Raw genomic sequence first — 55,184 nt, 5'->3', positions numbered from 1 at the left:
CGGTCAGGTGGCGGCTCGCGGGAACGAGGTAGAGCCCCGACTGCGTGGCGGCGAGCAGGACGGTGAGGAACTCGGGCCGGTTGCCGAGGACGGTCGCCAGCGCGTCGCCGGGCCGCAGGCCGAGGTCGACCAGCGCGTTGGAGAGGCGGTTCACCTCGGCGTGCAGCTCGCCGTAGGTCATCGGCACGCCCGCGGCCAGCACGGCGGGACGATCGGGGTGGTTGCGCGCGATCTCGTAGAAGCCGACGCCCTCAACGCCCATGAGGCTCTCCTTTGTCCGGTCCGGCGGCCCTCGCCCGTCCGTGGGGTGACCCGCGTCCATCTGACCTATGTTGCTGGCGCCCCGTCAAGAGGCCGGGGCCCCGGGTCCTCACGGCGGGCGGATCCCCCCGGCCGGTCGGGAAAGCCGCTGACCGCGACCGTGCGGCTACGTATCATGTGATCGCAGTGCCGGGGGGCCGAAGGAACGAGACCTACGCGGCGATGGGGCGTGATGACGGGACCGCACGGCGGCGACGGCGACCGGTCACGGCCCCCGGCACGCCGGGACGGATTACCGGGCTGGCTCCGCCGGCTGCTCCAGGTGCTGGTCCTCGACCTGGCGTCCACCGTGGTCATCAGCCTCGGGGTGACGCTCGTCCACGGTGCGTTCTGGCTCAACGCGGCGGTCTCCCTGCTGGTCATCGCGGCGGTGACGGCGGGCCTGTTCGCCTTCTACCCCGACCACGCGCACGCCGTCATGGAGCGGGTGTCGAGGGCGCTGAAGTGGGGCGGCGCGGCACTGGCGTGGTGGGTCGCCGGGGCCGCGGTGATGGCGCTGGTCCTGCTCGCCGGCGTCGGCGTCCACCGGCTGGGCGAGCGCACGGGGGCGTGCGGGCAACCGCTGGAGCTGCGGGTGCTGACCGCGCCGGAGACGCTCACGCCGCTGCGCGCCGCGGCGGCCGAGTTCGCCGGCGACGGCCGGGACGACCGCGGCTGCCGCAAGTACAGCGTCACCGTGGTCCCCGAGACGGGGCCGGTCCCGCTGTACGACGGGTTCCGGCTGCTGTGGCGGCGCAGCGAGCCCGCCGACGAGCGGCACAGCGACGCGCAGCAGCTCTTCGGCCCGCAGCCCGACATCTGGGTGCCGTCGTCGACGGCCGAGTACGACTTCGTCCCGAAGGGCGCGGGCCAAGCCGGGGCGGCGGAGGCGGGCGCGGCCGGCGCGGCGAAGGGTGATCCCCTCTTCCGCCCGCGCGGGACGCTCGGGACGTCGCCGCTCGTGCTGGCGCTGTTCACCAAGGCCCACGAGTCCGTCGCCGACCCGATCGCCGCACCCATCGCGACGGACACGGCGGCACTGCTGAAGCGCTTCGCCGACGCCGGGGTGAGGCTGCGCGCCATCGCCCGTCCCATCCCCGAGACGTCGACGGCCGCGCTGGCGGTCACTCCCGCGCTGTACGACGCGACGCCGGACGGCGACGACCGGGAGGACGAGCGGTTCGCCGAGCCCGCCGACCTCGTGGCGCCGGACGCGGTGTCGCTGCTGTGCCGGTTCCGCCAGCAGGCCGCCGCGCAGGCGTCCGAGCCGCCGGACGACATCGCCGTCGCCGTCCCCGAGCAGGTGCTGCACGACTACGACATGGGCCGCCCGCTCGGCGACGACCGCTGCGGCGCCGTCGACGCGGACGCGGCCCCCTACGCGGCGTGGCGGCTGCACCCGTACTACGCGACCGACCTGCCGACGCTCGACTACCCGTTCGTCCAGGTCCGGTGGCGCGGCCAGGACACGCGGGAGCGGGACGCCGCGGTCGCCGACCTCCGCCGCTGGCTCGAACGCAATCCCCTGACGGCGCAGGGCTTCCGGGACGAGCGCGGCGTGATCCCGCCCGCGAACGAGGGCGATGCCGCGCACCACTACCTGTCGCGGCTCCAGAGCGTGGTCGGCAACCGGGTGATGCCGCCCGTCGTGGGGCTCCAGCCGGCGGAGGGCGTCCAGCGGACGCTCGACCGCATCGGCGCCGCCCGTCCGAGGATCCCGGTGTCGCTGATGCTGGACGTGTCCGGGTCGATGGGCGGCGCGACCCCGGGGCGCGACGGCTCGCGCCTCGCCCGCGGCACCTCGTTCCTGCGCAGCCTGGTGACGCAGTTGCAGAGCAACGACCGCGTGAGCCTGCAGGTGTCGTCGTCGACGGCGCCGGCCGGCAGCCGGGAGACGTTCGGGAACGTTCCCCAGGACACCGCGTCGCCGGACCAGAAGAGCGCGGTGGCGAGCCGGCTGCAGGCGGTCGCGTCCGGCGGCGCCGACCAGCCGCTCAGCGACGCGATCGCGGCGGCCGACGTCGGGTCGGGCAGGCAGAACATCATCCTCGTCACCGACGGACAGTCACCCGCGACCAACCCCGGCATCGGCTCCCGCACGGAATGGCTGTCGGGCGAGTTCCGCGACCGGCACCCGGGCCTGCGGCTGACGGTCGTGCTGACCGGTCCGGCGGCGTGCGGCTCCGCGCCCGTGCGGCAGATCGTGGACGCGTTCGGCCCGGACGGCGGGCGGTGCGTGCGGCTGACCGACGCGCCCGAGGCCGAGCAGGCGGCCGAACTCCTGTCGGAGCTGCGATGAGGGGAGGACGGTTCCTGCCGAAGGGCCGGCGGGCGTGGGTCAGCGCCGCCGCCGGGGCCGCGCTCGTCCTGGTCGTCGGCATGGTGGTGCTGCTGAGGCCGGATTCGTCCTACCAGGGGATCGAGGGCGACTGCGACCGCTCGGAGCTGCTGGTCGCCGGCGGCACCGACGTCAGCCTGAAGAACCAGCGCCGGGCGCTGATCCGGCAGTGGAACGAGACCCGCTACCCCGGCGGCCGGCCGCACCCGCACGCGACGCTCGTGGAGGTGTCGGAGTCCACCGACCTCCAGCACAGCCAGCTCAAGGCGGTGCAGGAGTCGGGCGGCTGCGCCTACGACGTCCTGATCATGGACAACACGTGGACGGCGCAGTTCGCGGGCAGCGGCTACCTGCGGCCGCTCGACGACATCGAGGACCGGGAAGACTTCTTCCCCGCCGCGCTGCGGACGGGCGAGTACGACGGCGAGCAGTACGCCGTCCCGTTCAACGTGGACGTCGGCCTCCTCTACCACTGGGAGGGCGTGACGCCGCCGACCGCGTGGCCGGGGCTGCTGTCCGGCAACGTCGCGATGCAGCTCTCCGACTACGAGGGCCTCACCGTGAACGCGCTGGAGGCGGTGTGGAACGACGGCGCCGCCGGGCGCCTCACGGGCGCGGGCCGCCCGGAGGAGGACGACCTGCGCGACACGGTGTATCCGGCGCTCACCCGGCTCGCGCCGCTGGCGCACGGGCCGCTCGCGCCGTCCCGCCAGTACGACGAGCTGAAGAGCATCGAGGCGTTCGCGTCGGGGACGAAACTGATGCGCAACTGGCCGTACGCGTTCTCGGTGCTCGCGTCCGAGCCCCGCATGCGGGACGGCACCCGCCTGCGGTTCGGGGTGAGCGCGCTGCCGGGCCGCACCGTGCTCGGCGGGCAGAACCTCGCGGTGTCGAAGTTCTCCCCCAACCCCGATGACGCGGCCGATCTGGTGGCGTTCCTGAGCGGGACGGACAGCCAGCGCCTGCTGTTCTCGTGCGGCGGGTTCGCGCCCGGCCGCTCCTCGGCGCTCGGCCTGTCGCCGGGCCGCAGCTCGCCCGCCGACGTGAAGGTGCGGACGTGCTCGTCCCTGACCGGGGAGCCGCTCGGTCCCGGCGAGACCGACGTGCCCGACGCGGCGCAGCTCACCCGGCTCGGCCGGGCCGTGGTGACCGCGCTCGGGCGGGCCGAGCCGCGTCCGGTGACCCCGCACTACAGCACGTTCAGCGGCACGTTCCGCGGCTGCGTCCAGAAGATCTTCGACCGGGCGGGGACGGACGCCGCGACGTTCGCGCGGGCGATCGAGCGCTCCCTGGACGGGCGCGCGGCGTCCTGCTGACGGGCGCCGGGGTCCGCTAGCGGGCGCCTTCCAGCGCCGCGCGGGCCATGCCGTGCAGGAGGTCGCCCATCGCGTCGCGGTCGAGCCCGGCGGCGCTGCGCGGGGTGGAGTTGAGCAGGCCGAAGCACGCGTGGACGGCCGCGCGGGTCCGGTCGTCCGGCAGGCCGGGGCTGAGGCGGCGCAGGACCCCGACCCATTCCTCGACGTAGGCGCGCTGGAGCCGGCGGATCCGGTGCCGCTGCGGTTCGGGGACGTTGTCCAGCTCGCGCTCGTGCACGGTGATCAGCGCGGGGTTGTCGAGCGAGAAGGCGATGTGCCAGCGCAGCAGCGCGTCCAGGGCCCGCCGGGGATCGGGGTCGGCGGCGCGGCGGGCGCCCTCGGCGAGCAGCCGCTCGCTGATGTCGAGGAGCATCTCGGCGAGCACCGCCTCCTTCCCGCTGAAGTGCCGGTAGAGGGCGGGCCCGGTGAGCCCGACGGCGCGGCCGAGGTCGCCGATGGAGGCCCCGTGGTAGCCGCGGCGCGCGAACAACTCGGCGGCGGCGCCGAGGATCTCGGCGCGCCGCGGGTTCGGCGGGCCGGCGGGCTCCGCCGCCGCTGGGGACGTCATGCCGGCCAGTCTAGACTAGAGTTGTTAACGGGCGTTAACATCGGCATTGTTAATGAGCGTTAACCGGGAAGGGGGGTCATGAGCGGACCCGAGATCGGCACCCGCGCCGACGTCGCGGGCGAGGCGTTCAAGGCGAGCGCCGCCCACAACGAGGCCCTCGCCGCGGAGCTGCGCGACCGCATCGACCGGGCGGGGCGCGGCGGGCCGGAGCGGGCCCGCGAGCGGCACGTGGCGCGCGGGAAGCTGCTCCCCCGCGACCGGGTCGACACGCTCCTCGATCCCGGCTCGCCCTTCCTGGAGCTGTCGCCGCTGGCCGCGAACGGCATGTACGGGGACGAGGCGCCGGGCGCGGGCATCATCACCGGCGTCGGGCGGATCTCCGGCCGCGAGTGCGTCGTGGTCGCCAACGACGCGACGGTCAAGGGCGGCACGTACTACCCGATCACGGTGAAGAAGCATCTGCGCGCGCAGGAGGTGGCGCTGCACAACCGGCTCCCCTGCGTCTACCTGGTCGACTCCGGCGGCGCGTTCCTGCCCCGGCAGGACGAGGTGTTCCCCGACCGCGAGCACTTCGGCCGCATCTTCTACAACCAGGCCACGATGTCGGGGCGGGGCATCCCGCAGATCGCCGCGGTGATGGGGTCGTGCACGGCGGGCGGCGCCTACGTCCCGGCGATGAGCGACGAGGCGGTCATCGTCCGCGGCCAGGGGACGATCTTCCTCGGCGGCCCGCCGCTGGTGAAGGCCGCGACCGGCGAGGTCGTGACGGCCGAGGAGCTGGGCGGCGGCGAGCTGCACTCCCGCACGTCCGGGGTGACCGACCACCTCGCCGAGGACGACGCGCACGCGCTGCGGATCGTCCGCGACATCGTCGGTACGCTGGGGCTGCGCGAGCCCCGGCCCTGGGACGTCGCGCCGCCCGAGGAGCCGGCCGCCGACCCGGCCGAGCTGTACGGGATCGTCCCGCCCGACTCGCGCACCCCCTTCGACGTGCGCGAGGTCATCGCCCGGATCGTGGACGGCAGCCGCTTCCAGGAGTTCAAGAAGGAGTACGGCGCCACCCTCGTCACCGGCTTCGCGCGGATCCACGGGCACCCGGTGGGGATCGTCGCGAACAACGGGATCCTGTTCAGCGAGTCGGCGCAGAAGGGCGCGCACTTCATCGAGCTGTGCGACCGGCGCAGCGTCCCGCTGGTGTTCCTGCAGAACATCACCGGGTTCATGGTCGGGCGCGAGTACGAGGCCGGCGGCATCGCCAAGCACGGCGCCAAGATGGTCACCGCGGTCGCGTGCGCCCGCGTCCCGAAGTTCACCGTCGTGATCGGCGGCTCGTTCGGCGCCGGGAACTACGCGATGTGCGGGCGGGCGTACTCGCCGCGCTTCCTGTGGATGTGGCCGAACGCCCGCATCTCGGTCATGGGCGGCGAGCAGGCGGCGAGCGTCCTCGCGACCGTCCGGCGCGACCAGATGGAGGCGCGCGGCGAGGAATGGTCCGCGCAGGACGAGGAAGGGTTCAAGGCGCCGATCCGCGAGCAGTACGAGGCGCAGGGGAACCCGTACTACTCGACGGCGCGGCTCTGGGACGACGGAGTGATCGACCCGCTCGACACCCGGCGCGTGCTGGGGCTCGGGCTGTCGGTCGCGGCCAACGCACCGCTGGAGCCGGTCGGCTACGGCGTCTTCCGGATGTGAGGGTGTTGATGTTCGACAGCGTCCTGGTCGCCAACCGCGGGGAGATCGCCGTCCGCGTCTTCCGCACGCTGCGGCGGCTCGGCGTCCGGTCGGTGGCCGTTCACACCGACGCCGACGCCCGGTCGCGGCACGTGCGGGAGGCGGACGAGGCGTTCCGCATCCCGTCGTACCTGGACATCGAGGCGGTGGTCTCGGCCGCGCGGGCGGCCGGGGCGGCGGCCGTCCATCCCGGGTACGGGTTCCTGGCCGAGAACACGGCCTTCGCGCGGGCCTGCGGCGCGGCGGGGCTGGTGTTCATCGGCCCGCCGGCGGAGGCCATCGAGGCGATGGGCGACAAGATCCGGGCCAAGCGGACGGTCGCGGCGGCCGGCGTCCCGGTCGTCCCGGGCAGGGACGAACCCGGCCTGTCCGACGCCGAGTTGAAGGCCGCCGCGCTGGAGGTCGGGCTTCCGGTGCTGCTCAAGCCGTCGGCGGGCGGCGGCGGGAAGGGCATGCGGCTCGTCCGGGACGCGGCCGGCCTGCCGGAGGCCATCGCGTCCGCCCGCCGCGAGGCGCGGGGCTCGTTCGGCGACGACACGCTGCTCGCCGAGCGGTTCGTCGAGAACCCGCGGCACATCGAGATCCAGGTCTTCGCCGACGCGCACGGCGGCGCGGTCCATCTGGGCGAGCGCGAGTGCAGCCTGCAGCGCCGCCACCAGAAGATCATCGAGGAGGCGCCGTCGCCGCTGCTGGGGCCCGAGGCCCGGGAGCGCATGGGCGCCGCAGCCGTCGCCGCCGCGCGGGCCGTCGGGTACGTGGGCGCGGGAACGGTCGAGTACATCGTCTCCGCCGACCGCCCGGACGAGTTCTTCTTCATGGAGATGAACACCCGGCTCCAGGTCGAGCACCCGGTCACGGAGCTGGTCACGGGCCTCGACCTGGTCGAGCTCCAACTCCGGGTGGCCGCGGGCGAGCCGCTGCCGTTCGCGCAGGACGACGTCCGCCTGGACGGCCACTCCATCGAGGCGCGCGTCTACGCCGAGGATCCGGCGCGGGGGTTCCTGCCGACGGGCGGGCGCGTGCTGTCGCTGACCGAGCCCGACGGCGCCCGCGTCGACTCCGGTCTCGACACCGGGACGGAGGTCGGCGGCTCCTACGACCCGATGCTCGCCAAGGTCATCGTGCACGGCGCCGACCGCGCCGAGGCCCTGCACCGCCTCGACCGCGCGCTCGCCGGATACACGCTCCTCGGCGTCCCGACGAACGTCGCGTTCCTGCGGGCCCTGCTCCGGCACCCGGCCGTGGTGTCGGGCGAGCTCGACACGGGGCTGGTCGAGCGGTCCCTGGACGACCTGCTCTCGGGCACGGCCGTCCCGCCGGAGGTGCTCGCCGCCGCGGCGCTGGAGCGGATGCTCGCCCTCGAATCCGGCGACGACCCGTGGGACGTCCCGGACGGCTGGCGTCCCGGCGCGCACGCGTGGGCGCCGTGGATCATCACCCCGTCCGGCGGCGACCCGGTGGAGGTCCGGGTGCAGGGGCGGGCCGCGTCCGCCCGCGTCGCCGTCGGCGGCGACCCGCCGGTCGACGCGTCACTGACCAGGCCCTTCACGCTGACCTACGGTGGAAGGACGACCTCGTTCGAGGCCGCCCACGACGGGCGAACGCTGTGGCTCGGCCGGGACGGGCACGCGTGGGCGCTGAGCGAGCACGTCCGCGCCGAGGGCGGCGCCGCCGCGGGCGCCACGGGCGACGGGGTGCTGCGCAGCCCGATGCCGGGGACGGTCCTGGCCGTCAAGGCGGCCGAGGGCGACCACGTCGACGCCGGACAGCCGCTGGTGGTCGTCGAGGCGATGAAGATGGAGCACACGGTCACCGCGCCGCTCGCCGGCGTCGTGGCCAAGCTGCCGGTCCGCGCGGGCGCGCAGGTCACGCTCGACGCGGTGCTGGCCGTGATCGAGGAGGCGTGAGGATGCCGGTACCGCTGCCCGGCCTTCCCGAGCGGGTCACGATCTACGAGGTCGGGCCCCGGGACGGGCTGCAGAACGAGAAGGCGGTCGTCCCCGCCGGGGTCAAGGCGGAGTTCGTGACCCGGCTCGCGGACGCGGGCCTGCGCACGATCGAGACCACGAGCTTCGTCCACCCCAAGTGGGTGCCGCAGCTCGCGGACGCCGAGGAGCTGCTGGGCGTCCTGCCGCGCTCGCCCGAGCTGCGCTACCCGGTCCTCGTCCCGAACGAGCGGGGCCTGGACCGGGCGCTCGCCAACGGCGTCACCGAGATCGCGATCTTCGGCAGCGCGACCGAGACGTTCGCGCGCCGCAACCTGAACCGCACCGTGGACGAGTCGCTCGCGATGTTCGCCCCCGTCGTGGAGCGGGCCCGCGCCGAGGGCCTCTGGGTGCGCGCCTACGTGTCGATGGCGTTCGGCGACCCGTGGGAGGGCGGCGTCCCGATCGAGCAGGTCGTGTCCGTGGCGTCCCGCATGATGGACATGGGCTGCTCGCAGCTCAGCATCGGCGACACCATCGGCGTCGGCACGCCCGGCCACGTCACCGCGCTCATCGAGGCCTTCGTGGCCGCGGGCATCGGCACCGACCGGCTCGCCGTCCACTTCCACGACACCTACGGGCAGGCGCTCGCCAACACCCTGGCCGCGCTCCAGGCGGGCGTCACCGTCGTGGACGCGTCGGCGGGCGGCCTCGGCGGCTGCCCGTACGCGGAGAGCGCCACCGGCAACCTGCCCACCGAGGACCTCGTCTGGATGCTGGACGGCCTCGGCGTGGAGACGGGCGTCGACCTGGACGCGCTCGTCGCCACGAGCGGCTGGATGGCCGGCCACCTGGGCCGTCCCAGCCCGTCCCGCGTGGTCCAAGCCCTGTCACCCTCACCGGATTCGGAGTAGCCCAGATGATCGACTTCACGCTCACCGACGAGCAGGAGGAGCTGCGGCGCACGGTCGAGCGGTTCGCCCGCGAGACGGTCGCCCCGGTGATCGGCGACCTGTACGAGCGCGGCGAGTTCCCGTACGAGATCGTCGCGGCGATGGGCAAGATGGGGCTGTTCGGGCTGCCGTTCCCCGAGGAGCACGGCGGCATGGGCGGCGACTACTTCGCCCTCTGCCTCGCCCTGGAGGAGCTGGCGCGCGTCGACTCCTCGGTGGCGATCACGCTGGAGGCCGGGGTGTCGCTCGGCGCGATGCCGATCTACCGGTTCGGTTCGGCGGGACAGAAGGAGCGGTGGCTGCCGCTGCTCACGTCCGGGGAGAAGCTGGCGGGCTTCGGGCTGACCGAGCCGGGCGGCGGGTCGGACGTGCCCGGCGGCATGCGCACCACGGCGCGGCTGGACGGCGACTCCTGGGTGATCAACGGCTCGAAGGCGTTCATCACCAACTCCGGCACCGACATCACCGCGTTCGTGACCGTCACCGCGTTCACCGGCGACGACGAGATCTCCACGATCATCGTCCCGAACGGCACGCCGGGCTTCACCGTCGGGCGCAAGTACTCCAAGGTCGGCTGGTCGGCGTCCGACACCCGCGAGCTGTCGTTCGACGACGTCCGGGTGCCGGCGGAGAACCTGGTCGGCGAGCGGGGCCGGGGCTACGCCCAGTTCCTGCGCATCCTGGACGAGGGCCGCATCGCGATCGCCGCCCTGTCGGTCGGCCTCGCCCAGGGGTGCGTGGACGAGTGCCTGCGCTACGTCCACGAGCGGCAGGCGTTCGGCAAGGAGATCGGCCGCTACCAGGCCATGCAGTTCAAGATCGCCGACATGGAGCTGCGCGCGCACACCTCCCGCCTCGCCTACTACGCCGCCGCGGCGAAGATGCTGGCGGGCGAGCCGTTCAAGAAGGAGGCCGCGATCGCCAAGCTGGCCGCCTCCAACGCCGCCATGGACAACGCACGCGAGGCCACCCAGATCTTCGGCGGCTACGGCTTCATGAACGAGTACGCCGTCGGCCGCTTCTACCGCGACGCGAAGATCCTCGAAGTGGGCGAGGGCACCTCGGAGGTCCAGCGCATGCTGATCGCCCGCGCCCTCGGCCTCCCCGCGTCCTGACCCGCGCCGGCCGGCCCGCGAGCGCGGGCCGGCCGCGCCGTCAGCGGATCGCGGAGAGGTCGATCGCCTTCGTCTCACGGTCGCCGATGGCGAAGATCATCGTGTGGCCGACCCTGAACCCGCTGAAGCCCTTGCCTATCTCGATGTCGAGCAGCTTTCCGCTCCGCAGGTCGTAGAGGGTCACCTTCGAGGACGTCATCCCGGGAGCCCGGTAGAGGACGAACCGGTCGCCGATCAGGTTCTGGTCGGTGAAGTGCTCCGCGAGCAGCAGCCGCCCGGCCTTTCCGTCCCTGCGCTGGACCGCGTTGTGCATGGGCTTGCCCCGGTAGGCGGTGTCCGTGGGCCTGCCGACGCACCAGGTCACCCCGCAGGACCACGAGCCTTTGAACGGCGCGAGGACGGCCTTGCGCCGCTCCCCCGTCCGCACGTTCCACAGGTCCCGGTAGCGGATGCTCCCGGCCTTGTCCGCGTCCGTCCCCGGCGAGCCGAGCCAGGGCCAGGAGACGACCCGGAACCCCGTGCTGCCCGCGATCTTCGCGGCCGGTCCGCCCGCCAGGGGCACCCGGAACACGCCCTGCTCGGTCTCCCAGATCACGGTCCGGTCCTCGATGAACAGGCCGGACGTCGGCGACCCCGCCTCGGCGATCCTGCGCGCCTGGCCGCCCGCCAGCGGGGCGGTCCAGATCTCCGTCACCGTCCGGCCACCGGTCCTGCGGGCCAGGCCCCAGGCCACCTGGTCGTCGCCCACGGCGAAGGCCGCGTCATAGGGCTTCGGCCCCTTCGGCGGGACGATCCGGGCGATGACGTCCGCCTTGCCGGTCTTGAGGTCGTACGCCCACACCCGGTCGACGATCCCGGACGCCGAGGCGGTCGTCCCGATCAGCCTGTGGCCGTCCAGGAGCGTGATCGGGCTCAGCGGGCGCCCGTCGGGCAGCGTCCGCGGCACGCTGCGCACGGCGTCCGGCCACCGGTCGCGCACCTTGACGGGCGTGCCCAGCTCGGCGGCGGTCACCGGCCTCAGCTTCCCGGGCCCGGCGGCGGGCGGCGGACCGTCACCGCGCAGCATCGCGCCGGCCGCGCTCGTCCCGCCCAGGACCACCGCGACGGCGAGCACGGTGGCCGAGACCCGGCGGCGCACCCTCCTGCGATGCCCCGCCTCCACCTGTTCCAGCAGTCCCGGCGGGACGGTCGGCGCCGCGTCCGCGGCGGTCGCCAGGGTGCCTTGCAGCGCCCGGTCCAGCTCATCGGTCATGGTGCCCTCCCGCCGTGGACGCGGCGGCCGGACGCCAGTCCGCGCGAAGCTTGTCGAGTGCGCGGGCGGCCTGGCTGCGCACCGTCCCGCGCGATATGCCGAGCGTCTCGGCGATCTCCTCGTCGGACAGGTCCTCGTAGTACCGCAGGACCAGCACCGCCCGCTGCCGCTGCGGAAGCGCCGTGAGCGCCTCCCACAGCCGCGGATCGTGCTCAGCCCTGTCCAGGCCGGGGTCGTCGTAGCGCCCTTCCGGGACGGACCGGACCAGCCGCTCGCGTCTTCGCCGCCGCCAGGCGCTGATGTGCTGCCGCGCCATGATCCTCCGGACGTAGCCTTCGGGGTCGCTCTTGTTCGCGACCCGGCCCCATGCGCCGCGCAACCTGATCAGCCCCTCCTGCAGCAGGTCCGCCGCGTCATGGGCGTTTCCGGTGAGCACATAGCCGTAACGCAGCAGCGCCTGGGCACGGGTCGCCACGAATTCCTCGTACGTCACGCCGTCGTCGTTCAAGAGGCCGTCCCTTCCATCACTCCCAGGACGCGCGGCCCTCCGGATCTGTTGCACGGCCGGGCGGATCGGGGTCAGGTGCGGCAGGCCGTGAAGGTGGTGAGGTCGGAGAGGTCGCGGCGGGTGACGGTGGCGAAGCGGCGGCGCAACTCGCGCTCGATGCGGTCGAGCTGCTCGGCCGGCAGGGCGAGGCGGCGGGCGAGCCTGGACGACCCCTTGCCGCCGTGCTCGGCGATCAGGACACGGCCTCCGGGGCGCGTGACGCGGCGCAGTTCGTCCAGGCCGGCCTCAAGGCTCGGCCAGATCGCGACGTTGTTGACCGAGACGACGCAGTCGAACTCGGCGCCGCCGAAGCCGGTGTCGGCGGCGGTGCCGATGCGGAGGTCCGCCCGCGGTGCGTGCTTCCGGGCCATCCTCTGCATCTGCGGGGACGGGTCCACGCCGCACACCCGCCCGGTGGTGGCGCGGGTCAGGCGGCGGGTCAGGGCGCCCGGCCCGTACCCTACCTCCAGGACGTCCTCGCCCGGGCGCACGTCGAGCAGAGCGGCGACCTCGTCCTGCCTGTTCATCCGGAACATGACGCTCCCGGCGAGGCGACCGCGCAGCCCGCTCGGCAGGACGAAGGGCGATCGGGTGGCCTTGCCCGACGTCCACGGTCTCGTCTCCATACCGGGGGAGTTCCCCGACGTGAAGCCCGGAATCCGTCCCGGGCGAGGCCGTGCGCGGTAGGGTCGGCGAATGCTGCTGCGCGCGTACGGGATCGCCCGGTCGCTGGTCATGTACTACGGCATTCCAGGCAAGCACCGGCGCGCGAAGCGCCTCTATGGTGAGTTCCTCGGGCCCGGTGACGTCGCGTTCGACGTCGGCGCGCACGTGGGCGGGCGCGTACGGGTGTGGCGCGGCCTGGGGGCGCGTGTGATCGCGATGGAGCCGCAACCCGACTGCCTGCGCGTCCTGCGCCTCTTCTTCGGACGTGACCGGGAGGTCACCATCGTGCCGGGGGCGGTCGGGGCCAAGCCGGGGCGGGCGCAGCTCGCGATGTCCACGGCCACGCCGACGGTCTCGTCCATGTCGCCCGGCTGGATCACGTCGGTGACCCGGGACGACAGCTTCGCCCGCGTCCGGTGGGACCGCTCGATCGAGGTCGAGGTGACGACGCTGGACGACCTCATCGCGGCCCACGGCGTCCCGGCCTTCTGCAAGATCGACGTCGAGGGGTTCGAGGCGGACGTGCTGGCGGGCCTCACCCAGCCGCTGCCCGCCCTGTCGTTCGAGTACGTACCGTCGGCGCACGACGCGTCCATGGAGGCGCTGCGCCTGGTCGAGCGGCTCGGCGACTACGTCTACAACTACTCCCCCATCGAGACGATGCGGTTCGCGAGCCCGCGCTGGCTGGAGGCGGACGAGCTGCGGCGGCAGCTCGAACGGATCCGTCCCCGCGGCCGGTCCGGCGACGTCTACGCCCGCCTCCGGACCGCCGGGGACCGTGACTCAGCCTGACCGCCGCGCCGTCACTGACCGCTCTCCTTCACGACCGCCTCGCGCACGGCCGGGACGATCTCCTGGGCCCAGCGCGCGAGGGACACCGAGTCCTGCGTCCCGCCGCCGGGCGAGAACAGGATGAAGCCCGACGCGCCGTGCTCCAGCACCGCCCCGGTCAGCTCCTCGACCCACTGGCCGGTGGAGCCGCCGATCCACCGGCCGTCGCGGTCCCGGGTGGCGGGCCGCGGCAGGTCGGTGATGCGGCCGGGGAAGTTGTAGACCGTGCGGACCTCGCCCGGGTCGCGGCCGGCGGCGACGGCCGCCTCGTCGATGATCGGCCGGGACGTCCGGTAGCGCTCGCTGAGCCAGTCCGCCGCGTGGCCGGGGAGCCAGCCGTCGGCGACCCGGCCGGTCGTGGCCAAGGACTTCGCGCCGACCGACCCCGTCCACACCGGGGGCGCGGGGACCGGAGCGGGCTCGATCTCGTCCACCCGGTAGTGGCGCCCGTGGAAGGTCACCGGCGGGCCGCCACCCGACAGCTTCCTGACCAGGACGATCGCCTCCTCGAAGGCCTCCACGGCATCGGACGGCGAGAGCTTCGGGACTCCCATGTCGGAGATCCGGTCCCACAGGCCGCCCGCGCCCATGCCGAGGACGACGCGCCCGCCGGACAGCGCCGACAGCGTCGTGATCATCCGCGCCAGCATGGGGGCCGGGCGGGTCGGCAGGTTGGTGACGTTGGCGAAGCCCGCGAGGTGCTCCGTGCGCCCGAGGATGAAACCCAGCGAGGCGTAGGTGTCCAGGCGGGTGCCGATGTAGGGGTGGTCCGACAGGGAGAAGATGTCGAGCCCGTCCCGGTCGGCCTGCTGTGCCAGCCGCAGCAGCTCGGGACCGTCGTCGATCCCGCTGTGCGCGCCGAAGCCGAAGACGACGTCGTTGACCGGCATTGTTCCGCCTCTCATTCGGAGTCGGCCGTGCCGAACATCTCGGCGAAGCGGCCGGTGAACAGGTCGGCGCCCTTGTAGTCGACCACCGTCGCGGTCGGGACGACCGACGGGCCGTCGGGGGTGGGCATCTGGCCGACGCCTCCGCGCGGGCCGAGCGGGAGCAGGATCATGGGGTCGGCCGCCGCCCGGTACACCGCCGCCGGCCGTTCGCCGCGCAGCTGCGCGGCGATGTTCTGCGCCACGACCTCGGCGTGCTGCATCGCGTACCCGGCCCGCTTGGTCTCGGCCAGGTCGGTGATGTCGCCGACCGCGTAGACGTGGTCGTGCCCGCTGACGTTGAGGTTCTCGGTGACGGGGACGTGGCCCTGCGCCGTCCGGGTCGTGAGCCGGCCGTCGGCGAGGTAGCCGCTGTTGACGTCCACGCCGTACGCGCGGAACCAGATGTCGGCGGTGATCTCCTCGCCGCCGGCGGTGGTGACGGTGAAGGTCTCCGCCCGGCCGCTCTCGACCGCCGGCGGTGCCGTGAGGACCGTGCCCAGCCGCAGCCGGACGCCGAGGTCGCCGAGCTGGCGGTGCAGGTCCTCGCGCATCTCGTCCTCGAAGCCGGGGAGCACCTCCCCGGCCGGGTCGACGATCGTCACCTGCTTGTCCGGCCACACCTCCTTGATCTCCCCCGCCAGCTCCAGCCCGACCGGCCCGGCGCCGGCGATCAGCACCCGGTCGGCGCCGGCCAGCTCCTTGTGCGTGCGGTGCAGGTCGTCCAGCGCCTCGCCGGTCGAATGGGCGGCGGGCTTGGCCGGGTAGGCGTAGCTGGAGCCGGTCGCCAGGACCAGGTAGTCGGCCTCGACACGGCGTCCGGAGGCCAGCGTGACGCCTTCGGGGTCGGCGGAGACCGCGCGGTCCCGGATCACCGTCCCCCTGGCGAGAAGCCGGTCATAGGGGAAGAACATGTTCCCCGCCCAGTCGGGCCGGGTGAGCGCCCGCAGCGCTCCGGACGCGTTGGCGAACGCGTCCCGGGGATCGATGAGGACGACGTCGGCCTCGGCGTCCAGCGCCTTGGCGACCGCCGCTCCCCCGTAGCCTCCGCCGATGACCGCGACAGTACGGCTCATGGTGCACACTCCAAAGACAAGGTTGAGTTCGTACTACGAACCATATTAGTTCGTGATACGAACTGCAACCTCCGGTCTTCTGGAATGCGGTCTCACCGCGTCCGGGCGGCTCCTTCGTCGGGCTCCACGAACACCACGGGGACCTCGTTGTCCGTCACGACGCGACCGAGCAGACCGGCGAGCGCGTCTCGCTCGGCGTCACTGAACCCCACCGGGAGCCTGTCGATCCGCCGGCAGGTCTCGTCGTAGAACGCGTCCACGAGCTTGGCGCCCTGCGCGGTGAGGGCGACCCGGACCGCGCGCATGTCGTCCGGGTCCGCCTCGCGCCGGACCAGGCCGTTGCGCTCAGTGCGGTCCACCAGGCCGGTGAGGCTCGACTTGGCCAGCCCGAGCATCGCCCCCAGCTCGCTCATCCCCCGCGGCTGCGCCATCAGCACGCACATCAGCTGCCCCTGCTGTGCGGTGATGCCGTACTCCCGCGCCGACTCGGCATAGACGGCGTTCACCAGGAAGGCGCCCCGCACCAGCGCGGAGACGACTCCGATCTGCTCATCATCCTGCTTGCCCACGCGACCAGCATACCCCCGCCACCCTCGGAAATTCGCGCAACGAACTACCCGCCGAGCCACTCGCCCACCCGCCGGAACCTGTCGATAGCTTGACAGCTAACCAGATTAGCTTTAGCTTGAAGCTAACGACCTTAGCCGCCGCCTGGGAGGGCTCATGAGCACCGTCACCGCTCCTGCCGCGTCCACCGCCGTCCGCACCATGCGCCGCGTCGCCTGGTCCGCCGGCGCCCTCTTCTGGACGGCCTTCGCCGTCCTCGAAGGCGTCAACCACGGCTGGCTCGCCGGGGCCTTCGCCGTCGCCTTCTTCATCGCCCCGGACCTCACCTTCCTTGTGGGTTTGCGGGACGCCCGCACCACCGAGCGCGGCCAGTTGCCGGCCCGCGCGGTGCCGTACTACAACGCCGCGCACCGCGCCCTGGTCCCCTTCGCCCTGATGCTCGTGTACACGTTCGCGCCCGTCGCCTGGCCGCCGATCTTCGCGGGCCTGTGCGGCTGGATGGCGCACATCGCGCTCGACCGGGCCTTCGGCTACGGCCTCCGCGGCAAGGATGGTTTCCAGAGGTCCTGACCTGGGAGGATCGACCCGTGAGCTACGACGAGGAGCTGGCCGGCCGGGTGCGTGACATCCTCCAGGACCGCCCTGGCCTGACGCAGAAGCGGATGTTCGGCGGGATCGCGTGGCTGGTGGACGGCAACATGTCCGTCGTCGTCCGCAGCAAGGGCGACCTGATGGTGCGGGTCTCCCCCGACGACCACGACGCGATGCTCGCCGAACCCGGCACCGCCACCATGATCATGCGCGACCGCCCGCTCCGCGGCTGGATCACGGTGGCCCCGGACGCCTGCGCCACCCCGGCAGCGCTCAACACCTGGGTGGAACGAGCCCTCGCGTACGCCGCGACGCTGCCGCCGAAGTAACGCCACCCTCCGGCACTGCACAGGTCCTGCCACCGACTGCGATGCCGGGTCGCCGCGGACCCGGTCACAGGGGGGTCACAGCTCCTGGCTCCGTGCTGTGACCGTCAGCCGGATAGAAATCGCGGCGGAAGGTGATTCCGGATGGGCCACCTTGCGCCGGTTTCCTCGGTTCTGGGAGCTGTGCGTATCGCGGCCCATCAGTTTCGTCGATCGAGAAGATGGGTGTGATCATGAGCCTCGATTCGCGTGGTGTCGACCGGCGGCGGCTGCTCGGGTGGGGCGGGCTGGCGGCCGCCGGCGCGGTGGCGGCGGGCGCGCCGCTGGGAGCCGCCCGGCCCGGCCACGCCGACCCGGCCCCGACCGGCGACGACATCCCGCCGGACACCCGGCCCGGCGGGGCCTACGACCGGTACGTGGCGCGGCTGGCCGCCGAGGACAGGTTCTCCGGCGTGGTGATGCTGTCGCACAAGGGCCGGACGGTGCTGTCCCGCAGCTACGGCATGGCCGACAAGGAGAAGGGGATCCGCAACCACGAGGGCGTCGCGGTCAACCTCTCCTCGGGGATCCAGCCGTTCCTCTCGGTGGCCGTCCTGCAATTGGCGCAGCAGGGGAAGTTGGGCCTGGCGGACACGGTCGGCGCCCACCTGACGGGCTTTGCCAAGGACATCGCCGAGCAGGTGACCATCCATCATCTGCTCACCACGACCTCCGGGCTCAACGCCCCGGAATTGGACCTGCAACGCACCTTCCACAGCAAGGAGGAAGTGCACGAGTTCAACCGGCAGTGGACCCGGCAGGCGGAGCTGGCGGTCCCTCCCGGCACGGGCAACCAGGTCCACACCAACGGCGCCGGCGCCGGGCTCTCCATCGCCGCGCAGATCGTGGAGGCCGTGACCGGCACCACGTACTGGGATTACGTGCACGAGCACGTCTTCAGGCGCTGCGGTATGACCGGTTCGGCGTTCTACACCAGGCCGCAGTGGCTCACGGACGAGCACATCGCGCACTCCTACATGCGGCAAGCCGACGGCAGCCGGGTGGACGCCGTCCGCAACCTGGACAAGGGCAGTATCCACCCGGCCATCCAAGGCAAGAACCCCGGCCGCGCCTTCATCGGCTATGCCACGGACGACGGCTTCGCCACCGCGCCGGACCTCGTCCGGTTCGTGCACGCGCTCCATGACGGCACCGTGCTGGACAAGCCCTACGCCGACCTGCTGACCGGGGCCAAGTTCCCCCGAGCAGCGGCCGGGAACGGCACCCCACTCGCCCGACCGTCGTTCACGGGGTACACGGGACCGATCAAGATCATCGCCGGGCAGTGGCTGTTCGGGCGCGGCGGCGGCACCGGCGGCAGCATCGCCAACTGGAACGTCTACCCGGACAGCGGCTGGGTCGGCGTCGTCCTCAGCAACTACGACGACGTGCCGATCCAAGAGATCACGCAGCAGGAGTTGCGGGCCATCACCGGCCAGAGCTGACGCGGGTGAGGGCGGCCTTCAAGCAACCGTCGCGTCCGTTCGGACATCGAAGAGATCGTAGGGCCGCGGGTGGATCTCACGGTCGGACGAAAGCGGAGGCAACGTGATCATCAGGGACTTACACGGCTTGGTCGGCACGATCACCGGCGTGGTGCTGCTCACGATGGCGGCACTGCCGTTGGCCGCGCTGGCGGTATGGCTCCTGGCATGCCGCCGGAGCGTCACCGGCACCCCGGCACGGGCGTGGAAGACGTCGCTGGCCGATGTCGGCATCGTCTACGGGACGGTGCCGTGGGTGTGGATGATCATGTTGCCGGGCGGCCGGGCGGGCGACGTCCCCGGCCGGGTGAGCCTGCTGCCGCTGCGGGACCTGGTCTCGATGTCGACCACCCAGGTCATCGGCAACCTGCTGGTCTTCGCCGCGCTGGGGTTCTTCGCCCCGCTGCGCTTCCGGGCACTGGCGTCGCTGCCGCGGATCCTGGCGCTCGGGGCGGTCGGCTCCGCCCTGGTCGAGACCGCGCAATACGTCCTGCAACTGGACAGGGTGTCCTCGGTGGACGACATCCTGCTCAACGCCGCGGGCGCCGGCCTGACCGCTTTGGCGTCACGCCACTGGTGGCGCACCACGGCCAACACGTCGTCAGACCGACTCCCATCGACCCAGGGGCCACACGAAGGACCCTCGGACGACGCCCTCGTCAGGACGCCGAGTCGAACACACCGGCCTTAACGTCCGCGAGGAGCGAAGCCCACGCCGACGGCGCGATGGCGTGCATCGGCCCGTCCACATCCTTGGAGTCCCGCAGCGCCACACCGCGGCCCGTCATCGCGGCCACCTCAACGCACATCTGCCCTTCGCCACCGCTGTGGCTGCTCTTGCGCCTCAACGCGGCGACCTCGACACACTGCCCCTCGCTGCCTTCGCTATAAGTACTCTTCCGCCAGATCAGAGCGGCCTCAGCTTCACTGGAGCCTCTCTGTCGCCATCCCATGCTGGCATTCGCCTGATCGGTCATGTCTTTGACCTTAGCTTCTCGATCAGTATTAGTGAATCCTCCGCGGACAGCGAGGATTTCAATAGTTGCGCGAAAGACCAATCGTACCGACGCACGTCCTTGTCTGCCTCCAGGTACCACCCTGCGGTGAGGTTCTCGACCAGCACGACTGAAAGATCACGCGTGCTGATAACGCTGAAAGATCCATTTATGCCAGCATGCGCACCGGCGGAGAACGGGAGCACCCGGACGGTGACGTGGCCCAGTCGCGACACCTCGATCAGGTGGCCTAGCTGGGCCTCCATTGTCGCTTCTCCTCCGATCCGCTGCCTGAGAGCCGCTTCACTGACTATCGCGTTCAACTGCGGCGGGCGCGGTTTCGAGAGAACCTCCTGTCGCCGGAGCCTCACCGCCGTCATGGCGTCCACCTCCACCGATTCCCCTTGTGAGCCCCCGACTTTCATGATCGCCCGAGCATAGGCTTCGATCTGCAAGAGTCCGGGAATTAGATGGAGCTGGAAGCTCTTGATGGAGTTGGCTTCACTTTCGAGGCCGATATAGTCGACCGTGGTCGACAGAAGCCTTCCCTCGTAGCGATGCCACCATCCCTTCTCCGCCGCGTGTTCGGCTAAGTCGAAGAGACACTCCCGATCTCGAGAATCGGTAACCTCGTAGCGGTCGAGCATGTGCTCCAAGGCGGGGCGGCGGATGCCGCGCTTGCCTGTTTCAAGTTTGCTCAGGGAGGAGGGGGTGCGGTGCAACAAGCGCGCCGCCCCCTGAAGCGTGAGGCCTCTCTCCTCACGGAGAGCGCGCAGCCGCTGGCCGAGCTTGCGGCTTCGCATGGTCGGGCGCTGCGGGTTGTCCATGGCGTAATCATTACCTGACGTTGAGTGACCATGGGACGGCGTCCGTCAAGTTGGCCAAAGTGACTCAGTCAAAAGTGACCGGGGCCATCGTGCCCTGGGACTTGGGGACGAGACGCGCGAACGTATCGCTCGTCACAGACCCTTCAGCTCACCCTCTTCGGTGACGACGACCGAGAGGAACGAGCGATGACGGTGCCGACGGTGAAGTTCGACGCGCTTCTACTGCCGGGCATGGAGCGGGCGGCGGGGCATGCGCGCCGGTGGCTGCGGGAAATCCTGGACGGGCACCCGTGCTTGGACGACGCGTCGCTCTGCCTGAGCGAGTTGGTGACCAACGCCCTGCGGTACACCGACTCGGGGGGCGGCGGGCAGATCCTCGTGGAGGTGAGCCACTCGGACGCGACCGTTCGCATCGAGGTCGTCGACGACGGCGGCTCCGCGACCGTTCCGCACCTCGCCGTGCCGGGCGAGACGGCGATCGGGGGGCGGGGCCTCCGCATCGTCGCCTTCCTCTCCGGCGGCTGGGGCGTCGTCCGGCGCGCGAAGGGCCACTCCGTGTGGTTCGAGATCGACCACGGCTGAGGGCCCGGCGGCTCAGCGGGCGCTCGGCCGGTTCGAGGGCGAGAGGCCTTCGGTCTGCTCGCGGATCAGGGCGAGGGTGCAGGCCCGTTCGTGGCGGGCACCGATGCGCTTGAACCGCCGGGCCGCGTCCGTGAGCTCGCCGACGTCGCGGTGAAGGCGCCCGGAGGCGCGGGCGAGGCAGGCGGCGGCCCACGCGTTCTCCGCGGCGGCGTCCGAGGCGGCGGCCAGGCGCCCCGGGGCGTCCGGCAGGCCGGCGGCGACGGCGAGTTCGGCCCCGGCCGCGCGGGCGTAGCCGCGGTGCCAGTCCTGGGGCGGGAAGGCGGCGAACGCCTGCTCCACCAGGGCCGGAGCATCGCGGGACCGCCCGGACCGCAGGGCGGTCCGGGCGTCGACGAACGCCGCGTAGGAGGCCAGGTAGCGGGACCGGGCGTCTCCGGCGATCCGCTCCGCGCGGGCGCGCCACAGCGGGAGACCGTCCTCGTCGCCGAGCAGCCCATGGGCCAGGGCGACGGCGGCGACCGAGGGCGCCATCCAGGCGAGCGGGCCCCCGGCGTGTTCGCAGACGTCCCACAGCGTCGCGGCGCGGGACAGTGCCCCGTCGAGGTCGCCCGCGAGGACCAGCGCCTGGACGAGGGTGCTCATCGCGACCGGTGACCGGGTGCCGATGAGGTCGTCGGACGCGGCGAGGCCGGCCGCCGACAGCGCCGCGCGCAGATCGCCGGCCGCGACGGCGCAGGCGGTGGCCATGTGGTAGGTGTCGGTGATCTCCGGGGCGGAACCCGGGACGTCGCGCGGCATCGCCGGAAGCAGGCCCAGGCGTTCGGTGGCGATCCGGTGCGCCTCCCGGAACCGGCCCGTGGTGAGGGCGGCGATGCCGGACGCGTCCAGCGCGGCCGACAGCAGGACCGGGTCGCCGGTGGTCCGGGCGGCGGCCAGCGCCTCCTCGGCCAGGGACGGGTCCGGGGTCACCTTCTCGGCGCCGTGATTCCACGCCCTGGCGGCGGCGACGTGCGCGGCCACGATCCGGTCGCGGGCGTCCCCGGCGGCACAGGCCCGTTCCAGCAGGTCCCGCAGGCGCTCATGAGGGATCTCGGTGTCGAATCCGGACGGGTGCCGCTCGGCGGTCACCACGGCGAACGCGAGGGTGACCGCTTCGCCGTCGCCGTCGCCCGCCCTGCGGGACTGCTCCGCCGACTCCAGCAGGAGATCGAAGGCCCGGCCGGTCTCGATCAGGGCGTGCGCGGCGTCCGCGGCGTCCCGCAGATCGAGCGCCGCCTCGTCCGGCGCGGGCGCCCGCCGGGCCGCCTCCTGGTAATGGCCGGGTGCCTCACCGAGGAACCGGCGCGCATAGGTCAGGCGTCCGAGGGACCGGGCGAGGCGGTGCGGCACGTCCGCACGGCCGGGCGGCGCGCCGGCGAGGGCCGCGCGCAGGTCGGCGGCGACGGAGTCGAAGCGGTCGCGCCAGTCGCCGTCCAGCAGCGCCTCCATCTCGGCGGCGGTGTCGGCGGCCCACCGCAGGTACCGTCTCCGAACGGCCCCGTGCGCGGCACCGGCGGCCAGCCGCTCCGCGGCGAACGCGCGGACCGTCTCCAGCATGCGCCACCGGCCTTCCGCGGTGCGGACCACGAGGCTCTTGTCGACCAGCCGCCCGAGCAGGTCCGCGGTCTTCCCCGCCCCGAGGCCCGGGACGACCGCACCCACGGCCGCCAGGTCGAACCCGCCGACGAACACCGAGAGGCACTCGAACAGCATCTTCTCGTCATCGGTCAGGAGGTCGTGGCTCCAGCGGATGACCTCGCGCAGCGACCGGTGCCGGTCCACCGGCCCGCGGCCTCCGGTCAGCAACCGCAGCACATCGTCCAGTGCCGACAGCAGTCCGGTCGTCCCGAGGGACGCGGCGCGCGCCGCGGCGAGCTCGATCGCCAGCGGCATCCCGTCCAGCCGGCGGCAGATCTCCGCGACGTCCGCGCCGGCGGCGGTGAATCCCGGATCGGCCGCCACGGCGCGGTCCAGGAACAGCCGTTCGGCGTCGGAGTCCGCCGGGAGCGGGCGGACGGGGACGGTCCGCTCGCCCTGCACACCGATGCGCTCACGGGCGGTGGTCAGGACGGTCACGGTCGGGCACGCCGTGAGCAGCCGCTCGACGAAGCCGGCGGCCGCGTCGAGGAGATGCTCGCAGTTGTCCAGCACCAGCAGCGTCCGGCCCCTGGCGAGGCGGCGGGCGATGATGTCCTCCAATGACCGGCCGGGCCGCTGGGTCACGCCGAGCGCGGACGCCACCGCCTGCGTGACCAGCGCCTCACCGACCGGCACGAGGTCGACGAACGCACCGCCGAGCGGGAACGCGGGCGCGGCCGCCTCGGCGGCCACCGCGGCCAGCCGCGTCTTGCCGACCCCGCCGGTGCCGAGGAGGGTCACCAGCCGCTCCTTCTCCAGCAGGGCGAGCACCGTCGCGATCTCCTCGGCACGCCCGAAGAACGCGGTCCGCGCGGCCGGCAGGCCGGCGATGTGCCCCGGCGGAGGTGTGCCGCGCCGCGCCTCCTCCGCCAGCTCCCAGCGGTCGGTCACGCCGTATTTGCGCAGGAGCGAGGAGATGTGGCTCTCGACGGTCCGCACCGAGATGTGGAGCCTGCCGGCGATCTGGACGTTCGACAGCCGCTCGGCGAGCGCCGCGAGGACCTCCGCCTCACGTTTCGACACCTGGACCGGACGATGGGGAGTCACCACGCCAGTCTCCCCGACCTCGGGACCCTGATGGCGAAATCCGTGCCGTCTCCGTGGCGGCACGGATGTCCTCACCAGGCGGTTGCCGAAGACTTGCGGGCATACGGCGATCACCCACACGTTAAGGATCGGAGAATCCCGTGCGACGCATCATCAACTCGACGTTCGTCTCGATCGACGGTGTCATCCAGGACCCGCAGGACTGGCCGTCCCTCGGGGGCGGCGACTCCGGCGCGCAGACGGAGCTGCTGCTCGGCTGCGACGGCGTCCTGCTGGGCCGGCACACGTACGACAGCTTCGCCTCGGTATGGAAGGGACGATCCGGCGATCCCTACACCGACAAGATGAACGCGGTGACGAAGTACGTCGTCTCGTCCACCCTTGAGAAGACCGACTGGGACAACTCCGTCATCATCGGCGGCGACGTGGTCGGCGAGATCTCCCGCCTGAAAGAGCAGCCCGGAGGGGACATCCTCCTGTACGGGTTCGGCCGCCTCTCCCACACCCTGATGCGGCACGGGCTGCTCGACGAGCTCCGCCTCTGGGTCCACCCGTTCTTCGTCGGGAAGGCAAGCGAGGAGGGCCTGCTCTTCCGGCACGACACCCACGCCATGTTCGACGTCATCGAAACACGGACGTTCGACTCCGGCATCGTGCTGCTGTTGTACCGGAACAGGCCGTCCACCGCCGGGGCCTGACACCCCCGCCGCGCGGGACCGGGAACGGCGAGGCCGAGACACTGCTCGGATTTCTCGACTGTCTGGGAACATCGATCGCCGCGAAGGGCGGGGACGCGTCCGAGTGGACGTCCTCTGCGAGCTGATCGACGGTGCGACCGGACGCTAGACGGCCGAGGGCGCCTGGTCGAGGTCGATGACCCGGGCCAGGGCGGTGGCGGTGGCGAGGGTCGCTCCGCCGGGGTCGGTGAGGAACGCCTCCAGATGGGCCAGGTCGCCGTCACGGCGGACGACGCGCCCGTGGCCGAACACCCAGCCCGGACGGGCCGGACGCTGGAACTCGGTCTTCAGTTCGAGGGTGGACTGGAACTGGTCGGGCCCGAGCGTGGCGAGTAAGGCGGGTCCGACGGTGTCGTAGAGCATCGCGGCCAGGAACGCACCCAGGACATTGCCGACGGGGTTGGTGAAGTCCTCGGAGGCGTTGAACGCGAGCTCGACGCTGCCGCGAGGATCCGCTTTCAGGATCTCCATGCCCAGCGTGGCCGCCGCACGGGGCAGGGGCGCCCTGCCCTCCACGGCGTCCCAGAACGGCCCGGAACGTCCGCTCGTCGGTTCGTCGTTCATTCAGTCCCCTTTCTGGTCGGAGTACCGGGGAGTACCGCACGCGCCTTGGACGTCATTAGTGGTCTGCGGCGTTCCCTCCGTCACGGCTGCGCTGATCATCCACCGAGACCACCGAGACCGTCGACGATGACGTCGGCGAGGAGCCGCGCGTACTTCCCGCCGGGGTCCAGGTCGGGGTCGAAGATGCACACCTCGGCTCCGACCGCGTCGCCGGCCAGCTCCGCGAGGAGGACGGTCAGCTGCCGTGCGTCGAGGCCGCCGGGGGCGGGGCTGTCGACGGCGGGCATGAAAGCAGGGTCGAGGACGTCCACGTCGACATGCAGCCAGTACCCGTCGAGTTCCCCGGCGGCGAGCGTGCCGCGGATCCGGTCCAGCGCGCCGGCGGGATCGGCCATCCACCGACTTGCCGGGATCACGGCGCCGAGGACGCCGCGCACCTCGTTGATCGCGTCGTCGTCATCCCGGCAGCCGACGTGGACGACGTGGTCGGGGGCGAAGTACGGGGCCAGTCCCTCGATGTCGGACACCGCCGGGTAATGCAGGCCGATGGCGGCCGCGAGGTCCTCGCCGGCGACGCTCGCGCACTCCTCCGAGCTACCGGGATGGCGGAAGTCGGTGTGGCCGTCGATGTGGACGAGGCCGTAGCGGCCCGTGCGGGACAGCGCGACTCCGCCGCCGATCAGAACGCTGCAGTCGCCTCCGAGGACGAGCGGGGCGTCCCCGCCGGCGATGATCGACTCGATGCGGTCGCCCAGCCGGATCGCGTGGTCGACGAGCGCCTCCTCGTTGCGGACCCTCCCCGTCCCGGCGCGCCAGTCGTCGACGTAGCGGCCCGCGATGACGGTTCCCGCGTCCCGCGCTCCCTCGTCCAGGAGCCGGCGGTGGAGATCGGCCTCGCGCAGGGCCTCCGGCGCCTTGGCGCATCCGGGGACGCTCGTCGGCTCCGGTGGGCGCAGGCCGAGGTTCGTCGGGGCGGCCAGGATCGAGAGGGTCATCGGTTCTCCCGGGTCAGGCGTCCGGTCAGCCATTCGATCGCCATCGGATAGCGGTACTCGATACGCGCGTGGGTGCCGTCGAAAAGCTCGAAGTGGATGCGGTCGGCGGGCACGTCGACGTCCCTGAGAGCCCGGTGGAAGGCCGAGGCGCCGTGATCGAGGTAGTACTCGTCCTGGCGCCCGGCGTCGATCCAGATGCCGCGCATCGATCTCAGCGCATCGGCGTGGCCCGCCGCCATCCGGACCGGGTCCCACGCCAGCCAGCGCTCCCAGACGTCCGGGACGAGGCTGCCGGTCGCGGGGTCGAACGGCACGTGCACGGTGCCGTCCTCGTCGGAGGAGTACGCCGCCGCATAGCCGTATGTCTCGATCAGCAGTTCGTCCAGCTCGTGGAGGAGCGGGACCTCGGCGTCCCGGAAGTACCGCAGGAACGCGTCGTAGGAGCCGCCGAAGTCGTCGCGGAGCCGCCTGGCGAGCAACGGGAAGGACGACGCGTACGAGGCCTCGAAGAGCGCGTCCCCCGCGTGCGTCGCAAAGGCGCCGAACAGGTCGGGACGCAGCATGGCGGTGACCATCGCCCCGTACCCGCCGCTGGACTTCCCGGTGATCGCGCGGCCGTCGCGGTGGGCGACGGTCCGGTAGTGGTCGTCCACCCATGCGACGACGTCCTCGCACAGGTAGGTGTGGTACTTGCCGATCGCCGGCGAGTCGAGGAACTGGCTGCCGCCGTAACCGGTCCATGCGTCCACGTACACGACGAGCGCGGGCGCCACGTCCCCGCGTGCGAACAGCGCGTCCACCAGTTCGGGGAACGTCCGCCGGAAGGGCGTTCTGTTGCGCCACATGGAGATGGTTCCGCAATAGCCCTGGATGACGTAGATCGTCGGGTAGGCGGCGCCGTCCCCGTAACCGGGCGGGGTGTACACCCACAGCGGGCGCTCGTGCGGGTCACCCAGCGGGTTGCCGCGAAGGGCCCGGCTGCTGACGACGTGCTCGTGCAGCTCGCCTTCGAGGTCTTCCGTCCATGGCGGCATTCGGTCTCCTGGCTTCCCGGTCGGATAACCTGTGAGGAAGTTAGGCGGTTATTCGCAGCAGTGTCAACCAGTGATCTGCTTTGCCGGTTAGCATGGGCCTCGGAGGCAGACCGTGCGAGAACTTCCCCCATCCCTGCGCCCCACCATCGACTTTCTCAACACCGTCGACGTCGAGGAGGGCACCGACCTCCTCGGCGACGGCCCGGCCGCGCTGGCGGACTGGCTGGTCGAGAAAGGCCTGTGCCGCTCCAGACCGCCGTTGACCGCCGTGGACGTCACGGCGGCGAAGGACCTGAGAAGCGGCCTCCGGGCGCTGGCGCTGGCCAACACCGGGGAACCGGTCGCCACGGATGACGTCGAGGCCGCCCAGAAAGTTCTCGCCACGCTGCCTTTCGAGATGCGCCTGCCGGTCGGCACCGAGACCGGCCCCGCCCTCACCACGACGTCCGGCGACGGGCTTGCCGGTGCTCTGGGGCAGATCGCCGCCGCCTACCACGCCGCCGCGATCCGGGGCGACTGGTCGCGCGTGCGGCGCTGCCCGGCGTCCGACTGCGCCTGGGTCTTCTGGGACTCCTCCAAGAACGCGTCCCGGCGGTGGTGCTCGATGCGCGTCTGCGGCAACCGGGCGAAGACACGAGCCTTCGCCGAGCGGAACAAGCCCGCCCCCGCCTGAGTCAGGCGGGGGCGGGCTTCCGGCGTTTCTCCCGTCGGAGCGATGAGTTTCGGCCGGGCCGCAGGTCAGCCCCCGTGAGCTCCGAGGGAGGTTCCGATGTCAGGTCCGTCACACTTCGCTGACCTCGATCGCGGTCGAGGTCGGAGGGTCAGGGACGTGGAGCAGGGCGGACTTGTCGTACCCCGCTGGAATACTCCCGAAGAGCGCCAAGTTTAATGGTTCGCGAAAGTGTCAGTCGCTGCAGTATTTTGCGACGGTATCCCCTGAGACGTGCCCGACGGCCCCCGCGTGCCCGCATGCGGGGCTTGACGATTGGATGAGAGTTGACCGCTCCCGCATCTCCCAAGATGACGGACGGCCCACTGAAGGAACCCGCCGCCGGTGAAGGTCTCGACCGCGGGGTACTCGCGGTCGCCGGTGTCGTCGTCCTCGGCGCGATCATGTCGATCCTGGACGTGACCGTCGTCAACGTGGCCATCAACGACCTGGCCAAAGAGTTCAACACCTCCCTGGCGACCATCCAGTGGGTCGCGACGGGCTACACGCTGGCACTGGCCACGGTGATCCCGATCACCGGATGGGCCTCGGCGCGGTTCGGCACCAAACGGCTGTACATGATCTCGATCGGGCTGTTCGTGATCGGCTCGATGCTGGCCGGGATCGCCTGGTCGGCGGAGTCGCTGATCGCGTTCCGGGTGCTGCAGGGCCTCGGCGGCGGCATGATCATGCCGGCCGGCATGACGATCCTCACCCAGACGGCAGGACCGCAGCGGGTCGGCCAGGTGATGAGCATCGTCGGCGTGCCGATGCTGCTCGGCCCGATCCTCGGCCCGATCCTCGGCGGCTACCTCGTCGACGACGTCTCGTGGCGCTGGATCTTCTTCATCAACCTGCCGATCGGGATCATCGCGCTGCTGCTGTCGGCGCGGATCCTCAGGCGGGACGAGCCGAAGCCGGCCGAACGGCTGGACTTCATCGGCCTGCTGCTGCTGTCCCCCGGCCTGGCCACGCTGATCTACGGGGTGGCCCGGGGCGCCGAGATGAAGGACTTCCTGAAGACCGAGCCGCTGGCGTTCACGGCCGTCGGCACGGTGCTGGTCCTCGGCTTCGTCGTCCGGGCGCTGAACGCCCGGAACCCGCTGATCGACCTGCGGCTGCTGAAGCGGCGCTCGGTGGCGGCGGCGTCCGGCACGATGGTGCTGTTCATGATCGCGTTCATGGGCGCGATGCTGCTGCTGCCGCTGTACTACCAGACCGTGCGCGGCGAGGGCGCCCTGCAGTCGGGCCTGCTGCTGGCCCCGCAGGGCCTCGGCGCGATGGTCACGATGCCGATCGGCGGGAAGCTCACCGATCGGATCGGCCCCGGCCGGGTGGTGCTCGTCGGCATGGTCGTCGTGGTGCTGTCGGTGTCGGGTTTCGCCGCGATCCTCGAGGCGGACACGTCCTACTGGGCGCTCGGCGGGGCGCTGTTCGTGATGGGCCTCGGCATGGGCATGACGATGATGCCGACCATGGCGGCCGCGATCCAGACGCTCGTCCACGACGAGGTGCCGCGCGCGAGCACGATGCTGAACATCATCCAGCAGGTGTCGGCCTCCATCGGCACCGCGATGATCTCGGTGCTGCTGGCCAACCGGCTGGCGTCCGAGCTGGGCGGCGGGGCCGCCGGCGGCGAGATCGGCAGCACCGAGAAGGTGCCGCCGGCGATCATGGAGAAGATCGCCGGGCCGATGGCCGACGCGTTCCAGCACACCTACTGGTACTCGGCGGGGCTGCTGCTCCTGGCGTTCCTGCCTGCGCTGCTGCTGCCGCGCAAGAAGCCGGAGACCGCGGCCGTCGACGCGCCCATGCCGATGCACTGAGGCCGTCTCCCGGCGTCGGGCGGTACGCCGGGAAGGGCCGTTGAGAACGTCTCTGGCGCGTTCCACGCCCCGGCCGGATCCCTGGGGGACCCGGCCGGGGTTTCGCCGTCCAGGGCGCTCTCAGGGCTTGGCGGCGGCCCAGTACTCGTCCTTCAGCAGCCGCTTGTAGAGCTTGCCGGTCGGGTGGCGCGGCAGCTCGGCACGGAAGTCGACCGAGCGCGGGCACTTGAAGTGGGCGAGCCGGTCGCGGCAGTACGCGATCAGCTCCGCTTCGAGCCCGGGGCCCGCGTCGTCCATGGACAGGGGCTGGACGACGGCCTTGACCGCCTCGCCCATCTCGGCGTCCGGAACACCGAACACCGCCACGTCGGCGACCTCCGGATGGACCGCGAGGACGTTCTCGGCCTCCTGCGGGTAGATGTTCACCCCGCCGCTGATGATCATGTAGGCGCGGCGGTCGGTGAGGTGGAGGAAGCCGTCCTCGTCGACGTAGCCGACGTCGCCGAGAGTGGTCCAGCCGTGCCCCCACGGGTCGCGGGACGCGGCGGTCTTCTCCTGGTCGCCGTGGTACTCGAAGGTGGGACCGTTGCCGAAGTAGAGCGTCCCGGGCTCCCCGGGCGGCAGTTCGCGTCCGTTCTCGTCGCAGACGTGGACCTCGCCCAGGATGGGACGGCCGACGGTGCCCTTGTGGGCCAGCCAGTCCTCGGAGTTGGTGTAGACGAAGCAGTTGCCCTCGGTCCCGGCGTAGTACTCGTGCAGGATCGGCCCCCACCAGTCGATCATCTGCTCCTTGACGGGGACGGGGCAGGGCGCGGCGGCGTGCACGGCGGCGCGCAGCGACGACACGTCGTAGCGGGCGCGCGTCTCCTCCGGGAGCTTGAGCATCCGGATGAACATGGTCGGCACCCACTGGCTGTGCGTCACCCGGTACTTCTCGATCGCCGCGAGAGCCTGCTCGGGGTCGAACTTCTCCATCACCACGACGGTGGAGCCGCACCTGTGGAAGACGAGCGAGTAGCGCAGCGGCGCGGCGTGGTAGAGCGGCGCCGGGGACAGGTAGACCGAGTCGGCGCCGGCCTGGAACAGGCCGGTGATCAGCATGTAGAGGGCCCCGGGCTCGCCCATGGGCGCCAGTGACAGCGGCGGCTTCACGCCCTTGGGGCGGCCGGTGGTGCCAGACGAGTAGAGCATGTCCGAGCCCTCGCACTCGTCTTCGATGGGCGTGGCGTGGTGGAGCGCCACGCGCTCCTCGTAGGACTCGTAGCCGGGGGCCGTGCCGCCGAGCATGAGGCGCAGCGGCACGTCCGGCGGGTTCTGCGCGGCGGCCTCCATCGACGTGCTGGTGATGAAGGCCTTGGCCTCGCAGTTGTCCACGATGTAGGCGAGCTCCTCGTGCTGGAGCCGCGAGCTGATGGCGGTGTAGTAGAGCCCGGAGCGCTGTGCCGCCCAGGCGATGGCCAGGTAGAGCGGGTGGTTCTCCAGCATGAACGCGATGTGGTCCCCCGGGCGCAGCCCCTCCGCGCGGAGCAGCTGCGCGAGCCGGTTGGACTCCTCGTTCAGTTCCCGGAAGGTGACGACCCGCCCGGAGCCCGCCATGATCACGGCGGGCTTGTCGGGCGTCTGAGCTGCGATCTGCCCCAGGTGCATGGCCGCAACCTACCGGGCTGGATCACCGAATGGAATCACATTCGGTTTCTGGGGTGGGTCACACGAGCATGTGGTCGAAGTCACCGTCCTTCGCTCCGCCCACGAACGCCTCCACCTCCTCGCGCGTGTAGACGAGGATCGCTCCCTCAGGGTCCCGGGAGTTGCGCACTGCGATCTCCCCGTTGGGGAGCTCGGCCATCTCGACACAGTTGCCGGACGGGTTGCTCCGCCGACTCTTCTGCCAGACGAGCGCGCTGCGCCGGACGTCCGACATGTGGTGGCCGTCCATCTTTTCCCCCTCTAGGCGTCTCGGCCTCCCTCGTCGGGAGACCGGCGATCTCGCCCCACCCCACACAATGGTACGAGATGCACGTGCATTCGTTCTTGCATTGGTTCATGCAGACGGTCTTGCATCTGCACGGCTTGGGGAGCAAGATAGCGAACGCTCACCGGTGACAACCCCGCACGCCTCTGAGGTTTGACCATGACCGTTGACCAGGCAGACGAAGTCGCAGCCCCCGCCGCCATGGGGCGTGGCCGGCCGCGGCACGCCTCGGACGTTCACACGCCCTGGCCGGACGCCCCGCCGAGGACGATCGGCCCGAACGTCCCCGCGCCCGCCGCGAGCGTCCCGGCCGCCGCACCCGGACTCGCCGGGCTCTGGCCGGCCCCGCACGCGGGCACCCCGCGCACCGCGCGGCGAGTGCTACCCGCCGAGATCACCGCGCCGCGGTCGGCGCGCGAGTTCACCCAGGTCACGCTGGACGCGTGGGGTCTGTCAGGCGACGCGGGCGACGTGGTCGTCGCGGTGTCGGAACTGGTGACCAACGCGCTCCGGCACGGCCTGGAGGGACTCCCCCAGCCGCTGCCGCTGTGCCCCATCCAGCTCGTCCTGATCGGGCACCCGCGCCGGCTGCTGGTCTCGGTGACCGACCCGGGCGCCCGCGTCCCCGAGCCCGCGCCGAACGACCCGGGCCGGTTCGTCGAGGGCGGCCGTGGGCTCCTCGTCGTCGGCGCGATCAGCGACGCGTGGGGCTGGGCGCGGCTCGCGACGGGCGGCAAGGCCGTCTGGGCGGCCTTCGACCTGCGGGTCAGCTCTCCAGAGCCGCAGGAAGCACCGGCTGGGCGGGCACCGGACGCGCCGGATTCTCCAGCTCGCTGAGGAAGTCCTGGGCCCACCGGTCCACGTCGTGCTCGATGACGCGGCGGCGCATGGAGCGCATCCGCCGGGCCTGCTCGGCGGGCTCGGCGTGCAGCGCGTCCAGCAGCGTGCCCTTGAGGCCGTCGATGTCGTAGGGGTTGACCTGGAACGCTCCGCGCTTCAGCTCGGCCGCGGCGCCGGTGAACTCGCTGAGCACGAGGGCGCCGCGCAGGTCCCCGCGGCAGGCGACGTACTCCTTGGCCACGAGGTTCATGCCGTCGCGCAGCGGGGTCACCACCATCACGTCCGCGGCCAGGTAAAGCGCGGTCAACTCAGGACGGTCATACGAGCTGTGCAGATAATGGATGACCGGAAATCCGATCTCGCCGTGTTCCCCGTTGATCCGCCCCACTAGCTGCTCGATCTCCTCCCGGAGCAGCTGGTACTGCTCGACCCGCTCCCGGCTCGGCGTCGCGATCTGCACGAAAACGGCCTGGCCGGGCTTGATGTGGCCGTCCTCGAACAGCTCCCCGAAGGCCTGGAGCCGCTGCGTGATGCCCTTGGTGTAGTCGAGCCGGTCGACGCCGAGCAGGACGGTCGCGTCGCCGAGATCGGTGCGGATCTCCTGGGCGCGCTCCCGGACGTCCTCGCGCCCCACCAGGTCGTGCAGCTCGCCCACGTCCACCGAGATGGGGAACGCGCGGGCGCGCACGACCCGGTCGTCCCAGAAGACGTCCTGCTTGACGTAGCGGGCGTCGAGGAGCCGCCGGCAGAGGCGCACGAAGTTGGCCGCCGCGCCCGGGAGCTGGAAGCCGACCAGATCGGCGCCGAGCAGGCCCTCCAGGATGCGCCGCCGCCACGGGAGCTGCCAGAACAGCTCCACCGGCGGGAACGGGATGTGGAGGAAGAAGCCGATCCGCAGGTCGGGGCGCAGCTCGCGCAGCATCCGCGGGACGAGCTGGAGCTGGTAGTCCTGCACCCAGACGATCGCGTCCTTGGCGGCGACCTTCGCCGCGGCCTCGGCGAACCGCTGGTTGACGCGCACGTAGGCGTCCCACATCGCCCGGTCGTAGACCGGCGTGGCCACGACGTCGTGGTAGAGCGGCCAGAGCGTGGCGTTGGAGAAGCCCTCGTAGTAGAGCCGCACTTCGTCGGCGGACTGCGCGATGGGGTGCAGGGCCATGCCGTCTTCCTCGAACGGCTCCAGCTCCTCGCCGGGCGCGCCCGTCCACCCGATCCACGTGCCCTGCCTGCGCCGCATCACCGGTGCGATCGCGCTGACCAGGCCGCCAGGGCTGCGCCTCCACCGGGGGACGCCGTCGGCTCCGACGTTCCGGTCCACCGGCAGCCGGTTGGCCACGACCACGAATTCACTACCGCTCGACACCTGCGACCCGCCTCTCCAGGAACCCTCAGCGATCACTCATGCCCAGAAACGGTCATCGGGAACATTGTGTCATTTCGACGCAAAGGACCCGGTATCCGCAAAGGGGGATGTCAGGCGGACGGGGCGGCGGCACCGGCGTATTGGAGCGGGCCATAACCCTTTCCCGGCAGGTGACCGCTGTCGAGGCCGCTGTCACGACGGAGGGCCACCCCACGAAAAAGTTATCCAGATCACACTGTGCCGGGCCGCCGCGCGCGCAGGTGCTGGAGACCCGTTGATCAGGCGTTGACGGACGCCCGGCCGGGGGCGCTCTCGCGGCGGCGCCCCCACAGGACGGCGTCCAGGGAGAAGCGCCCGGCGCCCGTGAAGGCGAAGAGCAGCGCGGCGGCGGCGAGGACGAGCACGTACTCGTAGCCGCGCTCCTGGGAGAACAGTCCCTTGCCCATGTGGACGTACCAGAACGCGCCCGCCATGTTCAGCGCGATGAGCACGCCGGCGACCGGCACCAGGACGCCGGCGACGAGCGCGGCGCCCCCGAGCAGCTCGACCCAGGTGGCGTAGCCGGCGGCGAGCCCGGGCAGCGGGATGCCGAGGTGGTCGAAGGACCGGGCGACCTCGGCGTGCCCGGTCTCGGCGAGCTTCTGCCAGCCGTGCGCGATGAAGATCACGCCGACCGCGAGCCGGCCGATGAGCAGCCCGGCGTCGGGGAGCGCGGGGGGACGGCGAGTCGGGAGCATGCCTCGTCTCCTTCACTGGAGGGTCGGGTGGAACCGGCGGAGCACCGGCCGAAATGATTCAAATTTAGACCATCTAGAAACTTCAAGGGTGTTTTCATGCCAACTAGAATCACCGCATGGACGATGCCGGGGCCCCGCTCGAACCGCGCGAGCTGCGCGCCTGGATGGCGTTCCTGGCGGCGGGCCACCTGATCGAGCACGAGGTCGAACGGCAGCTCAAGCGGGACGGCGGGCTGTCCCACCCCGAGTTCGAGGTGCTGCTCAGGCTGTCGTCCGCCGAAGGCGAGCGGATGCGCATGTCCGACCTCGCGCGCGAGGTGATGGTCTCCAAGAGCCGGCTCACCTACCAGGTCACCCAGCTCGAACGGGCCGGGCTCGTCAAGCGGACGGCCTGCGAGTCCGACCGCCGGTCGGTGTGGGCGGAGCTGACGGACGCGGGCGCCGCCGCCCTCGCCGCGGTCCGCCCCGGGCACCGCAGGGTCGTCCGCGAAGTGCTGATCGAGGTGCTGACGCCGGAGGAGATCGACCTGCTGGGCGACGCGCTCAGCCGCGTCGCCGGGCGGCTGCGGGAGCGGTGAGCGCGCGGCTCGGCTAACGTGATCGGCCTGGGCCGCGACGGAGCACACGACCGGCGGGAGCGCGACCATGCGGGACTTCGGGGGGATCGTCGAGGCCGCGCCCGCGCGGACCGTCCGGCCCGCGTCGGCGGAGGAGGCCGCGGCCGCCGTCCGCGACGCCGCCGCACGGGGCCTGGACCTCGTGCCGCGAGGCCTCGGCCACTCCACCCACGGCCAGTCGCTCACGATCGGAGTCTCCCTCGACCTGCGCGGACTCGCGGGCGTCCACGTGACCGGCGCGGACCGGGCGGTCGCCGGCGCCGGGGCCACCTGGCGGGAGGTCCTCGCCGCGACGCTGCCGCACGGGCTCACCCCTCCCGTGCTGACCGACCACCTGGACGTGACGGTCGGCGGGACGATCTCCGCGGCCGGCGTCGGCGGGACGTCCCACCGGCACGGGACCCAGGCGGACAACGTCCTCGCCCTGGACGTCGTGGTGGACGGCGAGCCCGTGGCCTGCTCCCCCGCCGTCCGGCCGGACGCCTTCGACGCCGTCCGCGCCGGGCTCGGGCGGCACGGCGTCATCACCGGGGCGACGCTGCGGCTCGTCCCGGCACCGGAGCGGGTGCTGTCCTGCACGGTCCCGTGCCGGGACGCGGCCGATCTGCTCCGCTTCCAGCGCGAGGTACGGGCCGAGCACGTCTCAGGGCAGGTCAAGCCGTCGGACTCGGGCTGGGTGTTCGAGGCCAAGGCCGTCCTTTACGGGGACGAGGGCGAGCCGCCGCCGGGCACCACCGAGACCGAGGAACTCTCCTACTTCGACTTCTGCGACCGGCTGCGCCCCGACATCGAGGAGCTGATCGCGCTTGGCGAGTGGGCGCGGCCGCACCCCTGGGGCATGGTCTTCCTGCCCGGCTCCGCCGCCGCCCCCGTCATCGCGGCGACGCTCGCGGACATGACCACGGCGGACCTGGGCCTCAGCGGGGTGATCCTGGTCAAGGCGCTGCGGGTCGGCCACGTCCCGATGCTGGACGCGCCGGAGGACCCCGTCCTGTTCGGCTTGCTGCGCACCGCGTCGCCGGGCTGCGCGCCCGTCCCGGACATGCTCGCGGCGAACCGGGCGCTGCTCGACCGCGCCACCGCCGCCGGCGGCACCCGCTACGCCGTGGACTCCGTCCCGGCGGGGTAGGCGGACTGGAAGGCCAGCCGCCGGTCGGCCCCCGCGGCGAGGCGGTCGCAGACGTCGTCCAGGTCCATGAAGACCTGCCACTTCTCCTGGCCGGACGCGGCGGCGAGGACGTCCATGAGCCGCTGCTCCAGGCCGGGGACGCGCGTGGCCTTCCACACGTTGTCGGCGAGGCTGACCAGCAGGTCGTCGACGCCGATGTCCGGCCCGTCCCAGGACGCGTGGGTGCGCGCGAAGCGGGCCAGCCGCTCCTCGACGCCCCGCTCGCGCAGGAGGGCGTGGCCCGCCCGCTCGTGCTCGGCGCCGGGACCGGTCAGCTCGGCCGGGTGCAGCGCCTTGCCGATGTCGTGCGTGGCCGCGCCGAACAGCACCGCCTCCGCGTCGACGGCGAGGGCCGGATGGCGGTCGGCCGCCCAGGCCACCAGCTCGGCGGCCACGTCGTGGACGGCCCGCAGGTGCGCCGCGAGGCGGGGCGGTGCGCCGACGTCCTCCAGGAGGCGGGCGGCCCGCTCCGGCAGCGGGCGCGGGCCCGGGTCGGTCAGCGCGCGTCTCAGGGCGTCGGACGTCATGCGCGGCCGCCCGCGCTCACAGCGCCAGGGCGAGGACCTCGGCGCCGGGGAGGGCGGTGAGGGCCTTGCCGGGCAGGAGGATCTTGGACTTGCGCAGGCCGCTGCCGATGACGACGTGCGGAGCGGCGGCGACGGCCTCGTCCACGAGGACCGGCCAGCCCTCCGGGAGGCCGACCGGGGTGATGCCGCCGTACTCCATGCCGGTGAGCGCCGTGGCGTCGGCCATCGGCGCGAACGAGACCTTCCGGGCGCCGAGGTGCTTGCGGACGACGCCGTTCACGTCCGCGCGATCGGTCGCGAGGATCATGCAGGCGGCGTAGCCCACCTCGCCGCCCCGCTTCGCGGCGACGACCACGCAGTTCGCGCTGGCGTCGAGGGGCACGCCGTAGCGCTCGCAGAACGCGGCGGTGTCGGCGAGCTCCGGATCGATCTCGGCCGCCTCGGCACCCGGCAGCCCGCCGATCGCCGCGGCGACCGGATCGGCCAGCAGGTCGCGCCGTCCGTCCGCGGGCCGCCAGTCGAGCGTGCCGAGCATGTCTCCGTCCCCTCCTCGTGATCCCGGTCTCCACCCTGCCACGCTCTTGACGCCAATGCCCGCGGCGTGGTCCAGTGGCTGAGCCACTGGACCTCTGGAGGTAGCGTTGCCGTCCACACCGATCCCCCGCGACACGGTCGTCGACTCGCTCGTCGACCGGCTGCGCGACGACGTGCTGAGCGGCCGGTATCCCCCGGGTTCCTACCTGCCCCCCGAACGCGACCTCGCCGCCGGCTACGCGGTGACCCGCACGTCGCTGAAGCACGCGATCGTCCGGCTCGCGCAGGCGGGACTGCTGGAGACGCGGCACGGCGTCGGGACGCGGGTGCGCGACTACGAGCGGCTCGGCGGCCCCGAACTGCTGCCGATGCTGGTCAGCACGGTCGGGCCGGCGTGGATGGCGGAGATCTTCGAGGTGCGCCGCGAGGTCGGCGCGCAGGTGGCGGCCAAGGCGGCGGCCAGCGCGACCGGCGAGCACCGGGCCCGGCTGCGGGAGCTCGCCGCGCAGGTCCGGGACGCCGCCGACGGCGACGCGGCCCAGCTCGCCGAGTGCGAGATCCACCGGGTCATCGCGGCGGCCACCGGCAACCGGGTGTACGGCTTCATGGTCAACGCCCTGCTGAACGCCTACCTCGCCGTCCGGGAGGGTTTCGTGCACGCCTTCAAGGACCCCGCCGCGGCGGCCGGCCGGCTCGCGCCCCTCATCGACGCCCTGTGCGACGGCGACGCGGACCGGGCGCGCGCCGCGGCGACCGCCTACTTCACCGAGACCGAAGCGATCATGACGGGCCGGCGATGACCGAGAGCGCGAGACTCCAGACCCGCCCCGCGGAAGGCGAGACGAAGGCCGGCCGGGGCACGGTGTTCCGGGAAGTGATGGAGGGGGTCGTACGGATCGCCGGCGAGGACGCCGAGCGACCGATGCGGCTCGAACTCGCGGCCACCCTGCCCGAAATCCTCCGGCCCTGGGGGGACGTGGAGGGCGAGCTGACCGGACGCGTGCACGTCCCCGGCTGGGCGGACGATCGCGCGGCGGTGGGGACGCTGCGCGTGGCGCCGATCGCCGCGCGCCGCATCCGCTACACGCTGGAGTTCACCGCGGACGACGGCCGCAGGCTGCGCCTGGACGGCTGGAAGACCGTCAGCGCGCGGCGGCCCGTCCGGTCGATGACGGTCCTGCCGCTCACGGTGACCGGCGCGGACGGGACCGTGGCCGGCGAGGCGCGGCTGCGCTTCGACGTCCGGCGGCACCTCCTGCCCTTCCTCCGCGGCTTCCGGTTCCCGGGCCCCGATCCGATGCGGTCGCGCTGGCGGGGGCAGGCCGGGCGGCTGGAGGTCTGGTACACGACGCTGACCGACCCGGCGACCGGCACCGGCTTCTGGCTCCACCACGAGCTGGTCGCGCCGGACGAGGGCGAGGCGCGGGCGCACGGCTGGGCCGCCGTCTTCCCGCCCGGCGAAGCGCCCGTGCTCGCGCGGTTCGGCCCGTTCGGGTGGAGCCGTCCCGGCGATGCCGCGTTCGCGGCCGGGCCCGTCGCGCAGACGGGCGACAGGCTCACCGGCTCGGCGGGCGCGATCACCTGGGATCTGCGCGAGTCGGGCGGCGGGCGCCCGCTGTACACGTTCCCGCGCTGGGCGTGGGCGTCGGAGCTGCTGCCCGCCGCGCAGATCGTCCCGAAGCCGACGGCGAACTACGACGGCGAGGTGCGGTTCGGCGACCGGGCCCTCGTCCTGGACGGCGCGCCCGGCGCCTCCGCCCGCATCTACGGGCACGGGCACGCGCGGCGGTGGGCATGGCTGCACGCCGACCTCGGCGGCGGCGACGTGTGCGAGATCGTGGCGGCCGTCTCGACGCGCCCGGGGATGAACCGGCTGCCCCCGCTGCCGTTCGCCCGGCTGCGAGTGGACGGCGCCGACCTGCCCTCCGGCGACCCGCTGCTCGCGGCGCTCCGGCTGCGCGCCGACGTCCGCCTGCCCACCTGGACGGTCCGCGGACGCATCGGCGACCGGGCCCTGCACGTGACGGTGACGCTGCCGCCGGAGGAGACCGTGCCGGTCGACTACGCCGACCCGGACGGCGCCCCGGCGGTCTGCCACAACTCCGAGCGCGCCGATGTCCGGATCGTCCTGGCCCGGCGGTCCGCGGACGGCTGGAAGACCGAGCGCGAGTGGCGGCTCGACGGCACCGGGCACGCCGAGGTGGGGCTGCGATGAGCGCGATGACCGGGACGGTCGCGGCGCTGCTCGGCATCGAGGACGCCGACGACCTGGCCCGCGTCGCGGCCCGCGCGGAGGCCCTCGGCCGCGCGCTGCCCGCCCCGGCACGGCTCGGGCTGCGCGCCGGGGCGGGCACGCTCGACGCGCTGTCGCGCCTCGCCACCGGACACCCCCTGGAGGCCCTGGACGCCGAACGCCGGGACGCGTTCTGCGCGCTGCTGACGTCCCGCGAACCGGCGGCCCGGCTCGTCGAGGCGCTGAAGATCCCGCTGCTGCTCGCCGCCGGCACCGAGCTGCTGCCGCCGCCCGGGGCCGCGGGCGACCCGCGCCCGGACGCGCCGCTGGACTGCACGCCGTCCGCGGACTGGCCGTCCTGCTCGACCGCCGACGCCGTCGTCATCGGGTCGGGGGCGGGCGGGGCGATGGCCGCGCGGACCCTCGCCCGGCGCGGCATGTCGGTCCTCGTCCTGGAGGAGGGGCGCCGCTTCACCGTGGCCGAGTTCCGCGACCGGCCACCGCTCGACCGGTTCCTCGACCTGTACCGGGACGGCGGCTCGGCCGTCGCGCTCGGCCGCCCGCCGGTGCTGCTGCCCGAGGGCCGGGCCGTCGGCGGGACGACCGTCGTCAACAGCGGCACCTGCTACCGGACGCCGGACCGCGTCCTGCGGCGGTGGGCCGGGATGGGCGTCCCGGTCGACGGCTTCGGCGCCCACCTCGACGAGGTGGAGGCCACCCTGCGCGTCACGCGGCAGCCGGTCGCGCCGCTCGGCCGCAACGGGCTGCTCGCCCTGGAGGGCGCGGAGCGGCTCGGCTGGCGGGCCGCGCCGCTGCGCCGCAACGCCCCGGACTGCCGGGGCAGCGGGCAGTGCGCGGCGGGGTGCCCGCACAACGCCAAGTACGGGGTCCACCTGAACGCGCTTCCCCAGGCCTGCGAGGCGGGGGCGCGCATCGTGACCGAGGCGCGGGTCGAGCGCGTGCTGGTGGAGCGCGGCACCGCCACCGGCGTGCGGGCGCGGCGCCCGGACGGCACGACCTTCGAGATCCTCTCCCCCCGCGTCGTCGTCGCGGCGGGCGCCACGCAGACCCCGCTGCTGCTGCGGCGCTCCGGCCTCGGCGGGCACCCCCGGCTGGGGCGCGGGATGGCAGTCCATCCCGCCACGAACGTCGCCGGGCGCTTCGCCGAGCCGGTCGTGTCGTGGTCGGGGGTGATGCAGAGCGTCGGCATCGAGGAACTGCACGGCGACGGGATCCTCATCGAGGCGACCGCGAGCCCGCCCGGCATGAGCTCCTTCCCGCTGCCCGGAGCGGGACGGGCGCTGCGCCGCGAGCTGGAGAACGCCGACCGCCTCGCCGTGCTCGGCGCGATGATCGCCGACGCGCCGTCCGGCCGCGTGCACGGCCGGAACCGGCCCCTGGTCCGCTACGACCTGGCCCGGGAGGACGCCGCCCGGCTGCGGCGCGCGCTCGTCGCCATGGGGCGGATCCTGTTCGCCGCCGGGGCGGCCGAGGTGCTCACCGGCCTGCCCCGCCGCCCGGTCGTCCGGGACGAGGCCGAGCTGACGCGCGCGGTCGCGATGGCGCCCGCCGCCGACCTGCACCTGGCCGGGTTCCACCCGACCGGCACGGCGAGACTCGGCGCCGACGCCGCGCGGGCGCCGGTGGACCCGTCCGGACGGCTGCGGGGCGTCCGCGGCGTACACGTCGCGGACGCCTCCGTCCTGCCGAGCTGCCCGGAGGTGAACCCGCAGCTCACCGTCATGGCGATGGCGCTGCGGATCGCCGAGGGCGTCGGCTGAGCCGCGGCGGGCTCGCGAGCGCGCCGGACCGCGAGCCCGCCGCCCCCGGGGTCAGACCCCCGCGCCCACCAGCCCGTGCGGGTCGAGGATGACCTTCTCCGCCGCGCCGCGGTCGAACTCGGCGTAGCCCTGGGGCGCCTGCTCCAGCGGCATGACGATCGCGTGCACGTTGCGCGCGATCTGCACCTTGTCGTGCAGGATCGCCATCATCAGCTGCCGGTTGTACTTCATCACCGGGCACTGGCCCGTGGTGAAGACGTGCGACTTCGCCCAGCCGAGGCCGATCCGCAGCCCGAGCTGCCCGACCTTGGCGTTCTCGTCGGGCGCGCCCGGGTCGCCCGTGACGTACAGGCCGGGGATGCCGAGCGCGCCGGCCGCACGGGTGATGTCCATCAGCGTGTTGAGCACGGTCGCGGGGTGCTCCTTGGCCGCCTCGGGACCGTGGCCGCGCGCCTCGAACCCGACGCAGTCGACGGCCGCGTCGACCTCGGGGACGCCGAGGATCTGCTCGATCTGCTCGGGCACGTTGTCGTGCTGCGACAGGTCGATCGTCTCGCAGCCGAACGCGCGGGCCTGCGCCAGCCGCTCCGCGTTCAAGTCGCCGACGATCACGACGGCGGCGCCGAGCAGGTGGCAGGCGGTGGCGCAGGCGAGCCCGACCGGCCCGGCCCCGGCCACGTACACGGTGGAGCCGGTGGTGACGCCCGCGGTGTAGGCGCCGTGGTAGCCGGTCGGGAAGATGTCCGACAGCATCGCGAGGTCGGGCAGCTTCGCCATCACGGTGTCGCGGTCGCCGGGGAACTTCAGCAGGTTGAAGTCCGCGTACGGGACGACCGCGTAGCGGGCCTGGCCGCCGTGCCAGCCGCCCATGTCGACGTAGCCGTAGGCCGCGCCCGGACGCTCGCGGTTGACGTTCTCGCAGACGCCGGTGTTGCGCTCCTTGCAGTTGCGGCAGCGCCCGCACGCGATGTTGAACGGGACGCTGACGAGGTCGCCCTCCTTGATGAACTCGACGTCCCTGCCGGTCTCCACCACCTCGCCGGTGATCTCGTGGCCGAGCGTCAGCCCGGCGGGCGCGGTGGTCCGGCCGCGCACCATGTGCTGGTCGGACCCGCAGATGTTGGTGGCGAGGACCTTGAGGATGACGCCGTGCTGGAGCTTGCGGCCCGACTGCTCGGCCAGCTCGAGCTTGGGGAAGTCGAGCTCCTCGACCGTGACCTTCCCCGGCCCTTGGTAGACGACGCCCTTGTTGGTGTCCGTCACGACCTTCTCCCTTCTCGTCGAGGGTCGGTCGTGGCCATACCCGATTCCTACCTGTTAGTCCGTTTTTGCGGGCATCGGTTCAGGACCCCAGATAGCGCAGGACGGCGAGGACCCGGCGGCTGTAGCCGGACGCGTGCGACAGGTCGAGCTTGTCGAAGATCGCGTTGACGTGCTTCTCGACCGCGCTCTGCGAGATGTGGAGGGCCGCGGCGATCGAGGCGTTGGAATGCCCCTGGGCCATGGTGTCGAGGACGTCCCGCTCGCGCGGGGTCAGCCGGGCCAGCGGGTCGGCGTGCGTGCTGTGCGCCAGGAGCCGGCGGACCACCTCGGGATCGAACGCGGCACCGCCCGCCCCGACGCGGTCCAGCGCGTCCAGGAACTCGTCGACCTGCGCGACCCGGTCCTTCAGCAGGTAGCCGACGCCGGTGGTGTCGGCCGTGATCAGCTCGGTGGCGTAGCGCTTCTCCACGTACTGCGACAGGACGAGCACGCCGACGTCCGGCCAGCGCCGCCGGATCTCCAGCGCGGCGCGCAGCCCCTCGTCGGTGTGCGTCGGCGGCATCCGGACGTCCACCACCACGACGTCGGGCGGGCCCTGCGCCACCGCCGCGATCAGGGCGTCGCCGTCGCCGACCGCGGCGGCCACCGCGTGGCCCTCCTCGACGAGCAGCCGCACGAGGCCCTCGCGCAGGAGCGTCGAGTCCTCGGCGAGCATCACCCGCACGGCAGCTCCGCGGTGATCACGGTCGGGCCGCCGGCCGGGCTGTCCACGGTGAACGCGCCGTCCAGCGCCGCGACACGGCGGGCCAGCCCGGCGAGCCCGCCCCCGGCCGGATCGGCTCCGCCCGCTCCGTCGTCCTCGATGCGCACGCCGATCATTGTCGCCGATCCTTCGACGGCGACCCGCACGGACCGGGCGCCGGAGTGCTTGGCCGCGTTGGTCACCGCCTCGCAGACGACGAAGTACGCCGCGGTCTCCACCGCGTGCGGGGGGCGTCCGGGCACGTCGAACTCGATCGCCACCGGCAGCGGCGACCGCTCGGCCACCGTCTCCAGCGCCGCGCGCAGGCCCTCGCCGTCCAGCACGGCCGGGTAGACGCGCCAGGTGACCTCCCGCAGGTCGGCGAGGGCCCGCTGCGCCTCCTCGTGCGCCTGCCTCAGCAGCTCCGCCGCCCTGTCCTCCGAGCCCGCGCGGCGGGCGCGGCCGATGAGCATGCCGAGGGCCACGAGACGCTGCTGGACGCCGTCGTGCAGGTCCCGCTCGATGCGGCGGCGCTCGTCGTCCACCGCGTCCACGACCTGCGCCCGCGTCACCGACAGCTGCGCGATACGGCGCTCGTACTCCTCCAGCGGGCTCGGCCCGAGGCAGCGCCGCGCCGCGGCCTTCTCCAGCGCCACGACCCCGACCAGGCCCTGGATCGCGAGGAAGAGCAGCACCGTGCCCGCGACGGCGGTGTAAAGGACGATCCACCAGGACGGCGGGATGCCGTCCGGGTAGTCGCCCGTGATCCACCAGCCCACCGCCAGCGAGATCCCGGACGCCGCCCCGTAGGCGACCAGCAGCAGGATCAGGCCGCCGAGCAGCCCGACCGGGACCCGCAGGACGAGGTACGCGAGCGCCTTCAGCGGGCCGTACTCGACGGCCCTGTCCTCGCCGAGGAACGCGCGGAGCCGCCGGCGCTCCAGCTCGACCAGGAGGCGGGCACCGCCCGCCACGGCCCTCGGCACCGTCCGGCGGCCCCGGGAGAACGCCAGCGAGTAGGCCATCAGCAGTGCCGCGACCCCCAGCAGGACCAGCTCCGCCCCGGCGGTGAACGCGCCGAGCAGCAGCCCCGCCGTGACCCGGGCGGCCGCGCGGACGCCGCGGCGCACCGCGTCAGAAGATGCGATCACGTTCGAACTCTCGTGTCTCCGCCCGATGGGCGCCCGGCCGCGGTTCGCGGGCGGGCGTGCGCGACTTCACGATACGGACGGCCACGAACACGAGCACCGCCGCACCCACCACGGCGACCACCCCCTTGGAGTAGACGCCGACGTACTCCTCGACCGTCCGCCAGTTGTCACCGAGCCCGTACCCGGCCAGCACGAACCCCGTGTTCCACAGCAGGCTGCCGAGGGTCGTGTAGAGCAGGAACACCGTCATCCGCATCCGCTCGACCCCGGCCGGGATGGAGATCAGGCTCCGGAAGATCGGGACCATGCGGCCGAGGAACACCGCTCTGGCGCCGTGCCGCGCGAACCACGCCTCCGTCCGGTCCAGGTCGGCGAGCTTGACCAGCGGCAGCCGGGCCACGAGCGCGCGGATCCGGTCGCGCCCGATCAGCGTTCCGATGCCGTAGAGGGCCAGCGCGCCGGCGACGCTGCCCATCGTCGTCCAGACGATCGCCGCGACCAGGCTCATCCGCCCCTGCGCCGCGGCGAACCCCGCCAGCGGCAGGATCACCTCGCTCGGTAGCGGCGGGAACAGGTTCTCCAGTGCGATCGCCAGGCCCGCGCCGGGCGCGCCGAGCTCGTCCATCAGGTCGGTCGCCCACCCCGCGATGCCGCCGGCGGGCTCGGCGCCGGACGCCGCGCTCATCATCTCGATCATGCGAATGACGCTAGGAACCGGCGGCGGCCGGAACCATGGAGCGCACCGCCCGGTCGTCCGGCCGCGCGCCGCACCCCGACCCTGCGGAAAACCGCACCCCACCGGGCCGAAATCCCTGACGGGCAGGGCCGGTCGCCCTACGCTGGGGTCCCACCCCAACCCCCCCGACGCCCGTCCACGGCATCCGGGCGCACGACCGAAGGAGTCGCACGCGTGGCCGACGACCCTCCCGAAAACGCACCGGCGGGCATCGACCCCTCCACGCCGACCTTCGCGCGCGTGTACGACTACTTCCTCGGCGGCAAGGACAACTTCGCCGCCGACCGCGAGGTGGCCGACATGGTGATGGAACTCGTGCCGGAGGCGCCGGTGGTGGCCCAGGGCAACCGGGTCGCTATCGAGCGGGCGGTGACCTACCTGGCCGGCGAACTCGGTATCGACCAGTTCATCGACATCGGCTCGGGGCTGCCGACGGCGTCCAACGTGCACCAGTTCGCCCGTGCCGCGAACCCGGCCGCCCGCGTCGTCTACGTCGACAACGACCCGATCGTCCTGGCGCACGGGCGTGCCCTGCTCACCGAGACGGGCGTCGCGACGTTCATCCAGGGCGACCTGTACGAGGCCGGGAGGATCTTCGCCGACCGGGCGCTGACGGAGCTGATCGACCTGTCGCGCCCCGTGGGGGTCGTCCTGGCCGCGATCATCCACCACGTGCCGGACGAGCGCGACCCCGCGGGCGTCGTCCGGTCGCTGCTGCCGTTCCTCGCGCCCGGAAGCCACGTCATGCTCACCCACCTGCACGACTCGGGCGAGGACCCGCGCGTCGAGGAGGCCAAGCGCATCCTGCAGTCGGGGCTGGGCGGCTCGTACTTCCGGCACTCCTCGGAGATCGAGGGGTTCATGGAGGGCCTCACGATCCTCGAACCGGGGGTGGCGCACGTGACCGAATGGCGCCCGGACGGCCCCGCCGGGCCGCTGGAGCACCCGCTGCACACCCAGATGGTGGCCGTCCTGGGCAGGAAGGACTGACGGTCCGCCGCCATGATCGGACGATTCAGCGGAGAGTGAACGGTCCCGCCGGACGGCGTCCGGCGGAGCGCCCCGGCGGCCCCGATTCCCGCAGGCTGCGGGGTTCCGGACGGTGGCCCGCCCGGGTTTCGGGCCGCGGCCCGGGTATGATCCACGTAAAGAATCTTTTTGATCGACTTTTCCGTTAAGAGCCCTTCTTGTAGCGTTCGCAGCGTTTTGTGAAGTGCATTCATGATCGGACTTCCCCGCCACAAGATCATGTGAGGACGCCGCGATGCCCCTGCCGACCGGCCTGGCCGCGGCCGCGCTCCTGGGCCTGCTGACGCTCCTGGCCACCGCGCGGCGCGGCAGGCGCCGACCACGCCCGACGACCGGGCACCCCGAGTCGCTGACGGCCGTCCTGGAGCCGGGCGACGAGGAGTACCTCGCATGGCTGGCCGACCACCACTGGCCCGGGGACGAGTACCTCGACCTGGAGAGCGAGTGGCTCACCGAGCTGGAGTTCGGGGAGCCGGCCGACCACTACGAGTCACCGCTGTGCCCCCAGTGCAACTTGCGCCGGGAGGACGTCTGGCCGTGCCCCACGTGCGGTCGGCTGCTGCACTCGTCCTGCGGGCACGGCATGCGGCGCAGGACGGTCGACCGCCCCTACCGTACGCACGGCACGAACGAGGCCGTCATCGCCGAGTGGATCTGCACCGGGTGCACGTCCGTCGTCGGCCTGGACGTGGATCACGGCGGCGAACCGGACGAGGGCCTCTTGCGGTGAAACACCCCGAATGCCCGATCCATCCGAAGTTCACACGTCCTGAACGGTAAAGAATCTGCCATCCACTTGCATATTTCGGACGCAACGCGGCAGGCTGCATTATGTCCTTAATCACGAGGACACCCGTGGAGGAACCCCGTGACCGCTGAACCGCATCCGACCATCTGCCCGCACGAGCCGCCCTGCCCGACGCCGGACGACCTCGACCGGGAGGCCGCGCGCATCGTGGCCGCCCACCCCGAGCAGGGCTGGAACCTGCTCTGCAACGGCGTCGTCGTCTTCGACGACACCGGCGAGCTGCTGCCCGACGGCCGCGTCATCGCGCCGCACCGCCCCACGACGGCCGCCTAGACTCGCGGGTTCCTCCCCCCGCGAGTCATCTGATCACGTGCCCGTCGTATCCGAGCCGGGCGAGCTCCTCGTACGCCGCCCAGGCCGCCGCGGGGACGGGCATCGGCACCTGGAAGCCCCGCTCGGCGTAGACGACCATCCGCTGCAGGTCGCCCACCATCAGCTCGATGAACTGGCGCTCGTCCTGACCGAACGCGTCGAACCCGAGCTCGGGCGCTGAGGCCGTCCACTCCACTTCCGGCCACTGGCGCCGCGCCGTGGCCAGGGCCCGCCGTGTCATGTAGGGCTTCGCGACGAGGATCCCGCTGCGCACCGCCACTCCCCGCCCGTCCAGCAGGCGCCGGGACGCCGTAATGTTCTCCCCGGTGTTGGACGCCGTCTCCTCCAGGATCACAGCGTTCGCAGGGACCCCGTGCTCGCGCACGACCCGCCCGAACACACGCGCCTCGGTCTCGTCCCAGCCCGACGTGATCTTCCCCCGGCCGCCCGAGACGACCACCAGGGAACTCCAACCCTCGTGCCAAAGCCTGGCCGCGTGCACCGCCACCCGCGTGTCGTGGCTCCCCAGCGCGAGGATCACGTCAGCCTTGGAGAGAGGGCCGGCCAGGACGAGGTGATCCCAGATGATCCTCGCCAGCTCGCGCGCACGCGCGTCCACGTGAGGGTCCACGGGCTCATTGTCCCCGGAACCTCGCATGTCGGGGCTCCCATCCGGCCGGGGATCCCGATAGCGTTCAGATGTTTTGCTACTTACGCAAGCTTCATGCGGAACTCGACCGTGATGAAAGGACGGTGCGGTGTGGTCACAGTCCTGGTCCTCGTGTCCCTGCTGGCCCTGCTCGGGCTCTGCCTGCCCAACCTGCTCCGCCCCATGCCGCCCCCGCACGTCCCCGAGCCGTCCCCCGACCCCGGCACGCACCCCGAGTCGATGACGGCCGAACTCGACCCGGACGACGAGGAGTACCTCGCCTTCCTCGCCGACCGCCTCTGGCCGGACGACGAGTACCTGGAGCTGGAGCACACCACCGACGGCGAAGAGGAATCCGGCGGCACCGACATGCTCCTGTAGGCCCCCCGCCCACCGAAGCTCCCGGTAAACCCCACCCACCGCCGACCCGTCCAAGAGACGTCGAGCGCTCCCCTCGACTGTCCGATCGGACGGCGGCACGGGGAACGACTCGCCGGTAACGGGGTCGACCTGTTCTGCCCAGAGGCAACGCTGCGAGGAAGCGATGACGGTGCAGAACATCCCCCGCCCGGGCTATGTCGGTGTCGAGGTCGATCCGATCGAAGCCGACGACCTGATGCGCCGGGTGAGGTTCTTCCTTCGGGACGGCGAGTCGGTTCTGGCACTCGCGTCGACCGTGAAGGCCCTTCCGAAGTTAACGCACATCGCCGTCACTGAGCGGCGGGTGCTCGGGCTCTGTGCGCCCGACCTCGTCCGGGAGGGGCCGCGCCAGGAGATCGCCATCGCCGACGTCGCCGCCGTCGAGACGCGGACGTCGTACAAGCAGCGATGGTTCCTGGTGGTGCGCGACGGGAACGGCACCGAGACCGACTTCGGCGACGTGCACGATCAGGACGCGGCCCACGTCCGGCGGATCATCGAAGAGGCCGCCCGGCCCGCACCCGTCCCGCCGGTGCCGCCCCAAGCGACGCCCGTCGAGCCTGTCCGCCCGGTCCAGCCGCCGCCGATGCAGCCGCGAACCTTCACCGGCCCCGCTGACACGTCCGGGTGGCGCTACAACCCTCCGCCGACCTGGCCGGCGCCCCCGCCCGGGTGGACGCCCCCGCCCGGCTGGCAGCCCGACGCGAGCTGGCCGCCGCCCCCGGCGGGCTGGCAGTTCTGGCTCCCCGCGGCACCGGCGGCCCCCATGCCCGCCGCACCGGCGCAGCCGGCGCCTCCCGTCCCGCCGGTGGCGGCACCGCACTCGGGCCCCAGACCGCGGCCCGTGTTCGGAGGCAAGCGGCAGCGCATCGAGGAGCTGGAGGCCGAGAACGGTGAACTGCGGCAGTGGCTGGAGCGCCTCGGCGGGCTGGAGGCTCCGCAGGTGGCCGCGGAGATCGAGCGACTGCGCGGCGAGGCGTCCGGCGTCCGGCGGGAGATGACACAGAAGCGCAAGGAGCTCGCGCGGCTGCGCAAGGAGATCGTCGAGACGCAGGACCTCGCGCTGCTGCAAGAGGCCGGCGTATACGAGTACCAGCACCCGCTCGCGGATGTTGTGGCCTATAAGGCCGAATTGGCGCGGGTGAAGGATCGGATCAAGTCGATGGCGAGCGGCGGGAAGGCGGTCGTCGGGGCGACGAACTGGACGGTGAACGGGTCGGCGGCCCAGGGGTCCAAGATGGTGCGCGACTTCTCCAAGTTGATGCTCCGCGCGTACAACGCCGAGGCCGACAACCTCATCCGGACGATGCGGCCGTACAAGCTCCAGTCGGCGATCGACCGTCTGGACAAGACCGCGCAGACCATCGAGCGGCTCGGGAAGACGATGGACATCCGGGTGAGCCGCCAGTATCGGCAGATCCGCGTCCGCGAGCTGGAGCTCACCGCCGACCACCTCGCCAAGGCGGAGGAGGAGAAGGAGCGGGTGCGCGCCGAGCGCGAGCGGCAGCGGGAGGAGGACAAGGCGCGCAAGGAGTTCGAGCGCGAGAAGGCCCGCCTGCTCAAGGAGCGCTCGCATGTGGAGTCGGCGCTCGCCCGGCTGGAGGCCAACGGGGACGCCGCCGGGGCCGCGGAGCTGCGCGCGAAGCTGGCGGACGTCGAATCGGCCATCTCAGACGTGGAGGGGCGGGCCGCGAAGACCCGGGCCGGCTACGTGTACGTGATCTCCAACATCGGCGCGTTCGGCGAGCGGATGGTGAAGATCGGGATGACGCGCCGGCTGGATCCGATGGACCGCGTCCGCGAGCTGGGGGACGCGTCCGTGCCGTTCCGGTTCGACGTGCACGCGCTCATCTTCAGCGAGGACGCCGTCGGCCTGGAGGGCAGGCTGCACCAGGAGTTCGCCGAGCAGCGCGTCAACCAGGTCAACCTGCGGCGGGAGTTCTTCTACGCCACACCGGGCGAGGTGCGCGGGGTGCTGGAGCGGATCGCTGACACCCACCTGCTCGAATACACCGAGGTTCCGGAGGCTGAGGAGTATCGGGCCAGTCGGCCGTAGTGGTCACGGGGCGGGGAGGGGTTCGCCTGTTTCCATGAGGGTCTTCAGGGCAGACACCAGCTGCGGCCAGCCGTGGCGGGACATGCCGAGCAGGGTGTCGCCGCCCTCGTGGACGACGGTGAGCTTGACCGTCTCGCCGGCGGGCTCGATCTCGAAGGTCACCTTGGAGCGGGGTTCCTGGAGGAGCCGGACGCGGGTCTCCTCGTCCACGCCGACGGCCTTGGCCCACTCGGGTGTGAAGGTGTGCCAGGTGTAGGAGAGGCGGCGGCCCGGCTCGGCTTCGAGGACGACCTGCTCGGGGTCGGCGATGGTCGCGCCCTCCTCGTGCCAGGTGATCGTGGACCCGGGCTTCCAGTCGGTCTCGAAGGAGACGCCCCAGTAGCGGCGGGTGAACGCCGGGTCGATGAGGGCCTCCCAGAGCCGCTCCGGCGTGGTCTTGATGTAAGCGGTGTAGACGAACTCGTTCATCGGACCCTGCTCCAATGCGGTCTTCAGGTCGGCGAGCGCACGCGCGCGCTCCTGGTCGTACCGGCTCATCCAGCGGTCGGCGATGGCGTTGATCGGAGCGGCGTCGAGGTAGTGGAGCTTCTCGCGCCCCCGGCGCACCGTCGTCACGAGGCCGGCGCCCTCCAGGACCGCCAGGTGCTTGCTGACGGACTGCCGGGTCATGTCCAGCCCGGAGCACAGCTCCCGGAGGGTCTGCCCGTTGCGGGCGTTCAGGCCGTCCAGCAGCCGGCGGCGGCTGGCGTCCGCGAGCGCCTTGAAGACCTCGTCCATGCGCGCCCCTTATGCAGCCATCTGGTTGCCTTTGAAGATAGGCACCCGGACGGTTGCATGTCAAGGCGGCGCTAGGGCTTGCGTCCCACGCCGCCGTAGGCGTCCACCGGCTCCTGGTCGGGCACCGTGTCCGGCCGCCAGTGCGTCACCGGGACGACGCCCGGCTCCAGCATGTCCAGCCCGTCGAAGAAGCGGGCGATCTGCTCGGGCGTCCGCAGCACGAGCTCGGTGTTGCCCGACGCGTTCCACACCTCGACGATGCGGTCGGACGCCTCGCGGTGGATGACGTTCGTCCCGTCGTACATCGCGAAGTAGCTGCCCGAAGTCGCGGCGTCCAGCAGCGTGCGCACGATGCCGTAGGCCCGCTCGTCGTCGGGGATGAACTCCAGGACGCCCATCAGGGTGAAGGCGACGGGTTCACCGAAGTCGATCGTCTCGGCGGCGGCCTCCAGGATCGTCTCGGGTTCCCGCAGGTCGGCGTGGGTGTAGGCGGTGCGCCCCTCGGGGGTGCTCGTGAGCAGCGCCCGCGCGTGCTCCAGGACCAGCGGGTCGTTGTCGACGTAGACGACCCTCGACTCGGGCGCGGCGCGCTGGGCGACCTCGTGGGTGTTGTCCACGGTGGGCAGGCCCGTTCCGATGTCGATGAACTGGCGGACGCCCGCCTCGGCGGTCAGGTACCAGACGACCCGGTTGAGGAACAGGCGGGACGCGCGGGCCAGCCGGGCGACGTCCGGCAGCATCCCGAGGATCTGGTCGCCGACCTCGCGGTCCACGCGATAGTTGTCCTTGCCGCCCAGCCAGTAGTTCCAGATGCGCGCCACGTGCGAGACCGCCGTGTCGACTCCGGGCGCGGGCTTCTGCTCGCTCATGCGCACCCCCTCGGCGGTTCTCTTCCCGCTGGAGGTCGCGTCAGTCCTGATCTGTCTCCTTGGAGAGGACTCCGCCGGTTCCGGCGTCCACGGCGACCTCGTACACGGTGCCGTTCTTGCCGGTCACGTCGGCCACCCACACGGCCCGGCCGTGCTCGCGCTCGAACTCGACGGACGTGACGCGCCCGGAGACGGCCTTCTCCGCCGCCCCGGCCGCGTGCGCGATGGTGATCTTCGAGCCGCGCACCGCGCCGGGCGACTCGGAGTCGTCGCCGTCCGGATGGTCCGCGCGGTTGGCCACGACCTTCCCGTTGCCCGCGTCGACGACCACGTTGCGCGGGGTCCCGCGGTCCGGGAGGACGTCGATCTCCCAGACGGCCCGGCCGTGCTCGTCGTCGAGTTCCGCCTCGTCGACCGTGCCGGGAACCGCCTTGAGCGCGGTGTCCACCGCCTGCGCCAGCGGCACCGCCGGCGCCGGCGCCGACGGTGCGGACGTCGTGGCGGACGGGTCGCCGGCGGGGGTTCCATCATCGTCGCCGTCCGCGGCGGCGACCGCGCCGACTCCCCCGGCCGCGATGAGAGCCGCCGCGGCCACCGCGACGAGCGGCCAGCGGGCGGAGAGCATGCGTCGTGCGTCGAATCTCATCGGAATCCGGCCTCCAGTTCTCGGGTCGGTGGCCGTTATGCCCGGCCACCCGTTCGCCATGGACGATGCCGGGCATTCCTGTAGCGATGCTGAAGCAACCTGAAGCCGGCTTCAGGTGGGGTTTGGCACGCTATGAGCATGCGCCTCCTGATCGTCGAGGACGAGAGACGCCTCGCCACGTCCCTCGAACGGGGGCTCGCGGCCGAGGGGTACGTCGTCGATACCGTCCATGACGGCGCCGAGGGGCTCCACCGGGCGCTCGGCGGCGAGTACGACCTGATCGTCCTCGACATCATGCTGCCCGGGATGAACGGCTACCGGGTGTGCGCGGAGCTGCGCGCCGCGGGCGAGGAGACGCCGATCCTCATGCTGACCGCCAAGGACGGCGAGTACGACGAGGCCGAGGGCCTGGACACGGGCGCGGACGACTACCTCACCAAGCCGTTCTCCTACCTGGTGCTGGTGGCGCGCATCCGGGCGCTGCTGCGCCGCCGGACGCGGGGCGCCGCGCCCGTGATCACGCTCGGCGACCTCACCGTGGACCCGGCGGCGCGGCGGGTGTTCCGGGGCGGCACCGAGGTGGAGCTGACCGCCAAGGAGTTCGCCGTGCTGGAGCACCTGGCCGTGAACGCCGGGCGGGTCGTGTCGAAGGCGCAGATCATCGAGGCCGTCTGGGACTTCGCCTACGACGGGGACCCCAACATCGTCGAGGTGTACGTGAGCGCGCTGCGCCGCAAGCTCGACGTCCCGTTCGGGCGCCGGTCGATCTCGACGGTGCGCGGGTCCGGGTACCGGCTCGCCCGGGACGGGGGCGGCTGAGGTGGCCCGCCGCCCGGCGACCGTCCGGGCCCGGACGACCCTGGGCGCGACCGCCGTGGTGGCCGCCGCGCTGGTCGCCGCCGGGCTCGCGGTGGTGCTGCTGCTGCGCGCGAACCTCGCCGGCCGGGCCGAGCTGGAGGCCGAGGTGGCGGCGCGGGAGGTGGCGGGGCAGCTCGCCGCCGGGACCCCGTACGCCGCGCTCGACCTGCCCGACCCGGACGAGCATCCGGTCCAGGTCGTGGACGAGGACGGCCGCGTGCGCGCGGTGAGTGAGGACCTGGAGGCGATCGGCGGCACCGGGTCCCCGGCCGTGCGGCCCGGCCCGGCCGCGCGCGATGACGACGGAGATGACAAGGGGGGCCATGGCGGCAAGGTGCGGGACGACGACCCCGGGCGCGGCGAGATGGCGGACGGCGACCCGGACTTCACCACCGGCGGCGTGACCGTCGACGGCCGGACCGCCGACTACCGGTTCGCCGCCGTCGAGGTGACGACCCCGCGGGACGACACGGTGACCGTGTACGCGGGCGCCGACCTGGGCGCGGCGCGGGACGCGGCCGGCACCGCCACCCGGGCGATGCTCGGCGGGCTGCCGCCGCTGCTCGCGGTGGTCGCGGGGGTGACCTGGCTGGTGACGCGGCGGGCGCTGCGGCCGGTGGAGGCGGTCCGGGCGGAGCTGGCCGCGATCACCTCCTCCGGCGACCTCGCCCGGCGGGTGCCGGTGCCGGACGCGCGGGACGAGATCGCCGGGCTCGCCGCGACGACGAACGAGACGCTCGCCGCGCTGGAGGAGTCGGTGGCGCGGCAGCGCGGGTTCGTGGCGGACGCCTCGCACGAGCTGCGCAGCCCGATCGCGTCGCTGCGCACGCAGCTGGAGGTCGCCGCCGCGCACCCCGGGCTGCTGGACGTGGACGGGCTCGTCGAGGACGTCGTCAGGCTCCAGCACCTCGCCGCCGACCTGCTCCTGCTCGCCCGCATCGACGCCGGGGACCGTCCGCCGACCCGGCCCGTCCTGCTCGGCGGGCTCGTCCGGGACGCGCTGGAGCGGCGCACGGGGGACCGGATCCCCGTCCAGGCGTCGGTCGAAGGGGACCCCCGGGTCATGGGCGTTCCGGGACGGCTGGCGCGCGTGGTCGGCAACCTGCTCGACAACGCCGAGCGGTACGCGAACACCGCCGTCCGCCTGTCGCTGCGCGAGGAGGCGGGCGCGGCGGTGCTGCGGGTCGCCGACGACGGGCCCGGGGTGCCGCCCGGCGACCGCGAGCGGATCTTCGAACGGTTCGTGCGGCTCGACGACGCCCGCAGCCGGGACGACGGCGGCGCGGGACTCGGCCTGGCCATCGCCCGGGACCTGGTCCGGGCGCACGGCGGGGAGGTCACCGTGCGCGACGCTCCCGGCGGCGGTGCGCTCTTCGAGGTGCGGCTGCCGGTTACTTCAGGAGCTGGCGGGCCATGACCATCCGCTGGATCTGGTTGGTCCCCTCATAAATCTGGGTGATCTTGGCGTCGCGCATCATCCGCTCCACCGGGAACTCCCGCGTATACCCATACC

Annotated in this window: 57 protein-coding genes (1 of these 57 running past the window's edge); 28 read left to right on the top strand and 29 right to left on the bottom strand. The window is 72.5% G+C overall.

Annotation, left to right across the window (positions count from 1 at the left end; all coding sequences use genetic code 11):
* Positions 1–262, bottom strand: partial view of an AMP-binding protein gene (locus tag ABGB11_RS38465; protein ID WP_347640436.1) — the 5' end (the start) only. It extends 1,286 nt beyond the left edge of the window; 262 of the gene's 1,548 nt are visible here — the first part of the coding sequence; its start codon is at positions 260–262; its stop codon lies beyond the left edge, outside the window.
* Positions 263–493: 231 nt separating this feature from the next.
* On the opposite strand from ABGB11_RS38465, the gene ABGB11_RS38460 reads away from it, so the two are divergent.
* Positions 494–2,599 carry a hypothetical protein gene (locus ABGB11_RS38460; protein WP_347640435.1) on the top strand — a complete coding sequence of 702 codons (2,106 nt, stop codon included), beginning with the start codon at positions 494–496 and terminating at the stop codon, positions 2,597–2,599.
* Complete coding sequence (locus tag ABGB11_RS38455) at positions 2,596–3,954, top strand: extracellular solute-binding protein (RefSeq protein ID WP_347640434.1); 1,359 nt, start codon at positions 2,596–2,598, stop codon at positions 3,952–3,954. Before ABGB11_RS38460 ends, ABGB11_RS38455 begins: the two co-directional genes overlap by 4 nt.
* 16 nt (positions 3,955–3,970) lie before the next feature.
* Here ABGB11_RS38455 and ABGB11_RS38450 read toward each other — a convergent pair whose 3' ends face one another.
* A complete protein-coding gene (locus tag ABGB11_RS38450; protein ID WP_347640433.1) occupies positions 3,971–4,561 on the bottom strand; it encodes a TetR/AcrR family transcriptional regulator in 591 nt (196 codons plus the stop codon).
* 78 nt (positions 4,562–4,639) lie between these two features.
* Here ABGB11_RS38450 and ABGB11_RS38445 point away from each other — a divergent pair, with 78 nt between their 5' ends.
* From ABGB11_RS38445 to ABGB11_RS38430, 4 genes are read left to right on the top strand one after another with little or no spacing between them, the layout of a single operon-like run.
* Complete coding sequence (locus ABGB11_RS38445) at positions 4,640–6,253, top strand: carboxyl transferase domain-containing protein (RefSeq protein ID WP_347640432.1); 1,614 nt, start codon at positions 4,640–4,642, stop codon at positions 6,251–6,253.
* A gap of 8 nt (positions 6,254–6,261) precedes the next feature.
* Complete coding sequence (locus ABGB11_RS38440; protein ID WP_347640431.1) at positions 6,262–8,199, top strand: biotin carboxylase N-terminal domain-containing protein; 1,938 nt, start codon at positions 6,262–6,264, stop codon at positions 8,197–8,199.
* A 2-nt stretch (positions 8,200–8,201) separates the two neighbouring features.
* Positions 8,202–9,131, top strand: a complete 930-nt coding sequence (locus ABGB11_RS38435; protein ID WP_347640430.1) for a hydroxymethylglutaryl-CoA lyase — start codon at positions 8,202–8,204, stop codon at positions 9,129–9,131.
* A 5-nt stretch (positions 9,132–9,136) separates the two neighbouring features.
* A complete protein-coding gene (locus tag ABGB11_RS38430) occupies positions 9,137–10,285 on the top strand; it encodes an acyl-CoA dehydrogenase family protein (RefSeq protein WP_347640429.1) in 1,149 nt (382 codons plus the stop codon).
* 40 nt (positions 10,286–10,325) lie between these two features.
* On the opposite strand, the gene ABGB11_RS38425 is transcribed toward ABGB11_RS38430, so the two are convergent.
* The 3 genes from ABGB11_RS38425 to ABGB11_RS38415 form a co-directional block, all read right to left on the bottom strand.
* Positions 10,326–11,537: a hypothetical protein gene (locus tag ABGB11_RS38425; RefSeq protein WP_347640428.1), complete on the bottom strand. Its 1,212-nt coding sequence runs from the start codon at positions 11,535–11,537 to the stop codon at positions 10,326–10,328.
* The gene (locus ABGB11_RS38420) at positions 11,527–12,045 is read right to left on the bottom strand and encodes a SigE family RNA polymerase sigma factor (protein WP_347640427.1); all 519 of its coding nucleotides are present in this window, start codon (positions 12,043–12,045) and stop codon (positions 11,527–11,529) included. Before ABGB11_RS38420 ends, ABGB11_RS38425 begins: the two co-directional genes overlap by 11 nt.
* A gap of 71 nt (positions 12,046–12,116) precedes the next feature.
* Positions 12,117–12,710, bottom strand: a complete 594-nt coding sequence (locus ABGB11_RS38415) for a methyltransferase domain-containing protein (RefSeq protein ID WP_347640426.1) — start codon at positions 12,708–12,710, stop codon at positions 12,117–12,119.
* 70 nt (positions 12,711–12,780) lie between these two features.
* Between ABGB11_RS38415 and ABGB11_RS38410 the strand changes: the two genes are divergently transcribed.
* Positions 12,781–13,542 (top strand): FkbM family methyltransferase, encoded by a 762-nt coding sequence (locus ABGB11_RS38410; protein ID WP_347640425.1) that lies wholly within the window; start codon positions 12,781–12,783, stop codon positions 13,540–13,542.
* Between the two features lie 11 nt (positions 13,543–13,553).
* On the opposite strand, the gene ABGB11_RS38405 is transcribed toward ABGB11_RS38410, so the two are convergent.
* The 3 genes from ABGB11_RS38405 to ABGB11_RS38395 all read right to left on the bottom strand — a co-directional run bounded on the left by ABGB11_RS38405 (position 13,554) and on the right by ABGB11_RS38395 (position 16,152).
* A complete protein-coding gene (locus ABGB11_RS38405) occupies positions 13,554–14,471 on the bottom strand; it encodes an LLM class flavin-dependent oxidoreductase (RefSeq protein ID WP_347640424.1) in 918 nt (305 codons plus the stop codon).
* 11 nt (positions 14,472–14,482) lie between these two features.
* Complete coding sequence (locus ABGB11_RS38400; RefSeq protein WP_347640423.1) at positions 14,483–15,583, bottom strand: FAD-dependent oxidoreductase; 1,101 nt, start codon at positions 15,581–15,583, stop codon at positions 14,483–14,485.
* 92 nt (positions 15,584–15,675) lie between these two features.
* Complete coding sequence (locus ABGB11_RS38395) at positions 15,676–16,152, bottom strand: MarR family transcriptional regulator (RefSeq protein ID WP_347640422.1); 477 nt, start codon at positions 16,150–16,152, stop codon at positions 15,676–15,678.
* Positions 16,153–16,306: 154 nt separating this feature from the next.
* On the opposite strand from ABGB11_RS38395, the gene ABGB11_RS38390 reads away from it, so the two are divergent.
* From ABGB11_RS38390 to ABGB11_RS38375, 4 genes are all read left to right on the top strand, one after another.
* Positions 16,307–16,720, top strand: a complete 414-nt coding sequence (locus ABGB11_RS38390) for a DUF4260 family protein (RefSeq protein WP_347640421.1) — start codon at positions 16,307–16,309, stop codon at positions 16,718–16,720.
* A 17-nt stretch (positions 16,721–16,737) separates the two neighbouring features.
* Positions 16,738–17,070, top strand: coding sequence for a TfoX/Sxy family protein (locus tag ABGB11_RS38385; RefSeq protein WP_347640420.1), 333 nt, complete (start codon positions 16,738–16,740; stop codon positions 17,068–17,070).
* Between the two features lie 230 nt (positions 17,071–17,300).
* A complete protein-coding gene (locus ABGB11_RS38380) occupies positions 17,301–18,551 on the top strand; it encodes a serine hydrolase domain-containing protein (protein WP_347640419.1) in 1,251 nt (416 codons plus the stop codon).
* Positions 18,552–18,654: 103 nt separating this feature from the next.
* Complete coding sequence (locus ABGB11_RS38375; protein ID WP_347640418.1) at positions 18,655–19,281, top strand: VanZ family protein; 627 nt, start codon at positions 18,655–18,657, stop codon at positions 19,279–19,281.
* Here the strand turns inward: ABGB11_RS38375 and ABGB11_RS38370 are convergent.
* Positions 19,250–19,567, bottom strand: coding sequence for a DUF397 domain-containing protein (locus ABGB11_RS38370; RefSeq protein WP_347640417.1), 318 nt, complete (start codon positions 19,565–19,567; stop codon positions 19,250–19,252). The two genes, ABGB11_RS38375 and ABGB11_RS38370, sit on opposite strands and share 32 nt — an antisense overlap.
* A complete protein-coding gene (locus ABGB11_RS38365; protein ID WP_347640416.1) occupies positions 19,564–20,412 on the bottom strand; it encodes a helix-turn-helix transcriptional regulator in 849 nt (282 codons plus the stop codon). Before ABGB11_RS38365 ends, ABGB11_RS38370 begins: the two co-directional genes overlap by 4 nt.
* A gap of 186 nt (positions 20,413–20,598) precedes the next feature.
* Here ABGB11_RS38365 and ABGB11_RS38360 point away from each other — a divergent pair, with 186 nt between their 5' ends.
* The gene (locus ABGB11_RS38360) at positions 20,599–20,994 is read left to right on the top strand and encodes an ATP-binding protein (RefSeq protein ID WP_347640415.1); all 396 of its coding nucleotides are present in this window, start codon (positions 20,599–20,601) and stop codon (positions 20,992–20,994) included.
* Between the two features lie 12 nt (positions 20,995–21,006).
* Here ABGB11_RS38360 and ABGB11_RS38355 read toward each other — a convergent pair whose 3' ends face one another.
* On the bottom strand, positions 21,007–23,694 hold the full coding sequence (locus tag ABGB11_RS38355) for a LuxR C-terminal-related transcriptional regulator (protein WP_347640414.1): 2,688 nt from the start codon (positions 23,692–23,694) through the stop codon (positions 21,007–21,009).
* Between the two features lie 164 nt (positions 23,695–23,858).
* Here ABGB11_RS38355 and ABGB11_RS38350 point away from each other — a divergent pair, with 164 nt between their 5' ends.
* Positions 23,859–24,416 (top strand): dihydrofolate reductase family protein, encoded by a 558-nt coding sequence (locus tag ABGB11_RS38350; protein ID WP_347640413.1) that lies wholly within the window; start codon positions 23,859–23,861, stop codon positions 24,414–24,416.
* Between the two features lie 144 nt (positions 24,417–24,560).
* On the opposite strand, the gene ABGB11_RS38345 is transcribed toward ABGB11_RS38350, so the two are convergent.
* From ABGB11_RS38345 to ABGB11_RS38335, 3 genes are all read right to left on the bottom strand, one after another.
* Entirely contained in the window at positions 24,561–25,019 is a 459-nt protein-coding gene (locus ABGB11_RS38345; RefSeq protein ID WP_347640412.1) for a PaaI family thioesterase, read from the bottom strand.
* A gap of 95 nt (positions 25,020–25,114) precedes the next feature.
* On the bottom strand, positions 25,115–26,014 hold the full coding sequence (locus tag ABGB11_RS38340) for an arginase family protein (RefSeq protein ID WP_347640411.1): 900 nt from the start codon (positions 26,012–26,014) through the stop codon (positions 25,115–25,117).
* Positions 26,011–27,048, bottom strand: a complete 1,038-nt coding sequence (locus ABGB11_RS38335; RefSeq protein ID WP_347640410.1) for an alpha/beta hydrolase-fold protein — start codon at positions 27,046–27,048, stop codon at positions 26,011–26,013. Before ABGB11_RS38335 ends, ABGB11_RS38340 begins: the two co-directional genes overlap by 4 nt.
* A 112-nt stretch (positions 27,049–27,160) precedes the next feature.
* Between ABGB11_RS38335 and ABGB11_RS38330 the strand changes: the two genes are divergently transcribed.
* A complete protein-coding gene (locus ABGB11_RS38330; RefSeq protein WP_347640409.1) occupies positions 27,161–27,721 on the top strand; it encodes a CGNR zinc finger domain-containing protein in 561 nt (186 codons plus the stop codon).
* A gap of 347 nt (positions 27,722–28,068) precedes the next feature.
* Positions 28,069–29,583 carry a DHA2 family efflux MFS transporter permease subunit gene (locus ABGB11_RS38325; RefSeq protein ID WP_347640408.1) on the top strand — a complete coding sequence of 505 codons (1,515 nt, stop codon included), beginning with the start codon at positions 28,069–28,071 and terminating at the stop codon, positions 29,581–29,583.
* A gap of 120 nt (positions 29,584–29,703) precedes the next feature.
* Here the strand turns inward: ABGB11_RS38325 and ABGB11_RS38320 are convergent, their stop codons facing one another.
* Together ABGB11_RS38320 and ABGB11_RS38315 are read right to left on the bottom strand one after the other, a co-directional pair.
* The gene (locus ABGB11_RS38320; protein WP_347640407.1) at positions 29,704–31,230 is read right to left on the bottom strand and encodes an acyl-CoA synthetase; all 1,527 of its coding nucleotides are present in this window, start codon (positions 31,228–31,230) and stop codon (positions 29,704–29,706) included.
* Between the two features lie 58 nt (positions 31,231–31,288).
* Positions 31,289–31,519: a DUF397 domain-containing protein gene (locus ABGB11_RS38315; RefSeq protein ID WP_021596528.1), complete on the bottom strand. Its 231-nt coding sequence runs from the start codon at positions 31,517–31,519 to the stop codon at positions 31,289–31,291.
* Positions 31,520–31,714: 195 nt separating this feature from the next.
* On the opposite strand from ABGB11_RS38315, the gene ABGB11_RS38310 reads away from it, so the two are divergent.
* On the top strand, positions 31,715–32,392 hold the full coding sequence (locus ABGB11_RS38310) for an ATP-binding protein (RefSeq protein WP_347640406.1): 678 nt from the start codon (positions 31,715–31,717) through the stop codon (positions 32,390–32,392).
* Here the strand turns inward: ABGB11_RS38310 and ABGB11_RS38305 are convergent.
* Positions 32,322–33,758 (bottom strand): trehalose-6-phosphate synthase, encoded by a 1,437-nt coding sequence (locus ABGB11_RS38305; RefSeq protein ID WP_347640405.1) that lies wholly within the window; start codon positions 33,756–33,758, stop codon positions 32,322–32,324. The two genes, ABGB11_RS38310 and ABGB11_RS38305, sit on opposite strands and share 71 nt — an antisense overlap.
* A 278-nt stretch (positions 33,759–34,036) precedes the next feature.
* Positions 34,037–34,495, bottom strand: coding sequence for a DoxX family protein (locus ABGB11_RS38300; RefSeq protein ID WP_347640404.1), 459 nt, complete (start codon positions 34,493–34,495; stop codon positions 34,037–34,039).
* A gap of 116 nt (positions 34,496–34,611) precedes the next feature.
* On the opposite strand from ABGB11_RS38300, the gene ABGB11_RS38295 reads away from it, so the two are divergent.
* Positions 34,612–35,073, top strand: coding sequence for a MarR family transcriptional regulator (locus tag ABGB11_RS38295; RefSeq protein ID WP_347640403.1), 462 nt, complete (start codon positions 34,612–34,614; stop codon positions 35,071–35,073).
* 67 nt (positions 35,074–35,140) lie between these two features.
* The gene (locus ABGB11_RS38290) at positions 35,141–36,241 is read left to right on the top strand and encodes an FAD-binding protein (protein ID WP_347640402.1); all 1,101 of its coding nucleotides are present in this window, start codon (positions 35,141–35,143) and stop codon (positions 36,239–36,241) included.
* Here ABGB11_RS38290 and ABGB11_RS38285 read toward each other — a convergent pair.
* Both ABGB11_RS38285 and ABGB11_RS38280 read right to left on the bottom strand, forming a co-directional pair.
* Complete coding sequence (locus tag ABGB11_RS38285; protein WP_347640401.1) at positions 36,211–36,807, bottom strand: HDIG domain-containing metalloprotein; 597 nt, start codon at positions 36,805–36,807, stop codon at positions 36,211–36,213. The genes ABGB11_RS38290 and ABGB11_RS38285 overlap by 31 nt on opposite strands.
* A gap of 16 nt (positions 36,808–36,823) precedes the next feature.
* Positions 36,824–37,342: a YbaK/EbsC family protein gene (locus tag ABGB11_RS38280; RefSeq protein ID WP_347640400.1), complete on the bottom strand. Its 519-nt coding sequence runs from the start codon at positions 37,340–37,342 to the stop codon at positions 36,824–36,826.
* Positions 37,343–37,448: 106 nt separating this feature from the next.
* Between ABGB11_RS38280 and ABGB11_RS38275 the strand changes: the two genes are divergently transcribed.
* From ABGB11_RS38275 to ABGB11_RS38265, 3 genes are read left to right on the top strand one after another with little or no spacing between them, the layout of a single operon-like run.
* Positions 37,449–38,141 carry a GntR family transcriptional regulator gene (locus ABGB11_RS38275; protein ID WP_347640399.1) on the top strand — a complete coding sequence of 231 codons (693 nt, stop codon included), beginning with the start codon at positions 37,449–37,451 and terminating at the stop codon, positions 38,139–38,141.
* Positions 38,138–39,556 (top strand): hypothetical protein, encoded by a 1,419-nt coding sequence (locus ABGB11_RS38270; protein WP_347640398.1) that lies wholly within the window; start codon positions 38,138–38,140, stop codon positions 39,554–39,556. Before ABGB11_RS38275 ends, ABGB11_RS38270 begins: the two co-directional genes overlap by 4 nt.
* Positions 39,553–41,355 carry a GMC family oxidoreductase gene (locus ABGB11_RS38265; RefSeq protein ID WP_347640397.1) on the top strand — a complete coding sequence of 601 codons (1,803 nt, stop codon included), beginning with the start codon at positions 39,553–39,555 and terminating at the stop codon, positions 41,353–41,355. The genes ABGB11_RS38270 and ABGB11_RS38265 overlap by 4 nt, the downstream gene beginning before the upstream one ends.
* A gap of 51 nt (positions 41,356–41,406) precedes the next feature.
* Here ABGB11_RS38265 and fdhA read toward each other — a convergent pair whose 3' ends face one another.
* The 4 genes from fdhA to ABGB11_RS38245 form a co-directional block, all read right to left on the bottom strand.
* A complete protein-coding gene (fdhA, locus tag ABGB11_RS38260; protein ID WP_347640396.1) occupies positions 41,407–42,618 on the bottom strand; it encodes a formaldehyde dehydrogenase, glutathione-independent in 1,212 nt (403 codons plus the stop codon).
* A gap of 79 nt (positions 42,619–42,697) precedes the next feature.
* Positions 42,698–43,342, bottom strand: coding sequence for a response regulator transcription factor (locus ABGB11_RS38255; protein ID WP_347640395.1), 645 nt, complete (start codon positions 43,340–43,342; stop codon positions 42,698–42,700).
* Positions 43,333–44,511 carry a histidine kinase gene (locus ABGB11_RS38250; protein WP_347640394.1) on the bottom strand — a complete coding sequence of 393 codons (1,179 nt, stop codon included), beginning with the start codon at positions 44,509–44,511 and terminating at the stop codon, positions 43,333–43,335. The genes ABGB11_RS38255 and ABGB11_RS38250 overlap by 10 nt, the downstream gene beginning before the upstream one ends.
* A complete protein-coding gene (locus ABGB11_RS38245) occupies positions 44,495–45,199 on the bottom strand; it encodes a DedA family protein (RefSeq protein ID WP_347640451.1) in 705 nt (234 codons plus the stop codon). Before ABGB11_RS38245 ends, ABGB11_RS38250 begins: the two co-directional genes overlap by 17 nt.
* 222 nt (positions 45,200–45,421) lie before the next feature.
* Between ABGB11_RS38245 and ABGB11_RS38240 the strand changes: the two genes are divergently transcribed.
* The 3 genes from ABGB11_RS38240 to ABGB11_RS38230 all read left to right on the top strand — a co-directional run bounded on the left by ABGB11_RS38240 (position 45,422) and on the right by ABGB11_RS38230 (position 47,357).
* Positions 45,422–46,237 (top strand): SAM-dependent methyltransferase, encoded by an 816-nt coding sequence (locus ABGB11_RS38240; RefSeq protein WP_347640393.1) that lies wholly within the window; start codon positions 45,422–45,424, stop codon positions 46,235–46,237.
* A gap of 274 nt (positions 46,238–46,511) precedes the next feature.
* Positions 46,512–47,006: a hypothetical protein gene (locus ABGB11_RS38235; RefSeq protein ID WP_347640392.1), complete on the top strand. Its 495-nt coding sequence runs from the start codon at positions 46,512–46,514 to the stop codon at positions 47,004–47,006.
* Positions 47,007–47,168: 162 nt separating this feature from the next.
* Complete coding sequence (locus ABGB11_RS38230) at positions 47,169–47,357, top strand: DUF5999 family protein (RefSeq protein WP_024935232.1); 189 nt, start codon at positions 47,169–47,171, stop codon at positions 47,355–47,357.
* Positions 47,358–47,382: 25 nt separating this feature from the next.
* Here the strand turns inward: ABGB11_RS38230 and ABGB11_RS38225 are convergent, their stop codons facing one another.
* On the bottom strand, positions 47,383–48,027 hold the full coding sequence (locus ABGB11_RS38225) for a YdcF family protein (RefSeq protein WP_347640391.1): 645 nt from the start codon (positions 48,025–48,027) through the stop codon (positions 47,383–47,385).
* A gap of 129 nt (positions 48,028–48,156) precedes the next feature.
* Between ABGB11_RS38225 and ABGB11_RS38220 the strand changes: the two genes are divergently transcribed.
* Together ABGB11_RS38220 and ABGB11_RS38215 are read left to right on the top strand one after the other, a co-directional pair.
* Complete coding sequence (locus ABGB11_RS38220; RefSeq protein ID WP_347640390.1) at positions 48,157–48,426, top strand: hypothetical protein; 270 nt, start codon at positions 48,157–48,159, stop codon at positions 48,424–48,426.
* 163 nt (positions 48,427–48,589) lie between these two features.
* Positions 48,590–50,521, top strand: coding sequence for a DUF4041 domain-containing protein (locus ABGB11_RS38215; RefSeq protein WP_347640389.1), 1,932 nt, complete (start codon positions 48,590–48,592; stop codon positions 50,519–50,521).
* Between the two features lie 3 nt (positions 50,522–50,524).
* Here the strand turns inward: ABGB11_RS38215 and ABGB11_RS38210 are convergent, their stop codons facing one another.
* The 3 genes from ABGB11_RS38210 to ABGB11_RS38200 form a co-directional block, all read right to left on the bottom strand.
* Positions 50,525–51,298: a metalloregulator ArsR/SmtB family transcription factor gene (locus tag ABGB11_RS38210; RefSeq protein WP_347640388.1), complete on the bottom strand. Its 774-nt coding sequence runs from the start codon at positions 51,296–51,298 to the stop codon at positions 50,525–50,527.
* Between the two features lie 71 nt (positions 51,299–51,369).
* Positions 51,370–52,167 carry an SAM-dependent methyltransferase gene (locus ABGB11_RS38205; protein WP_347640387.1) on the bottom strand — a complete coding sequence of 266 codons (798 nt, stop codon included), beginning with the start codon at positions 52,165–52,167 and terminating at the stop codon, positions 51,370–51,372.
* 40 nt (positions 52,168–52,207) lie between these two features.
* The gene (locus tag ABGB11_RS38200; RefSeq protein WP_347640386.1) at positions 52,208–52,813 is read right to left on the bottom strand and encodes a PepSY domain-containing protein; all 606 of its coding nucleotides are present in this window, start codon (positions 52,811–52,813) and stop codon (positions 52,208–52,210) included.
* A 138-nt stretch (positions 52,814–52,951) separates the two neighbouring features.
* Between ABGB11_RS38200 and ABGB11_RS38195 the strand changes: the two genes are divergently transcribed.
* Complete coding sequence (locus ABGB11_RS38195) at positions 52,952–53,632, top strand: response regulator transcription factor (protein WP_347640385.1); 681 nt, start codon at positions 52,952–52,954, stop codon at positions 53,630–53,632.
* A 1-nt stretch (position 53,633) separates the two neighbouring features.
* Positions 53,634–55,088, top strand: coding sequence for a HAMP domain-containing sensor histidine kinase (locus tag ABGB11_RS38190; protein WP_347640384.1), 1,455 nt, complete (start codon positions 53,634–53,636; stop codon positions 55,086–55,088).
* Here the strand turns inward: ABGB11_RS38190 and ABGB11_RS38185 are convergent.
* A partial coding sequence (locus ABGB11_RS38185; protein ID WP_347640450.1) for an acyl-CoA dehydrogenase family protein occupies positions 55,063–55,184 on the bottom strand: 122 nt, incomplete at its 5' end. The two genes, ABGB11_RS38190 and ABGB11_RS38185, sit on opposite strands and share 26 nt — an antisense overlap.

The organism is Actinomadura sp. B10D3, assembly GCF_039871695.1.
GTDB lineage: Bacteria > Actinomycetota > Actinomycetes > Streptosporangiales > Streptosporangiaceae > Spirillospora > Spirillospora madurae.
Note: the sequence above shows the minus strand (reverse complement) of the source record. Positions and strands in the feature narration are given on the sequence as shown.

Bases quoted from the DNA above. Each gene is read 5' to 3' on its own strand.
- ABGB11_RS38460 (WP_347640435.1), top strand. From the start codon at position 494: ATGACGGGACCGCACGGCGGCGACGGCGACCGGTCACGGCCCCCGGCA.
- ABGB11_RS38455 (WP_347640434.1), top strand. From the start codon at position 2,596: ATGAGGGGAGGACGGTTCCTGCCGAAGGGCCGGCGGGCGTGGGTCAGC.
- ABGB11_RS38450 (WP_347640433.1), bottom strand. From the start codon at position 4,561: ATGACGTCCCCAGCGGCGGCGGAGCCCGCCGGCCCGCCGAACCCGCGG.
- ABGB11_RS38445 (WP_347640432.1), top strand. From the start codon at position 4,640: ATGAGCGGACCCGAGATCGGCACCCGCGCCGACGTCGCGGGCGAGGCG.
- ABGB11_RS38440 (WP_347640431.1), top strand. From the start codon at position 6,262: ATGTTCGACAGCGTCCTGGTCGCCAACCGCGGGGAGATCGCCGTCCGC.
- ABGB11_RS38435 (WP_347640430.1), top strand. From the start codon at position 8,202: ATGCCGGTACCGCTGCCCGGCCTTCCCGAGCGGGTCACGATCTACGAG.
- ABGB11_RS38430 (WP_347640429.1), top strand. From the start codon at position 9,137: ATGATCGACTTCACGCTCACCGACGAGCAGGAGGAGCTGCGGCGCACG.
- ABGB11_RS38425 (WP_347640428.1), bottom strand. From the start codon at position 11,537: ATGACCGATGAGCTGGACCGGGCGCTGCAAGGCACCCTGGCGACCGCC.
- ABGB11_RS38415 (WP_347640426.1), bottom strand. From the start codon at position 12,710: ATGGAGACGAGACCGTGGACGTCGGGCAAGGCCACCCGATCGCCCTTC.
- ABGB11_RS38410 (WP_347640425.1), top strand. From the start codon at position 12,781: ATGCTGCTGCGCGCGTACGGGATCGCCCGGTCGCTGGTCATGTACTAC.
- ABGB11_RS38405 (WP_347640424.1), bottom strand. From the start codon at position 14,471: ATGCCGGTCAACGACGTCGTCTTCGGCTTCGGCGCGCACAGCGGGATC.
- ABGB11_RS38400 (WP_347640423.1), bottom strand. From the start codon at position 15,583: ATGAGCCGTACTGTCGCGGTCATCGGCGGAGGCTACGGGGGAGCGGCG.
- ABGB11_RS38390 (WP_347640421.1), top strand. From the start codon at position 16,307: ATGAGCACCGTCACCGCTCCTGCCGCGTCCACCGCCGTCCGCACCATG.
- ABGB11_RS38380 (WP_347640419.1), top strand. From the start codon at position 17,301: ATGAGCCTCGATTCGCGTGGTGTCGACCGGCGGCGGCTGCTCGGGTGG.
- ABGB11_RS38370 (WP_347640417.1), bottom strand. From the start codon at position 19,567: ATGACCGATCAGGCGAATGCCAGCATGGGATGGCGACAGAGAGGCTCC.
- ABGB11_RS38365 (WP_347640416.1), bottom strand. From the start codon at position 20,412: ATGGACAACCCGCAGCGCCCGACCATGCGAAGCCGCAAGCTCGGCCAG.
- ABGB11_RS38360 (WP_347640415.1), top strand. From the start codon at position 20,599: ATGACGGTGCCGACGGTGAAGTTCGACGCGCTTCTACTGCCGGGCATG.
- ABGB11_RS38345 (WP_347640412.1), bottom strand. From the start codon at position 25,019: ATGAACGACGAACCGACGAGCGGACGTTCCGGGCCGTTCTGGGACGCC.
- ABGB11_RS38340 (WP_347640411.1), bottom strand. From the start codon at position 26,014: ATGACCCTCTCGATCCTGGCCGCCCCGACGAACCTCGGCCTGCGCCCA.
- ABGB11_RS38335 (WP_347640410.1), bottom strand. From the start codon at position 27,048: ATGCCGCCATGGACGGAAGACCTCGAAGGCGAGCTGCACGAGCACGTC.
- ABGB11_RS38325 (WP_347640408.1), top strand. From the start codon at position 28,069: ATGACGGACGGCCCACTGAAGGAACCCGCCGCCGGTGAAGGTCTCGAC.
- ABGB11_RS38320 (WP_347640407.1), bottom strand. From the start codon at position 31,230: ATGCACCTGGGGCAGATCGCAGCTCAGACGCCCGACAAGCCCGCCGTG.
- ABGB11_RS38315 (WP_021596528.1), bottom strand. From the start codon at position 31,519: ATGGACGGCCACCACATGTCGGACGTCCGGCGCAGCGCGCTCGTCTGG.
- ABGB11_RS38310 (WP_347640406.1), top strand. From the start codon at position 31,715: ATGACCGTTGACCAGGCAGACGAAGTCGCAGCCCCCGCCGCCATGGGG.
- ABGB11_RS38300 (WP_347640404.1), bottom strand. From the start codon at position 34,495: ATGCTCCCGACTCGCCGTCCCCCCGCGCTCCCCGACGCCGGGCTGCTC.
- ABGB11_RS38295 (WP_347640403.1), top strand. From the start codon at position 34,612: ATGGACGATGCCGGGGCCCCGCTCGAACCGCGCGAGCTGCGCGCCTGG.
- ABGB11_RS38290 (WP_347640402.1), top strand. From the start codon at position 35,141: ATGCGGGACTTCGGGGGGATCGTCGAGGCCGCGCCCGCGCGGACCGTC.
- ABGB11_RS38285 (WP_347640401.1), bottom strand. From the start codon at position 36,807: ATGACGTCCGACGCCCTGAGACGCGCGCTGACCGACCCGGGCCCGCGC.
- ABGB11_RS38280 (WP_347640400.1), bottom strand. From the start codon at position 37,342: ATGCTCGGCACGCTCGACTGGCGGCCCGCGGACGGACGGCGCGACCTG.
- ABGB11_RS38270 (WP_347640398.1), top strand. From the start codon at position 38,138: ATGACCGAGAGCGCGAGACTCCAGACCCGCCCCGCGGAAGGCGAGACG.
- ABGB11_RS38265 (WP_347640397.1), top strand. From the start codon at position 39,553: ATGAGCGCGATGACCGGGACGGTCGCGGCGCTGCTCGGCATCGAGGAC.
- ABGB11_RS38245 (WP_347640451.1), bottom strand. From the start codon at position 45,199: ATGATGAGCGCGGCGTCCGGCGCCGAGCCCGCCGGCGGCATCGCGGGG.
- ABGB11_RS38235 (WP_347640392.1), top strand. From the start codon at position 46,512: ATGCCCCTGCCGACCGGCCTGGCCGCGGCCGCGCTCCTGGGCCTGCTG.
- ABGB11_RS38215 (WP_347640389.1), top strand. From the start codon at position 48,590: ATGACGGTGCAGAACATCCCCCGCCCGGGCTATGTCGGTGTCGAGGTC.
- ABGB11_RS38210 (WP_347640388.1), bottom strand. From the start codon at position 51,298: ATGGACGAGGTCTTCAAGGCGCTCGCGGACGCCAGCCGCCGCCGGCTG.
- ABGB11_RS38205 (WP_347640387.1), bottom strand. From the start codon at position 52,167: ATGAGCGAGCAGAAGCCCGCGCCCGGAGTCGACACGGCGGTCTCGCAC.
- ABGB11_RS38200 (WP_347640386.1), bottom strand. From the start codon at position 52,813: ATGAGATTCGACGCACGACGCATGCTCTCCGCCCGCTGGCCGCTCGTC.
- ABGB11_RS38195 (WP_347640385.1), top strand. From the start codon at position 52,952: ATGCGCCTCCTGATCGTCGAGGACGAGAGACGCCTCGCCACGTCCCTC.